Origin of the sequence: Pantoea piersonii, assembly GCF_003612015.1 — a bacterium.
GTDB classification, from domain to species: Bacteria; Pseudomonadota; Gammaproteobacteria; order Enterobacterales; family Enterobacteriaceae; genus Pantoea; species Pantoea piersonii.
Genome location: NZ_RARB01000003.1, coordinates 358,703 through 412,383 on the forward strand (window position 1 = coordinate 358,703; position 53,681 = coordinate 412,383).

64 protein-coding genes, 1 tRNA gene and 2 pseudogenes (1 of these 67 cut by a window edge) are annotated in these 53,681 nt (G+C 57.4%); 28 read left to right on the top strand and 39 right to left on the bottom strand.

What is annotated here, in order from left to right; all coding sequences use genetic code 11:
* Nucleotides 1–2 precede the first annotated feature (2 nt).
* Together mug and D7S44_RS11115 are read right to left on the bottom strand one after the other, a co-directional pair.
* Entirely contained in the window at nucleotides 3–518 is a 516-nt protein-coding gene (gene mug / locus D7S44_RS11110; protein WP_120454822.1) for a G/U mismatch-specific DNA glycosylase, read from the bottom strand.
* Nucleotides 515–1,105, bottom strand: a complete 591-nt coding sequence (locus D7S44_RS11115; protein WP_120454824.1) for a TetR/AcrR family transcriptional regulator — start codon at nucleotides 1,103–1,105, stop codon at nucleotides 515–517. The genes mug and D7S44_RS11115 overlap by 4 nt, the downstream gene beginning before the upstream one ends.
* A 132-nt stretch (nucleotides 1,106–1,237) precedes the next feature.
* On the opposite strand from D7S44_RS11115, the gene D7S44_RS11120 reads away from it, so the two are divergent.
* From D7S44_RS11120 to D7S44_RS23320, 3 genes are all read left to right on the top strand, one after another.
* Nucleotides 1,238–2,029 carry an SDR family NAD(P)-dependent oxidoreductase gene (locus D7S44_RS11120; protein WP_120454826.1) on the top strand — a complete coding sequence of 264 codons (792 nt, stop codon included), beginning with the start codon at nucleotides 1,238–1,240 and terminating at the stop codon, nucleotides 2,027–2,029.
* 198 nt (nucleotides 2,030–2,227) lie between these two features.
* Nucleotides 2,228–2,303: transfer RNA gene (locus tag D7S44_RS11125), tRNA-Ile, on the top strand.
* Nucleotides 2,304–2,609: 306 nt separating this feature from the next.
* The gene (locus D7S44_RS23320; protein WP_147402100.1) at nucleotides 2,610–2,969 is read left to right on the top strand and encodes a hypothetical protein; all 360 of its coding nucleotides are present in this window, start codon (nucleotides 2,610–2,612) and stop codon (nucleotides 2,967–2,969) included.
* A gap of 217 nt (nucleotides 2,970–3,186) precedes the next feature.
* On the opposite strand, the pseudogene D7S44_RS11130 reads toward D7S44_RS23320, so the two are convergent.
* A pseudogene (locus D7S44_RS11130) lies at nucleotides 3,187–3,310 on the bottom strand (phage tail protein); the annotation flags it as partial.
* Nucleotides 3,311–3,616: 306 nt separating this feature from the next.
* Between D7S44_RS11130 and D7S44_RS11135 the strand changes: the two are divergent.
* On the top strand, nucleotides 3,617–4,522 hold the full coding sequence (locus tag D7S44_RS11135) for a hypothetical protein (RefSeq protein WP_120454828.1): 906 nt from the start codon (nucleotides 3,617–3,619) through the stop codon (nucleotides 4,520–4,522).
* Nucleotides 4,523–4,594: 72 nt separating this feature from the next.
* Here D7S44_RS11135 and D7S44_RS11140 read toward each other — a convergent pair whose 3' ends face one another.
* The gene (locus tag D7S44_RS11140) at nucleotides 4,595–4,738 is read right to left on the bottom strand and encodes a tail fiber assembly protein (protein WP_218834525.1); all 144 of its coding nucleotides are present in this window, start codon (nucleotides 4,736–4,738) and stop codon (nucleotides 4,595–4,597) included.
* Nucleotides 4,739–5,166: 428 nt separating this feature from the next.
* Here D7S44_RS11140 and D7S44_RS11145 point away from each other — a divergent pair, with 428 nt between their 5' ends.
* The 4 genes from D7S44_RS11145 (at nucleotide 5,167) to D7S44_RS11160 (ending at nucleotide 7,030) form a co-directional block, all read left to right on the top strand.
* Nucleotides 5,167–5,658 (top strand): Hcp family type VI secretion system effector, encoded by a 492-nt coding sequence (locus D7S44_RS11145; RefSeq protein ID WP_120454831.1) that lies wholly within the window; start codon nucleotides 5,167–5,169, stop codon nucleotides 5,656–5,658.
* Complete coding sequence (locus D7S44_RS11150) at nucleotides 5,655–6,074, top strand: polymorphic toxin type 44 domain-containing protein (RefSeq protein WP_240629453.1); 420 nt, start codon at nucleotides 5,655–5,657, stop codon at nucleotides 6,072–6,074. The genes D7S44_RS11145 and D7S44_RS11150 overlap by 4 nt, the downstream gene beginning before the upstream one ends.
* Entirely contained in the window at nucleotides 6,052–6,477 is a 426-nt protein-coding gene (locus D7S44_RS11155) for a hypothetical protein (protein ID WP_120454835.1), read from the top strand. The genes D7S44_RS11150 and D7S44_RS11155 overlap by 23 nt, the downstream gene beginning before the upstream one ends.
* Nucleotides 6,478–6,664: 187 nt before the next feature.
* Nucleotides 6,665–7,030 (top strand): hypothetical protein, encoded by a 366-nt coding sequence (locus D7S44_RS11160; protein ID WP_120454837.1) that lies wholly within the window; start codon nucleotides 6,665–6,667, stop codon nucleotides 7,028–7,030.
* 174 nt (nucleotides 7,031–7,204) lie between these two features.
* Here D7S44_RS11160 and D7S44_RS11165 read toward each other — a convergent pair whose 3' ends face one another.
* The 9 genes from D7S44_RS11165 to D7S44_RS11205 form a co-directional block, all read right to left on the bottom strand.
* Nucleotides 7,205–7,414: an ogr/Delta-like zinc finger family protein gene (locus D7S44_RS11165; RefSeq protein ID WP_120454839.1), complete on the bottom strand. Its 210-nt coding sequence runs from the start codon at nucleotides 7,412–7,414 to the stop codon at nucleotides 7,205–7,207.
* Nucleotides 7,415–7,489: 75 nt separating this feature from the next.
* Nucleotides 7,490–8,614 (bottom strand): contractile injection system protein, VgrG/Pvc8 family, encoded by a 1,125-nt coding sequence (locus tag D7S44_RS11170; RefSeq protein ID WP_120454841.1) that lies wholly within the window; start codon nucleotides 8,612–8,614, stop codon nucleotides 7,490–7,492.
* A 14-nt stretch (nucleotides 8,615–8,628) separates the two neighbouring features.
* Nucleotides 8,629–9,135, bottom strand: coding sequence for a phage tail protein (locus D7S44_RS11175; protein ID WP_120454843.1), 507 nt, complete (start codon nucleotides 9,133–9,135; stop codon nucleotides 8,629–8,631).
* Nucleotides 9,132–11,594 carry a phage tail tape measure protein gene (locus tag D7S44_RS11180; protein WP_120454845.1) on the bottom strand — a complete coding sequence of 821 codons (2,463 nt, stop codon included), beginning with the start codon at nucleotides 11,592–11,594 and terminating at the stop codon, nucleotides 9,132–9,134. Before D7S44_RS11180 ends, D7S44_RS11175 begins: the two co-directional genes overlap by 4 nt.
* Nucleotides 11,587–11,709 (bottom strand): GpE family phage tail protein, encoded by a 123-nt coding sequence (locus D7S44_RS23775; protein WP_120454847.1) that lies wholly within the window; start codon nucleotides 11,707–11,709, stop codon nucleotides 11,587–11,589. The genes D7S44_RS11180 and D7S44_RS23775 overlap by 8 nt, the downstream gene beginning before the upstream one ends.
* A 14-nt stretch (nucleotides 11,710–11,723) precedes the next feature.
* The gene (locus D7S44_RS11190) at nucleotides 11,724–12,020 is read right to left on the bottom strand and encodes a phage tail assembly protein (RefSeq protein WP_120454849.1); all 297 of its coding nucleotides are present in this window, start codon (nucleotides 12,018–12,020) and stop codon (nucleotides 11,724–11,726) included.
* Between the two features lie 56 nt (nucleotides 12,021–12,076).
* Complete coding sequence (locus tag D7S44_RS11195; protein WP_120454851.1) at nucleotides 12,077–12,586, bottom strand: phage major tail tube protein; 510 nt, start codon at nucleotides 12,584–12,586, stop codon at nucleotides 12,077–12,079.
* Nucleotides 12,587–12,598: 12 nt separating this feature from the next.
* The gene (locus D7S44_RS11200; protein WP_120454853.1) at nucleotides 12,599–13,768 is read right to left on the bottom strand and encodes a phage tail sheath protein; all 1,170 of its coding nucleotides are present in this window, start codon (nucleotides 13,766–13,768) and stop codon (nucleotides 12,599–12,601) included.
* Nucleotides 13,769–13,866: 98 nt separating this feature from the next.
* On the bottom strand, nucleotides 13,867–14,481 hold the full coding sequence (locus D7S44_RS11205; protein WP_120454855.1) for a recombinase family protein: 615 nt from the start codon (nucleotides 14,479–14,481) through the stop codon (nucleotides 13,867–13,869).
* 33 nt (nucleotides 14,482–14,514) lie between these two features.
* Between D7S44_RS11205 and D7S44_RS11210 the strand changes: the two genes are divergently transcribed.
* Nucleotides 14,515–14,907 carry a gp53-like domain-containing protein gene (locus D7S44_RS11210; RefSeq protein WP_147402101.1) on the top strand — a complete coding sequence of 131 codons (393 nt, stop codon included), beginning with the start codon at nucleotides 14,515–14,517 and terminating at the stop codon, nucleotides 14,905–14,907.
* The gene (locus D7S44_RS11215) at nucleotides 14,908–15,309 is read left to right on the top strand and encodes a tail fiber assembly protein (RefSeq protein WP_120454859.1); all 402 of its coding nucleotides are present in this window, start codon (nucleotides 14,908–14,910) and stop codon (nucleotides 15,307–15,309) included.
* Nucleotides 15,310–15,336: 27 nt separating this feature from the next.
* Here the strand turns inward: D7S44_RS11215 and D7S44_RS11220 are convergent, their stop codons facing one another.
* From D7S44_RS11220 to D7S44_RS11295, 17 genes and pseudogenes are all read right to left on the bottom strand, one after another.
* A complete protein-coding gene (locus D7S44_RS11220; RefSeq protein ID WP_120454861.1) occupies nucleotides 15,337–15,927 on the bottom strand; it encodes a tail fiber assembly protein in 591 nt (196 codons plus the stop codon).
* On the bottom strand, nucleotides 15,927–17,054 hold the full coding sequence (locus D7S44_RS11225) for a phage tail protein (RefSeq protein WP_120454863.1): 1,128 nt from the start codon (nucleotides 17,052–17,054) through the stop codon (nucleotides 15,927–15,929). The genes D7S44_RS11220 and D7S44_RS11225 overlap by 1 nt, the downstream gene beginning before the upstream one ends.
* Entirely contained in the window at nucleotides 17,051–17,659 is a 609-nt protein-coding gene (locus D7S44_RS11230) for a phage tail protein I (protein WP_120454865.1), read from the bottom strand. The genes D7S44_RS11225 and D7S44_RS11230 overlap by 4 nt, the downstream gene beginning before the upstream one ends.
* Complete coding sequence (locus tag D7S44_RS11235; protein WP_120454867.1) at nucleotides 17,652–18,560, bottom strand: baseplate assembly protein; 909 nt, start codon at nucleotides 18,558–18,560, stop codon at nucleotides 17,652–17,654. Before D7S44_RS11235 ends, D7S44_RS11230 begins: the two co-directional genes overlap by 8 nt.
* A gap of 4 nt (nucleotides 18,561–18,564) precedes the next feature.
* Nucleotides 18,565–18,912: a GPW/gp25 family protein gene (locus D7S44_RS11240; RefSeq protein WP_120454869.1), complete on the bottom strand. Its 348-nt coding sequence runs from the start codon at nucleotides 18,910–18,912 to the stop codon at nucleotides 18,565–18,567.
* Nucleotides 18,912–19,502 carry a phage baseplate assembly protein V gene (locus D7S44_RS11245; protein ID WP_120454871.1) on the bottom strand — a complete coding sequence of 197 codons (591 nt, stop codon included), beginning with the start codon at nucleotides 19,500–19,502 and terminating at the stop codon, nucleotides 18,912–18,914. Before D7S44_RS11245 ends, D7S44_RS11240 begins: the two co-directional genes overlap by 1 nt.
* Before the next feature lie 71 nt (nucleotides 19,503–19,573).
* Nucleotides 19,574–20,029, bottom strand: a complete 456-nt coding sequence (locus D7S44_RS11250) for a phage tail protein (RefSeq protein WP_120454873.1) — start codon at nucleotides 20,027–20,029, stop codon at nucleotides 19,574–19,576.
* Complete coding sequence (gene lysC / locus D7S44_RS23890) at nucleotides 19,962–20,282, bottom strand: Rz1-like lysis system protein LysC (protein WP_218834524.1); 321 nt, start codon at nucleotides 20,280–20,282, stop codon at nucleotides 19,962–19,964. Before lysC ends, D7S44_RS11250 begins: the two co-directional genes overlap by 68 nt.
* A pseudogene (locus D7S44_RS11255) lies at nucleotides 20,203–20,553 on the bottom strand (Rz-like lysis system protein LysB); the annotation flags it as partial. The pseudogene D7S44_RS11255 and the gene lysC, both read right to left, overlap by 80 nt.
* Nucleotides 20,550–21,059 carry a lysozyme gene (locus D7S44_RS11260; protein WP_120454876.1) on the bottom strand — a complete coding sequence of 170 codons (510 nt, stop codon included), beginning with the start codon at nucleotides 21,057–21,059 and terminating at the stop codon, nucleotides 20,550–20,552. The pseudogene D7S44_RS11255 and the gene D7S44_RS11260, both read right to left, overlap by 4 nt.
* Nucleotides 21,056–21,265, bottom strand: a complete 210-nt coding sequence (locus tag D7S44_RS11265) for an HP1 family phage holin (RefSeq protein WP_120454878.1) — start codon at nucleotides 21,263–21,265, stop codon at nucleotides 21,056–21,058. Before D7S44_RS11265 ends, D7S44_RS11260 begins: the two co-directional genes overlap by 4 nt.
* Before the next feature lie 2 nt (nucleotides 21,266–21,267).
* The gene (locus tag D7S44_RS11270; RefSeq protein WP_120454880.1) at nucleotides 21,268–21,471 is read right to left on the bottom strand and encodes a tail protein X; all 204 of its coding nucleotides are present in this window, start codon (nucleotides 21,469–21,471) and stop codon (nucleotides 21,268–21,270) included.
* Nucleotides 21,472–21,822: 351 nt separating this feature from the next.
* Entirely contained in the window at nucleotides 21,823–22,014 is a 192-nt protein-coding gene (locus D7S44_RS11275) for a hypothetical protein (protein WP_240629454.1), read from the bottom strand.
* 166 nt (nucleotides 22,015–22,180) lie between these two features.
* Nucleotides 22,181–24,151 (bottom strand): replication endonuclease, encoded by a 1,971-nt coding sequence (locus tag D7S44_RS11280; protein ID WP_120454885.1) that lies wholly within the window; start codon nucleotides 24,149–24,151, stop codon nucleotides 22,181–22,183.
* Nucleotides 24,151–24,375, bottom strand: a complete 225-nt coding sequence (locus tag D7S44_RS11285; RefSeq protein ID WP_120454887.1) for a TraR/DksA C4-type zinc finger protein — start codon at nucleotides 24,373–24,375, stop codon at nucleotides 24,151–24,153. Before D7S44_RS11285 ends, D7S44_RS11280 begins: the two co-directional genes overlap by 1 nt.
* On the bottom strand, nucleotides 24,375–24,593 hold the full coding sequence (locus D7S44_RS11290; protein ID WP_120454889.1) for a DUF2732 family protein: 219 nt from the start codon (nucleotides 24,591–24,593) through the stop codon (nucleotides 24,375–24,377). The genes D7S44_RS11285 and D7S44_RS11290 overlap by 1 nt, the downstream gene beginning before the upstream one ends.
* Nucleotides 24,594–24,663: 70 nt before the next feature.
* Nucleotides 24,664–24,984, bottom strand: coding sequence for a hypothetical protein (locus tag D7S44_RS11295; RefSeq protein ID WP_240629455.1), 321 nt, complete (start codon nucleotides 24,982–24,984; stop codon nucleotides 24,664–24,666).
* Between the two features lie 329 nt (nucleotides 24,985–25,313).
* Between D7S44_RS11295 and D7S44_RS11300 the strand changes: the two genes are divergently transcribed.
* From D7S44_RS11300 to ddlA, 3 genes are all read left to right on the top strand, one after another.
* Nucleotides 25,314–25,928 (top strand): phage repressor protein CI, encoded by a 615-nt coding sequence (locus tag D7S44_RS11300; RefSeq protein ID WP_120454892.1) that lies wholly within the window; start codon nucleotides 25,314–25,316, stop codon nucleotides 25,926–25,928.
* Nucleotides 25,929–26,039: 111 nt separating this feature from the next.
* Nucleotides 26,040–26,375: a hypothetical protein gene (locus D7S44_RS11305; protein ID WP_120454894.1), complete on the top strand. Its 336-nt coding sequence runs from the start codon at nucleotides 26,040–26,042 to the stop codon at nucleotides 26,373–26,375.
* A 79-nt stretch (nucleotides 26,376–26,454) separates the two neighbouring features.
* Nucleotides 26,455–27,549, top strand: a complete 1,095-nt coding sequence (gene ddlA, locus D7S44_RS11310; protein WP_120454896.1) for a D-alanine--D-alanine ligase — start codon at nucleotides 26,455–26,457, stop codon at nucleotides 27,547–27,549.
* Between the two features lie 21 nt (nucleotides 27,550–27,570).
* On the opposite strand, the gene D7S44_RS11315 is transcribed toward ddlA, so the two are convergent.
* The 4 genes from D7S44_RS11315 to D7S44_RS11330 all read right to left on the bottom strand — a co-directional run bounded on the left by D7S44_RS11315 (nucleotide 27,571) and on the right by D7S44_RS11330 (nucleotide 32,849).
* Complete coding sequence (locus D7S44_RS11315; RefSeq protein ID WP_120454898.1) at nucleotides 27,571–28,995, bottom strand: GGDEF domain-containing protein; 1,425 nt, start codon at nucleotides 28,993–28,995, stop codon at nucleotides 27,571–27,573.
* 368 nt (nucleotides 28,996–29,363) lie between these two features.
* Entirely contained in the window at nucleotides 29,364–30,833 is a 1,470-nt protein-coding gene (locus D7S44_RS11320; RefSeq protein WP_120455122.1) for a SulP family inorganic anion transporter, read from the bottom strand.
* Nucleotides 30,834–30,835: 2 nt separating this feature from the next.
* Entirely contained in the window at nucleotides 30,836–31,456 is a 621-nt protein-coding gene (locus tag D7S44_RS11325) for a carbonic anhydrase (RefSeq protein ID WP_120454900.1), read from the bottom strand.
* A 583-nt stretch (nucleotides 31,457–32,039) separates the two neighbouring features.
* A complete protein-coding gene (locus D7S44_RS11330) occupies nucleotides 32,040–32,849 on the bottom strand; it encodes a 5'-nucleotidase, lipoprotein e(P4) family (RefSeq protein ID WP_120454902.1) in 810 nt (269 codons plus the stop codon).
* A 100-nt stretch (nucleotides 32,850–32,949) separates the two neighbouring features.
* Here D7S44_RS11330 and D7S44_RS11335 point away from each other — a divergent pair, with 100 nt between their 5' ends.
* Together D7S44_RS11335 and D7S44_RS11340 are read left to right on the top strand one after the other, a co-directional pair.
* A complete protein-coding gene (locus D7S44_RS11335) occupies nucleotides 32,950–33,663 on the top strand; it encodes a purine nucleoside phosphorylase YfiH/LACC1 family protein (protein ID WP_120454904.1) in 714 nt (237 codons plus the stop codon).
* A 107-nt stretch (nucleotides 33,664–33,770) separates the two neighbouring features.
* Nucleotides 33,771–35,786: an oxidoreductase gene (locus D7S44_RS11340; RefSeq protein ID WP_240629456.1), complete on the top strand. Its 2,016-nt coding sequence runs from the start codon at nucleotides 33,771–33,773 to the stop codon at nucleotides 35,784–35,786.
* On the opposite strand, the gene rlmG is transcribed toward D7S44_RS11340, so the two are convergent.
* Nucleotides 35,787–36,905, bottom strand: coding sequence for a 23S rRNA (guanine(1835)-N(2))-methyltransferase RlmG (rlmG, locus tag D7S44_RS11345; protein WP_120454908.1), 1,119 nt, complete (start codon nucleotides 36,903–36,905; stop codon nucleotides 35,787–35,789).
* Nucleotides 36,906–36,986: 81 nt separating this feature from the next.
* Here rlmG and D7S44_RS11350 point away from each other — a divergent pair, with 81 nt between their 5' ends.
* Complete coding sequence (locus D7S44_RS11350; RefSeq protein WP_120454911.1) at nucleotides 36,987–37,490, top strand: M48 family metallopeptidase; 504 nt, start codon at nucleotides 36,987–36,989, stop codon at nucleotides 37,488–37,490.
* Here the strand turns inward: D7S44_RS11350 and D7S44_RS11355 are convergent.
* Nucleotides 37,487–39,175, bottom strand: coding sequence for a chloride channel protein (locus tag D7S44_RS11355; RefSeq protein WP_120454913.1), 1,689 nt, complete (start codon nucleotides 39,173–39,175; stop codon nucleotides 37,487–37,489). The two genes, D7S44_RS11350 and D7S44_RS11355, sit on opposite strands and share 4 nt — an antisense overlap.
* A 147-nt stretch (nucleotides 39,176–39,322) precedes the next feature.
* On the opposite strand from D7S44_RS11355, the gene D7S44_RS11360 reads away from it, so the two are divergent.
* The 3 genes from D7S44_RS11360 (at nucleotide 39,323) to sstT (ending at nucleotide 43,009) form a co-directional block, all read left to right on the top strand.
* Complete coding sequence (locus D7S44_RS11360) at nucleotides 39,323–40,315, top strand: Gfo/Idh/MocA family protein (protein ID WP_120454915.1); 993 nt, start codon at nucleotides 39,323–39,325, stop codon at nucleotides 40,313–40,315.
* 254 nt (nucleotides 40,316–40,569) lie between these two features.
* The gene (locus D7S44_RS11365; RefSeq protein ID WP_120454917.1) at nucleotides 40,570–41,541 is read left to right on the top strand and encodes a TerC family protein; all 972 of its coding nucleotides are present in this window, start codon (nucleotides 40,570–40,572) and stop codon (nucleotides 41,539–41,541) included.
* A gap of 235 nt (nucleotides 41,542–41,776) precedes the next feature.
* Nucleotides 41,777–43,009 (top strand): serine/threonine transporter SstT, encoded by a 1,233-nt coding sequence (gene sstT / locus D7S44_RS11370; protein WP_120454919.1) that lies wholly within the window; start codon nucleotides 41,777–41,779, stop codon nucleotides 43,007–43,009.
* Between the two features lie 195 nt (nucleotides 43,010–43,204).
* Here sstT and D7S44_RS11375 read toward each other — a convergent pair whose 3' ends face one another.
* The 3 genes from D7S44_RS11375 to uxaC are packed head-to-tail and all read right to left on the bottom strand — an operon-like array spanning nucleotide 43,205 to nucleotide 47,566.
* Nucleotides 43,205–44,695: a UxaA family hydrolase gene (locus D7S44_RS11375; RefSeq protein WP_120454921.1), complete on the bottom strand. Its 1,491-nt coding sequence runs from the start codon at nucleotides 44,693–44,695 to the stop codon at nucleotides 43,205–43,207.
* 4 nt (nucleotides 44,696–44,699) lie between these two features.
* Entirely contained in the window at nucleotides 44,700–46,148 is a 1,449-nt protein-coding gene (locus D7S44_RS11380) for a tagaturonate reductase (RefSeq protein WP_120454923.1), read from the bottom strand.
* 2 nt (nucleotides 46,149–46,150) lie between these two features.
* Entirely contained in the window at nucleotides 46,151–47,566 is a 1,416-nt protein-coding gene (gene uxaC, locus D7S44_RS11385) for a glucuronate isomerase (protein ID WP_120454925.1), read from the bottom strand.
* A 376-nt stretch (nucleotides 47,567–47,942) separates the two neighbouring features.
* Between uxaC and D7S44_RS11390 the strand changes: the two genes are divergently transcribed.
* From D7S44_RS11390 to D7S44_RS11430, 9 genes are all read left to right on the top strand, one after another.
* Nucleotides 47,943–49,247, top strand: coding sequence for an MFS transporter (locus tag D7S44_RS11390; protein WP_120455124.1), 1,305 nt, complete (start codon nucleotides 47,943–47,945; stop codon nucleotides 49,245–49,247).
* Between the two features lie 126 nt (nucleotides 49,248–49,373).
* Nucleotides 49,374–50,147 (top strand): transcriptional regulator ExuR, encoded by a 774-nt coding sequence (gene exuR, locus D7S44_RS11395; protein WP_120454927.1) that lies wholly within the window; start codon nucleotides 49,374–49,376, stop codon nucleotides 50,145–50,147.
* A gap of 322 nt (nucleotides 50,148–50,469) precedes the next feature.
* Nucleotides 50,470–51,147 carry a DedA family protein gene (locus D7S44_RS11400; RefSeq protein WP_120454929.1) on the top strand — a complete coding sequence of 226 codons (678 nt, stop codon included), beginning with the start codon at nucleotides 50,470–50,472 and terminating at the stop codon, nucleotides 51,145–51,147.
* A complete protein-coding gene (gene mzrA / locus D7S44_RS11405) occupies nucleotides 51,144–51,506 on the top strand; it encodes an EnvZ/OmpR regulon moderator MzrA (RefSeq protein ID WP_120454931.1) in 363 nt (120 codons plus the stop codon). The genes D7S44_RS11400 and mzrA overlap by 4 nt, the downstream gene beginning before the upstream one ends.
* A gap of 178 nt (nucleotides 51,507–51,684) precedes the next feature.
* Nucleotides 51,685–52,059 (top strand): DUF1090 domain-containing protein, encoded by a 375-nt coding sequence (locus tag D7S44_RS11410; RefSeq protein ID WP_120454933.1) that lies wholly within the window; start codon nucleotides 51,685–51,687, stop codon nucleotides 52,057–52,059.
* Between the two features lie 36 nt (nucleotides 52,060–52,095).
* Nucleotides 52,096–52,401 (top strand): ElaB/YgaM/YqjD family protein, encoded by a 306-nt coding sequence (locus D7S44_RS11415; protein WP_048784365.1) that lies wholly within the window; start codon nucleotides 52,096–52,098, stop codon nucleotides 52,399–52,401.
* Nucleotides 52,402–52,403: 2 nt separating this feature from the next.
* Nucleotides 52,404–52,802, top strand: a complete 399-nt coding sequence (locus tag D7S44_RS11420) for a phage holin family protein (protein ID WP_179256414.1) — start codon at nucleotides 52,404–52,406, stop codon at nucleotides 52,800–52,802.
* A complete protein-coding gene (locus D7S44_RS11425) occupies nucleotides 52,799–53,086 on the top strand; it encodes a YqjK-like family protein (RefSeq protein WP_120454937.1) in 288 nt (95 codons plus the stop codon). The genes D7S44_RS11420 and D7S44_RS11425 overlap by 4 nt, the downstream gene beginning before the upstream one ends.
* 209 nt (nucleotides 53,087–53,295) lie before the next feature.
* Nucleotides 53,296–53,681: the 5' portion of a DoxX family protein gene (locus D7S44_RS11430; RefSeq protein ID WP_120454939.1), read on the top strand. 28 nt of this gene lie beyond the right edge of the window; 386 of the gene's 414 nt are visible here — the first part of the coding sequence; the start codon lies at nucleotides 53,296–53,298; its stop codon lies beyond the right edge, outside the window.

Genomic DNA, 53,681 nt, shown 5'->3' on the forward strand with positions numbered 1-53,681 from the left:
TATTAGAGACTTTTATGTAACGCATCATGAAGTTGCCGGTATGCCTCGACGATCTCATCCAGTGAGGCGCGGTTAAGCCCGCTGGGATTTGGCAGCACCCAGACCTGAGTCTTGCCCATAAAGATCCCTTGTAAACCCCACTCCACCTTGCGCTGGTTAAAGGCGCGCCTGAAAGCATCTTTGCCCAGGATAGCCAGCACGCGCGGCTGGTAGTTAAGCACCTTATCGGTCAGACGCGCGCCGCCGTCGCGCAGCTCTTCAGCAGCCAGCTGATTCGCCTGCACGGTGGGACGCTCGACCAGCATAGTGATGCCGCAGCCGGTCTCCAGCAGTCGCTGCTCTTCTTCGGGCTTAAGCTGCTGGCGAGTAAAGCCAGCAAGAAAGATCACCTTCCAGAACCGGTTGCCAGGATGGGCGAAGTGATAGCCGGTATGCGCCGTGGAGTGGCCTGGGTTGATGCCGCAGAACAGCACGTCGAGACCGGGCGCGATAATATCAGTTATGTTGTGCTCGCTCATGCTGCACGCTCCAGTCCGGTGCGACGTTTCAGCGCCTGTCGGCTGCGCGCCAGCATTATTGCGGAGAGCGCTTTATCAGGGCAGGCGCGCGCCAGCGCCAGCGCGCCGACCATTTCTGCCAGCAGGCTGCTGGCCAGTGCCTCAGCGTCGCGCAGCCCAAGCTCGGCGAGCAGTTCACTCAGCCGCTGCAGCATAGACGCTACGCCCTGGGTAAAGATGGCTTTCGCCTCGTCCGGCAGATGGCCCACTTCGCTGACCAGCGCGGGCATGGGACAGCCTTCCGCGGGCGAGTCGCGATGCGTTTCTGACAGGTAGTAGTCGATAAGCGTGTTCAGCCGTTCAGCCGGATCGGACTGTTGCCACAACGGCTGCATGCGCTGCGTTGAGTCAGTGAACATCTCGGCGATTACCGCCTGCACCAGCGCCTCACGCGAGTCGAAGTGCGCATAGAAGCCGCCGTGCGTCAGCCCGACGCGCTTCATCAGTGACGCTACGCCGATGCTCTCAGTACCGCACTCTCGCATTACCCGCGCCGCTTCATCCAGAATACGCTGCCGCGTCCGCGCTTTATGGCTTAGTTTATCCATCGCTCTTTTCCTGCTGATACGTTCTGCCATTCATAGTAATTATTATGACCATCATATTCTACCTTGACGATGAATATGATGATCGTCATATTAACAACACATATGACAACCATCATACAAGAGAGGCTTACTATGTCAGCATCAAAAGGTTTTGCTTTAATCACCGGCGCATCAAGCGGTATCGGCGCTACCTACGCAAGACGTCTGGCGGCGCGCGATTATGACCTGATACTGGTGGCGCGCGACCAGGCGAGGCTGGAGACGCTGGCGCAGACGCTGCGACAGCAGCATAAGACTGAGGTGCGTATTTTGCGCGCCGATCTGACCAAGGCGGAGGATCTGCAACGCGTCGAGCAGGAGCTGCAAAGCAACACGGCGATTACGCTGCTGGCCAATAACGCTGGCATGAGCGTAGACGGCGAGTTTATTGATGCCGACATCGAGCGCATTCAGACCATGCTCATGCTGAACATTATCGCTCCAACCCGTCTGGCGCATGCGGCGGCCAATGCGTTTCGCGCGCGCGGACGCGGCGTGATTATTAACGTCGCCTCGGTGCTCTCGCTGATGCATGAGATGTTCAACGGCGCCTATAACGGCAGCAAATCTTTTGTTCTGACGCTGACCCGCTCTATGCAGCGCGAACTGGAAAACAGCGGCGTGCAGGTGCAGGCGGTATTGCCTGGTGCAACGCGTACCGAGATCTTTGACCGCTCCGGCAAGTCAATTGATGAGCTTCCACCGCAGATGATTATGGAAGTTGAGGATATGGTAGATGCCGCGCTGGCGGGCCTGGAGGCGGGCGAAGCGGTGTCCATTCCGGCTCTGGAAGAGGTCGCGCTGTGGCAGGATTACGATCGCGCGCGCGGCGCGATGGTACCCTTTTTATCGTTGAGCCAGCCAGCGTCGCGCTACCGCAGTTGAGGATGGCAGTTTGCCGATGCGGTTGTGGGTAACAACGGGTTTGATTGCCTGGCTAGCGTGCGGGGCTGAATAAAAACGGGCCGCATGTTCTGGAAATGTTTAGTTTTATCAAGCACTCATGCGCTGGAGAATTTTTCAGCATCTGGCGGATGAGTGCTGGATCGCTCTAAACAGATACATTATAATCCCCGCTCCGCTGGCCCCTTAGCTCAGTGGTTAGAGCAGGCGACTCATAATCGCTTGGTCGCTGGTTCAAACCCAGCAGGGGCCACCAAATTTTTTACTAAAATCATGCAATTAAACCACCTTTCAGAGGTGGCTTTTTTGTTTCTGATAGTCAGCTGCCCCCTTTTTGTCTCCCCGGGCTTAGCTGCATACCAGCTGAACAGATGAAACGTGAAATGCCGACCCCTCTCATCTGAAGGGCGTATACCTTTGTTGAAGAGTGTCAAAGTTCTATTTACCTGGTTAAACCTGCCTTTCCTACTAGATGCTCCAATATATTTTTATGCAAAAGTACTTTTCCGCTTACAATAATCCTTTTAAACTTGTTCAAATATCGAAAAATTTTGGGGTAATTATGAGTGAAGCTTTATACATGTGGATGACTGGTGGATTTGTTGTACTCATGAGCATATTCACAAAAGTTGCATATTCTGACCCCACATTTTATATGGAGTTTCTTGAAAAAATAATTTCCAAATTATCTTTTTATTTATTGCTTACGACAGGTTCACTTTGGGTTGGCTTATATTTAAGCCACAATTATGCGGAGACTAGATTGAATCTTTCTCCTGAACAATCAAAGCTCTACTCTACAGCTTATAATAATTTTACAAATCCATTATCAATGCTTTATTTTGCCTTCTGCATTGCTTACGCTTATAGCTTCTTTCTAATTTTTGTCGCTGAAAAGAAAAAACATTCCACACCTCGATAATAAGTTTCGTTCTATCAAAAATCACATCGAGATAAATATCACTTATACGATTCCAGCCGCTTTAGCTTGTGCTCCCAGTCAGCGTAAGCGGCCTACCATGCCTCATTTTCATTCGCAAAAGACTTGTCTGCCACAGGAAGCTGCTCCAGTTTATTGTTTTTTATATGCTTGAATCGCACATCCCAATACTCTCCACGTGGTCATAGAACGTATCTGCTGCCGCGTCGGCGTCGCCGCCGGTGCAGATCCAGACCGATGATTGCCGTGCTGAGGGTGGTGATAGTTTGGGTGCTCTCGTTGACTTCCTCAATGCGCACGCCGTGGTGATAATCCTGAGTCATGTGGCGGTTCTCCTGTAAAGGGGTTCCGCTATGGTGAAAGGTGGCGGGTGCGAGAGCATCCTGCGGGCATTGTGCAGATAATCACACAAGACCCTAGCTTAAGAGCAAATCATATCCAATGGATAAACTTATTCAGTTGATATAAATGTTTGCTAATTATCAAGCTGCGGGACTAATTGTGATTGTCGAAGCTTTGTTATTGACAAACCATCCATTATGATTAAACGTATCAATACAACCGATGAAACAAATATTAATATAATCAGTATCCATCCGGAACTTTCAAATTAACTTATTGGGAACAATATGGGTAAAGAATTAAGGAATAATATCATTACAGCCATAGTAACTGCTTCGCTAACTGCTGTAGGTTTTTTTGGCAAGGAGCTTTATGACGAAAAAAATAGAAAAGAACAATTTGTAATGGAGCTTCACAAAGAACTTTATAATAAAGGCGCATCTGAGCTTGATAACTTCAATAAGGCATATTCAGAATTACATTCCCTTTTTAGCAAAGGTTATGGTTTGACTACCTATGAATTAGACCCGAAGTATGAAGATTTCAAAAAGGCTATTGAATCCTATCAAAGATACTTAGATGAGCTTGAGCGTTACGGCAACTCTAGTCAGGTTCAAGTCGCGAAAAATCTAAATGAATGGATATGGGCTATCTATGCACAATTTAAAATGCAATATGACTTAGCTGAGCAAGTTCAAAATAGATCGCGTGAATTATTGCATGCAGACGATCCTGACAGTGATTGGTTTAAGACAATAAATAAATCACTTGATGCGGATCTTGAGAGGATGATTCAAGATGAAAATCGTACTTATTATGTAACAAGTTTAAATCAGATGCCAGTGATTAGAGGTCTTGAACAATACTTCAACTACCAGTTTCGTTTATCTTTGGGCCTTGATGCTACAACAGACATGGAAAAAACAATTAAGGAGTTGCCAGAGCTAGTTAAAAGGAAATCAGATACTGAATATAAAGATAAAGCTTTACCTTTTGTTTTTGCCGAAGGAAGAGTTTTTGAAGCTCCAACACTTGAATTTGAAGGGGAGACCAGCATCCTAAAATATAAAGATGATGCGCTAAAATATCAAATAAAAATGAAGTTTCTCTCTTTGGTTATCAAAAATGATAAGCAGCTACAAAGTTTTCTCGAGGAAAGGAAAAAATCAAAGTCAGCTGGTAAAAAACCTTAGTAGAAAAAGGATATTACCAGCGCAAGCCATGTTGAACGGTATGTTAAGTTATAAAAAGATCGGCAGACCTTTTTACTCCTCGAGCGTTTCCGGCCACTTAATATTTTGGACTTCTTCCATATTGACCCGCATCAACATAACGCGATATTTCTTCCATGAAATAAGGCGGTTTGCTTCTTCATTTGTAGCCCTCCCCAAATCACAAGCATCCTGCAAGTAACAACATATGAATATCGTAAAACTCGGCCACCTATCCTTCCATCTCGTTGGCTATATATTCTTCACCTATACCTGAATTATAAGCTTATAATCAAATCATGATGAGGTAAACAGCATATGACACATCTTTTAATCTCATCAAAAGAGAGATTTTTACTTTTGAATTAATCGTTATTGTAACTGCTCTCCCCTAGAGTACCCACCTTATTTAAGCGAAGCTGTAATTAGAATCATTCCTAATATGAATACTCCTACTAAAAAAATAAGCCATCAATATATGTTAAATTTACATTGAACCTTTTATTAGAGCGTGTATTAACATCCAAAAAAAACAATTTGCCAATTGCATTTAAACTTGACTTTAAATAATTTACTTTTTAGAAATAGGAGTTCTGTTTATCGACTAGGGCGAAAAAGGAGTTCAAATGGCTATTCCGGCTTACTTATGGATAAAGGATGATGGCGGTTCTATTATTCGAGGTTCAGTTGATGTTAATGACCGTGAAGACAGTATTGAAGTCACCGCACTTTCTCATAATTTGAGTCTTCCTGTTGATGCAATGACAGGTAAAATTACCGGAACACGTAAACATTCGCCGGTCTTAATACAAAAAGAATTTGATAGTTCCTCTCCGTATCTTTATAAAGCGGTAGCCACTGGACAAAGGCTAAAATCTGCTGAGTTCAAGTGGTACCACATCGACTATGCGGGACAAGAAGCAGAGTATTTCAATATATTGCTTGAAGGTGCCAGGATCGTGGGGGAATCACCTGTTATGCATGATACTAAGGATGCAAGTAAAGAAAAGCATAACCACCTTGAATGTATTGAGCTTCGCTATGAAAAGATTACCTGGAAGCATTGCGATGGGAATTTACTTTTTGCGGATAGCTGGAATGAGCGAGCGCAAGCGTGAGATATCCAACATTAGCAGCCTCGCCACATCCTCCCTATGATGATGTCTCCTCTTTTGCTCCACCGGGAGTTAACATTTTACAAAATATGATGTTGGCAAGACTGCATCGTGGCCCTTCGGCATTAACTTATATCTGGTTTTATCAGCAGGTAAAAAACCATGGCCCCTGGGACTATAAGAACCAATGCGGCAAGCAATATGCTACCTTTGGTAACTTTCATTATGGGGCGGTTGGACATGCTGCTGGCATTACCACAGAGGTTCTGCTCAGGGCTGCGGGATGGGCGCAAAGCCGAGCGGGCACAAGTTCGCCTGCCTTTGGCGACTGGTATAGATCAGCCCCTTATGGCGACGATCCAGACGATCAGGCCTGGATAAGAATGGGTATCGAATATGCGAAACGTGCAGGTTTTTAAGAAACGCTATCTGCTTTTATTACTTTTGCCTGTTTTTATCTGGATAGCTTTTAAAATTACTCAGTTCTCTCCGCTAGAACAAACCTTACTGCAAAAGATCCCCGTTACCCGGCAGGTAAGCCTCTACATTACAGAAGCCAGCGCAGGCGCTACAACAGCCTTCTCTTACCGCTTCTATTTATACGATGCCAGTAAAGACGAGCGCGCCGTTATGGCGGCTCTACAGCATGACAACGAACCCTTTATGATTACTAGCGATCGTAACGCCTTCCAGAAAGTTGAAAATGGCGCGATTTATCTTTCGACAAAAGGAACCCTGTACCGCTTTACCAATGCGCCCGCCTGCCGCGTTGGCGATATTATTTATACCGTCCCCGTTTATCTCACCGCATCGCCGCACTGAATATAAAACTTCAATCTTCCTTCAGACGCTTCCCTTCATTCAGCGTGCCTGCACAAGCTTTCTCCTGCATCAGGCAGGGCCTGGCTCAATAATTTCTCAATACCCATAGCTTGTGTCGCTTCAACAGTTCACTTCTAAATCGATTCGGATTAATCTTAGCGCTTACTTTTTTGATAAGGATTTCTTCATGAAGTTACTTTTTGGGGCTGCCGTTTTACTCGTTTCCGCCACTGCAAACGCAGGCTTTATTCATCCACTGGACTTTGATGGCTCAGAAAGCCAGAAGCAGGAAGTGATCAGCTACATTCAAGCGCGAGTAAAAGCGGATTACTGTGACGGTCAGCTTGATATGTGCCAGCCGACCACCTTGCGTATAATGGAAAAGCAAAACCTGACAGCATTTAAGAAATTAACAAAAGTGAGCGACAGGAAGATACTGGATCGCGTCATTAAAGATTATTGTCAGGGCGCGCTGGATATGTGCACCTATACCACGCTCGAAATAATGTATAAACAGAACGTTAAAGCCACTAAGCAAGAACTAAGCTGGTAGCTAAAGCAAACCACCTTTTACAGGTGGTTTTTTTATGCGCAAAGCCAGCGGGTACAGTTATTGCCAACGCGGCAAGCTACCCCCTCCCCGCCAGTACACTTATTGACAGAACTCCAAGAGGCGGCGCTGCCGCCATAAAAAAACCCGCTTACGCGGGCTTTGCTCATCAAATGCTCAGGCGCGGGCTTCGGCCTGCTTCTTGCCAGTCGCGACCTTCTCGATTTTACCGGGCGTCACGATCATCCCGGTCACGCTCTCGTGTGTTTTAAAAGTGCAGCTGCAGTTAATGTTCTGGCACTGGTTATAGCGCTCTTTGGTCTCGTTAGAGATGTAACGGCTACTGCGGGTATGGGCAGCGCTCTGACACAGCGGGCAATGCATCATTTGTGAGTTCCTCGATGGTTAACGAGGCAATTATCGCCTCAACTACTCACAAAAAGCAAATTAATTAACTATTAGTTAGTTAATTTCTTCATACTCAACATCTGAGATGTCTATTTCCAGCTCAAGCGTGGTGGTAAAGCCGTCTTTAACGCTCAGGTTATGCGTCACCTTGCTAATGATCCAGGCGCTGGCGTCAATCACGGTTTTAAAGCCACTGACCTGCACCGGCGTTTCAGGATAAAGATCCGCGCGTCCTGTCGCCAGCTGAAAGGTAAAGTGAACCACGCCGCGCTGTATCTCGCTCCACTTAGCCTCCGCCGCCTGCTTCGCCGCCTCTTTGCTGTCAAAGACCTCCGGCAGCACCAGCAGGCTCTCTTTTTGACCTGCGGTATATTCGCCTTCGTTATCATCCGCTTGTTTTGGCGGGCTTTTCGCATCTGGATGGGCGACAGCGGTGGCGTTCGAGGCCTTTGCCTTATGCTGCATCTGGAAGATATGCGTTTTCGCCTCCTGAGTAGAGAGCCATTTCGCCTGAACGCCTTTGTAGCTGGTGCGGTCGGCAACCATAAAGTTGTGCTTGTCGCCCTGCTGGCGCGTCAGTAATACCGTTGGGATCGCTTTGCCGCTGGCTAATTCCCCGCTGCCGGGCCGCAAAAAAAGCAGGCGCCCCGCTTTGATAATCGCTGCCGCGCCATAGCGTTTCGCCAGCCGGGTAACAAAGCTGGGATCGGTTTCGTGGGTCTGATCGATATGATCGATTTTGATCCCGGCGAACCCTTCCGCCATCTGCAAAATCAGGCCGCAGCGCTGCGCTATTTGCGTCAGGATGCTGCCCAGCGTGGCGTCATGGTAGGAGACGTCACGCGCCTTGTTCAGCTCGCCGCGAAAATCGACGCTGCGCGCGGTGATAGTCAGCACGTCGGGCGCGCCGCTATGGCTCACCTGATCGACCGTATAGTCGCCCTTGTTATGCAGCTGGCCAACCCAGCCCAGGAACAGCGACACCACTGTGCCGCGCTGCGGCAGCTGAAGCAGGCCGTCGCTGTCGTCCAGCGTAATACTCAGCGTATCCGCTTCAAAGCCGCGGTTGTCGGTTAGCGACAGCGAGACCATACGCTCGCGCAGGTTAGGGGTTACGTCTTTGCTGCCGATCCACAACATAAAATCGGGTGCCAGCTGGCCGCCTGCCTTAATCGCCATCGTGCTGAGTTCACTCACAGAGATAAGCCCCCCACCGTTGCAACAACGCTGCTGATGCCAGAAGAGAGCTTGCCCGCCGCCGCTTCCGCCTTCGTCCAGAGCTCGCTGCCCTGTTTTTGCAGGTCGCCGAACATCGAGACCAGCGAATCATCGACGCGCAGCAGCCCCAGAGTAAAAGTGATAACCCGCGCGCTGCCGTCGGCGTAGAAGTCGCTGTGCGTCGTCTTAAAACTTTCGATGACATACATGCCATAGATAGTGCCGTCGCCGCCGATCAGCGGCCAGGCGCGCCCTTCGTCAGCCAGCAGCTGAAACGCCAGCGCCTTAACCGGGCCGCCGGTAATCTCCGGGCGCAGTTCGCCGCTCAGGGAAATCTTTTCGTTGCTTTTGCCGGTGAACTGCACTGCGGCACGTTTGCCGACGCGGTTGTTGCTGGCCCAGTTCCAGCCGCTGTCATGTGACATCTGATTGTAGGGCAGCGTCTGCCGCATAAAGGGCAGCATGCCGTAGATCATCATCATGAGTAAAATTCTCCTGTCATGGCGCTGCGCTGCCGGTTTTGTTGTTCAATCCGATACTGATCCATCTGCTGCTGCACTATTCGTCCAATCTCATTGCCATCCATGCTGGACTGCGTATTGACCGTGATATTGCTGGTGTAGCTGTTCTGCTGCACCGCGCCGCCGCCAGCAGCAGGCGTTACCACCGGTCGGTAAGGCATGCCGCTGACGGGCAGGCTCTTTTGCAGCCCGTCGGCTGCGGTCGCAGTGCCGTCCGGCGCGGCTGTCTCGCCTGGCGGCAGCTCCGCTTTCAGCTCTTTGCCTTTGCTGCTGGCGATACCGAGCTTATTCAGCACCCAGTCGATGCCGCTCATCAGCTGATCCAGCGCATGGCCGGGGACCTTTAGCGCCTCGGCGAGCATATTGCCGAAGCTTTTCCCCATATTGCCTGCCGCAGTCAGCTGTTCCTGGGTCGATTTAACCGGCTCCAGCAGCTGCGTAAACGCGCTCCACACTGATTTGACCTTATCCGTGACCCAGTTAAAGACCGGCTGCAGCGGCGTGAAGGCAGCACTAATCGGTCCCATCGCATCAGAAAACCCCTGCGCGACGCCGCTGATAAAGGTGCTGATCGGCTCCCAGTAGCGCCGGATCAGCAGCGCGCCGCCAACGATAGCCGCGACGACGCCCACCACTGGCAAGCTAATGGCGCCGATGGCGGTCACGATGGCGCTACCCACCCCGGTGAAAAGCCCGCCGAGTATTTCAACGCCCGCCATAATGGCGCCGACGCCGCTCACCACCGGCCAGACCGCCATACCGATGGCGCCCAGCGCGCCGACAAAGGTGAGCGCCACAGCCGCCGCCGTGGCGATGCCGCTGGCCAGCGTCGGGTTATCCTGCAGCCACTGGTCGACCGTCTGCAGGAACTGCGTCGCATCCTGAGTCAGCGTCCGCAGCGTGCCGTCGAGCGGCGCGTAGAGATCGATGCCGATAGCCGCTTTTGAGGCGTCCAGCTTTTGCATATCTCCGCCGAGATTATCCTGCTGCGCCTGCGCCATGCGCGCCGTACCGCCATCTGACTGTTGCACCGAGGTGGTGAGCGTCTCCAGCTCACCGCTGGACGCGCCCTGCGCCAGCAGCGACGCTGACGAGGCCGCCTTCTCGCCAAAAATGTTTTTCAGCACGTCAGCCTGCTGTGCCGCGCCCATGCCCTTCCTGGCGAAGGCGGCCTGAATATCTTTCAGCAGCGGTAATACCTGCCGCGTGTCGCCGTTTTCATCACGGGTCTGGACGCCGAGTGCGGCGATACTATGCTGGGCGCCGGGCATCTGCAGCCGCGTCATGACCGCGCCAGCTTCTTCGCCCGCCGCCGCGCCGGTAATGTGGTTCTTCGCCAGCAGTCCCAGTATGGCGGAGGTCTGCTCAACGCCGACGCCTGCGCTTTTCGCCACTGGCGCGACGCTGCTCAGCGCGCTGCTCAGCTCTTCGAACTTCATGCCGGTCTGGTCGAGGGTGGCATTCAGCACATCGCCAAGATGGGCGATATCGCCACTGTCGAGGCCAAAAGCGGTTTTCGTTTCCATCAGCAGACCGGCGTTATCCTCCGCTGAGTGGCTGTTTACCTGTGCCATATTCAGCGCGACCGGCGTCGCGGCGGTAATGTCGTCAACCGACCCGTCCGCCCGAGCGATATTGAGCTGGGTCTGCGCAACGTCCTGCGCCGGGATGCCCGTCTGCACGCTGACGCGGCGTGCCTGTTTATCCAGCGCCGCCGCCTGCGGCGACCCCTTCTGCAGGCCGGTTTTAGCCTGCAGCGCGGCTTCGGTGCGCGCCAGCTCGTAGCCGGGACGCAGCAGCGCGGCGCCGGCGGTAAAGCCTGTTTTCGCCATGCCGAGGCCAGCTGCGCCAGCGCTGCGGATCTTGCCCGCCAGCGCCTGGCCTGCGCGATAGCGCTCCGTTACCTGATTATGGCGTGCCTGCTGCTGGCTCAGCTGCTGCAACCGCTGCTGCTGGCCATTCAGATTCAGGCTGGTCTGCGCCGTCGCCGCTTTCAGCCGCAGCTGTTCGCTACTCAGGCTGCGCGTGGCGATGCCCGCGCTGTTGAGGCTCTCACGCTGCTGCTGCACGGAAAGACGCAGGCTCTGCGCCTGGCTTTGCAGCGCGACGCTCCGCTGACGCGCCTTCTCCAGCGCGCGGCTCTGTTCGTCGGCGGGCTGGCTGCTGCTGCGCATCGCCAGCGCCAGCGAAGCCGTTTCAGCCTTCGCCTCTTTCAGCTTCTGCTGCGTGTCGCTCAGCTGGCGGCTGGTGGCGCGAAAGCTATCGATTTTCGCTGACTGCGCCTGTAACGCCGCCAGGCTCTGGCGCGTGTCGGTAATGGTGTCGGTGACTTTTTGCGTTTCGTTCTGGAGGCTCTGTAGCGGGCGCAGCGCCTGATTAACCGCTTTCAGCAGCGCCTGCAGTTTGAGGTCTTCACTCATCCGTATTTGCTCCGCTGCGGATCAGGGCTTTATGCCGCCAGTCGAGAAGCTCGGCCAGCGGCAGGTCGTTCAGTTCGGAAAGGGGCCAGTGAAAAATGGCGGCGATATCAGCCATCAGGTCATTGACCGTCAGTCCGTCAGGCCATTCGACGGCGCCGACTTCGACTGCAAAAAACCGATCACCTTGCCGCCTAACGCAATCAGATCCACCGGGTCGAGGCTGTGGCATTCCGCCCTGGTCAGCGCAGGCAGCGTAATACGCGGCAGCACCGTTAACAGCGCATCGACGTCGGAAGAGGCCAGATCGGCGAGACGCACGCCGCGCAGCGAACCCGCGTTCGGCTTAATCAGCTCAACCTGTGCGATCTCCGCATCGCCGCGTTTTAGCGGGGTTTCAAATTCAACGATATTCTCTTTCTGTTCCATGTTTCTCTCCGCGTTCTGACAGGATAAAAGGCCAGCGCCAGGCGCTGGCGTCAGGGTTAAGCCAGGCCGAGGTTTTTACGGCGCTGCGCAAGGCGATCGGTGCCGTTTACCTTCTCGACCATGTTGACGGTATCGATCTCAATCAGCTCTTTACCGTTCCAGGTGAGTTTGAAATAGGTGTTTTTGGTGGTGATTTTGGTTTCGGTGTCTTCGCCCTGTTTGGCATCGCCAAAGTCGAACGCCTGATGACGGCCGCGCACCTCAATCTCTACCGCGATCTCTTCGCCAGTGTCGTCACGCTGGTAGGAGCCGGTAAAGCGCAGCGGTACGGCGGAACCGCCCCACTGCGACAGCGCCAGATCGTCCATGCCGGCGATAGTCCACTCCATATCGAGCGCGTCGTCGTCCAGACCGTTGTCGATAAAGGCAGCGCCGTTCATGCCGCCGCCACGGTAGGCGTCCAGCTTGCGGGAGAGTTTCGGCAGGGTGACGGAAGAGACAACGCCCTGATAGCTGTTTGAATCATTGAAAAGGTTCAGCCCTTTCAGTTTGCGGGGTAGTGCCATTTATCCGGCTCCTCAGCTGTTAACGGATGCGGCGAAGTTCGCCAGATAGGTGTCGGTGATGCGCTGGCGCAGCGTCAGGTCTTCCAGCGGCGGCACCGGCGTGTAGTCGTAGTCGATAGCAAGCTTGCCCGCTTTCAGACTGGCGACGTCGTTAGCGCTTTCGTCATACCAGCAGGAGGCACCCAGCAGGTAACCGGCGTTGACCAGCTCGCGGAATTTAGCGTTGATGCCCGCCACAATTTCACGTACCAGCACCGGCGTCAGCGGTTTGTCGTTGGCCCACATATGCGCTTCGGCCATGGTGTCGGCCAGTACCTGCGCGGTACGGGTGTAGTTTTCAAAAGCAAAGAGTGGATCGTCGCTGCAGGTGCGGTTGCCCCAGAAGCGGAAGCCATCTTTGCGGATCAGCGTGGTCACGCAGGCTTCGTTCAGCAGGTCGGCGTCGGTGCCGCTCTGCTGCAAATCCCAGAATACTGATGAGGAGATGCCGGTGACGCCGTTGACGCCAACGTTCGACAGGGTTTTATGCCAGCCGGTGTCGTTGTCGATTTTGGCGCGCAGGCCGAGCGCGCGCGCCGTCGCCCAGGCGGTATCGGCAACGCTGGTCGCGCTATTCCAGGCAATAAAGTCGGGCCAGATCACCATCAGCTCGCGCTGGCTAAAGTTTTTGCGGTAGCTCATCGCATCGCTGATGGTTTTGCAGTTCCAGGCTGACACATAGGCGAAGGCGCGCAGCTGCTGAGCGATGCTCGCCAGCGCGGTCGCCACTTCCTGCGAGTCGAGCCCCGGCACGCCGAGAATACGCGGCTTCACGCCGAGCTGCGTCTGCGCGGTCAGCAGCGCCTTCATGCCGGTGTACTGGCCTTTTTCATCAGTGGTGCCGATGATATTGGAGATAGTCTCCGCGTCGGTTGCGCCTTTCGCGACGCGTACCACGACGGTGACCGGTTTCGCCTGATCGGCGATCGCCTGCAGCGACGCGGCCAGCGTGCCTTTGCTGCCAGCCTTAGCGATAGCGGCCTGCACGTTAGTCAGCAGCACCGGGGTGTTGAGCGGGAAAGCCGTTGCGTCTGCGTCGTCTGCGGTGCAGACCAGGCCGACTACGGCGGTGGATACGGTAGAAATGGTGCGCGTGCCGTCATTAATTTCGACAACGCGTACACCGTGATGATAATCAGACATCTGATGCACTCCGTGTTGAGGGTGCGCTCAGATTGTCAGGTCAGATGAGGGAAATCATGCGGTTGCGGTTTGCTGAGGGATGAGTGGACATTGGCTTTTCACAGATGGTTATGCGCGCTTTTTTCCGCCTCGGTCATCAGGTCAGGCTTGCGGCTTTTTGACGCTTTCGCAGGGAAGTATTTATAGAGAGTCGATAGCGCGACGTTATAGATGATGGCCAGCTGCTGACGGGTATGTCCCTTTGCCAGCAGCCGGCTAATCTGCTCAACTTCATCCGGCGTTAAAACTCTGGGTCTTCCGCCCATTCGCCCTTTCGCTCTGGCTGCAGCCAGTCCGGCCAGAGTACGTTCGACAATTAACTCACGCTCCATTTCAGCGAGCGCGGACATAACGTGAAAGAAGAAGCGTCCCATTGCGCTGCTGGTATCAATGCTGTCTGTTAGCGAACGGAAATGCGCGCCGCGCTCGTGCAGTTCTGAAATCAGCGCTATCAGGTTTTTTACGCTGCGCCCAAGCCTGTCGAGTTTCCATACAACCAGCGTGTCGCCCTTTCTGATGCGTTTGAGGGCCTGTTTAAGTCCAGGACGGCTGGCCACTTTGCCGCTGATACGATCTTCAAAAATATGGTCACAGTTTGCGCTTAGCAGCGCGTTTCGCTGTAAGTCGCAGTTCTGGTCAATTGTTGATACGCGTATATAACCAATTACGGCCATAAATTTTTCTCTTTAGCTTCCCGAAGACGGATTTTGGCGGATTTTGCCATGCGAGACGGCTTTATCAAAAACCTTGGTTTAGGAGAAGCGGCCAAAAAGACAGTAGGCAATGACGCTGGGCAACTGCCTGATATGACCTTTTTCACTGCTGTTAAAAATGGGAATGGATACTTCAAGCTACCTAACGGCATAATTTTTCAGTGGGGCTATGGCAGCTTTGCCCAGCAAACTACCACTGCCGTGACACTGCCTATCGCCTTTCCTAATGCCGGGTTTACGGTTATTGCGAATAAAGGTTCTTCGGTCCCACTTAACGGCGAATATACCGTTGGCGTGCAGTTTCGCGATAAATCATCTTTTTATCTTTCATGTACCGGTCCCGGAAGCACACAACAGGGTGTTTGGTGGCTGGCGGTGGGCCATTAAATGAAAAAATATTCCCCTTCAAAAAATGCTTTTTACGATACCTCTATCAATGAGGTTATCCCTGATGATGCGCTCAATATCACAGAAAATGAGTGGTCTGATTTGCTGGACGGACAGGCAAGCGGTAAGGCAATAACTTGCGGGCCTGATCATCACCCGTGTCTTATAGAGCAGCCTGCACCGACAGCTGAGCAATTGGTAAATCTGGCAGAAGGCAAACGGAGTAAGTTTAGGGCGGAAGCCGATGCAGCTATTCAGCCCCTGCAGGATGCGGCCGATTTAGGAATAGCAACAGAAGGTGAGGCAAGCCAGCTTATCGTCTGGAAAAAATACCGCGTAATGCTGATGCGAGTGAATACGCAAGAGCCTGAAAATATCACATGGCCCGAACAGCCCGCATAATAAAAAGCCCGCATTTGCGGGCTTATTTTATTCCGGCTTCTCCGGCCAGTTGATGGCGGGTGCAGACGTTAGGTCTGTTGCCTGTACCGCCTGAATATATTTCATCCACGCCGTGAGAGTGGCTTTGTCTGCATCCGTGATGATGCCGAGCAGCAGCTGCGTCTGCCATGCCTGGGTCCTCGTATTCGCCGCGCTGATGCGCGCCGTTTTTTCAGCTGCGGCTTTCCGCACTGCTGCTGCCTGCTGTTGCGCCTCATCGGTTATCCATTTGCTGCCGTTCCACTTATCGAAGGCAGTGGCTGGTTTTAGCAACGTAGTATTGGCCGGGTAGTCGCCGAGTTCAATCACCTCTCTGGCAGCACCATCTGCCGTTGCGTAAACTATTTCGCCACGATGATCAGCAACTTTTTGCCAGCCACCGTTGCGGAAAACCGCAACACTGCCCGCCGTCAAATTTGGCAACGCAGCGGTAGTCGCATTTGCCGGCAGCCCTACGCCCTGTGGTAAATATTCTTCAGTGATGCTGATTAATTCGCCGCTTTTTGCGTCATAGTTATAAACGTTCAGCATACCGGCTTCGTTTGCCAGGCCGTTTTCATCTAAAATTAATTTGGCCATTATGCAGCCCTCACAATGTAGTTAAAGGTGATGTTGCGCGGACGGACGGAAAACCACCATGACCAGCCCGTAGTTGTACTCACTGCGGCTGTTGATACCGTACCCGGTATACCCGAATCTGGGTTGCCCGCAGGAATGACCTGATTGCTAGGGGTTTTCCCCGTAGCTGGCTGGGTGGTTGTCGTCATATCTGCGTTATCAAAAGCGACACCAATCGCTAGTGACGCCGCTTCATTGGTATCGTTGCCTACATAATCGAGAATCGCTGATCGGATAGCAGTGGAGGACTGGTTACTTAACAGAGCTCGTCCTGCATCAACTCCACGCCCATCATCCCAGCCACGTATAAACTCGCCGCGCAGATCGGGAAGCTTCAGTGAAGGATACGCTTTTGCCAAAGCGGGGTAAGTCGCAGCATTAAACGCAGCGCCATTGCATTTTAGCCACCCGTTTGGAGGCGTCGCTGACGGCCAGGGAACCGGTACGCCGACCGGCAGCGCAGAGCCTTCTCCTAAACCAAGGTTTTGTAGAACATCCGCCACCTTCCCCGCGCTCTTAATTTCCGCCAGCGCATTCGCAATCTGCAAATACTGCTTATGCGGATTTGCCGCCGCAACGTGGTCAGCCAGCCCTTTATCGGCGTACTGTTTCGCCTCAATCACCCCGTCATCCACATACTGACGCGTCGCCAGCACCACGGACGGGTCGATCTTCAGCGTCACGGCCGAGGCGCTGTTGACGATGATAATCATGCGAACGGTCTGCGTGCGGCCGCTGCCCTCCTGCAGCTGCGGCTTATAGGTTTCCGCGCAGTTGGCGACGGCAATCATTACGCCATCGGCGTCGAACAGGCCGATCTCGCGGATCCAGAAGCCGCCTTCGTTCTCGGGAATAATCTGCTCGGCGATAATCTGGCTACTATTGGCCGCATCAATGCTTAACGAGTTAAGCGCCGCGCGGCGTTTTTCGCCGATAAGCTTTGTCTGCGAGGCATCCGGCGTCGGCAGCGCGCCGCCGCCGTCGCCTACCGCCATTTCCGTGATCTGCAGCTTAGTGCCGAGCGCCGTGGCGTTCGCCAGCTTTGCCGCGCCCTGATTAGTCAGCAGGGCATAATATTTCGTTGTCATGTGCGCACTTCCGTCAGGTCAATTAAATGTACCGCTGTGCCGGTATAGCCCGGCCCGCTCACGGTGATGATTTCAGGGGTGTAGGGATAAACCGTCAGCTCGTCGCCGCTGTAGCTGGCAGCAGCCACCGGCAGCGTTCCGCTGGAATCGAGATTGACAGAGAGGCCAGTCAGATGCCGACTGCACGGCTTCGCATCGGCGATCAGCCGCTCCAGCTCGTTGTACATCGCCTCGGTAATGCCGGTATCGAGCACGCCGACATCGAGGCGAAAGGTGCCGGGCGCTTCGCCGGTTTTCCACCACTCGGTAATACGGATCAAATAGCCGAGCGGCTCGACGATGCGCCGAAGTGAACCGATGGTGCCTTTATGCCGGTGCACATACTCCGAGGCGGCAACAACGCTGCGTTTCGTCGCCTCATTCCAGCCGGAATCCCAGCGGTCGACCGACCAGGCCCAGGCGAGGTAAGGCAGCAGCGCGACCGGACAGGTCTGCGCGTTCCACAACTGGCGCAGCGGCACCGGCATCTTTTCGATATCCGCACACGCCTCGGCGGCGGCGACCTCGAGCGGCGAGGAGCCGGTCGGCAGCAGCCGATCACTCATCGGAGCCTCCCACCGCGATGCTGTAGCCGCTGCAGTACGCGGCCTGGGTTTTATCCAGCACCACATCTTCAGTCGGCTGCGCCAGTTCAACGCGCTGCACACCTTCTACATGCAGCGCGGCATAGAGCGCAGACTGGCGAATATCGCGTCCCAGGCGTGACTGTGCGTTGATAAAGGCGATTAGCTTCGCCTCCGCGGCGGCGCGGACAGGCTCCGCTTCCGGGCCGGGATAGAGATAGAGCGTCGCGTCGACGCGGTAATCGACAATGGCGGCCGCCTGCACCCTGACGCGATCGGCGACCGGGCGCACATCCTCATCGTTCAGCGCGTTCGCTACGATCGTCAGCAGATCGGCAGGCGCCGTGCCGTCACCCTCGCGGCTCAGGACGGTAATCACGACCTCCGCCGGCGCCGGGCTGGTGGCGGAAACGTCCGCCACGCGCCCGTCGGCGCTTTTGGCATGATACTCATAGGCGCCGCTCGGCCCCGCCACACTCAGCCCTTCGAAGGCGGCGGCGATGCGCATGCGGAAGTTATCGTCGCTCTCCATCACCGCCGCGGTCGGCGGAATGGTGCTGTTATCCGCAGCCCTCAGCGTCAGTCGGGTCACGCCGTTGTTGGCGCCCAGCTGGTCGAGATCGCTGCCGGTCGCCCACGCCACCATATTGGCTTTCGCCGCCTCGTTGATGCGCTGACGCAGAATCAGCTCGCGATAGGCGTTCTCCTGCAACAGCTTAACCAGCGGCTCCGACTCCAGCGCCAGCGTGCGGGTTATCGCCTGCTGCTGCTCGGCCGGGTAAAGAGAAATCAGCGTCGCCTTGCGCTCGGCCAGCAAGGTTTCATAATCCAGCGTCTCCACCACGTCGGGCGCAGGCAGCTGGCTCAGGTCAATGGTTGCCATAGGTTCAGCTCACGGGAATAGTCAGGGAAAATTCTTGCGTCGTATCGCTGCGGCTGCCGGTAAGCTCTACCGTCATGCCGCCGTCACAGGACGCTTCATAGCTGATAGCGCTCAGCTGGATGCGCGGTTCCCACTGCAAAATCGCCATATAACAGGCGGACATAATTTGCAGACGCAGCGCCGGGTTTTGCGGCTGGTCAATCAGCGCCGAAAGCAGCGAACCATAGCGACGACGCATCACGCGGGAGCCGAGCGGCGTGGTCAAAATATCGCGCACCGACTGCCGGATATGCTCAAGGTCCGCCAGCGCCGCCCCGCTGTCGCGGCTCATACCGCTATATTTTTCACTCATTACTGAGGCCCTCCCGACAGATCGCCGCCCGACTTCACGCCGCCATGCTGATGGGCATCGACCACGATGCCGTTAGAGCTAAGGCTGCCGCCGCTGTGCGTAACAGTGCCCTGCAACGTCCCGCCACCGGTGACCTCCAGCGTGGCGGTTTTCAGCTTTGTCGTGCACTCCACCAGCGGCGCATCAAATACGATGCTGGTCGCCGCCTGAATTCTGGCGCTCTGAATGCCGCTCGCCTTCAGCGCGCCGTTCTGCGGCTCGTACTCGATAGCCGCGCCGTCGGGAAACGACCAGTGCAGCGCGTCAGCCGAGGCGGAAGGCGCGGGATGGCTGTCAGAAAAGATGCCCGGCAGAATAAAGCCGGTGTTCAGCTCGCCGCCCAGGCTCAGTACCAGCACCTGTTCGCCGACCGACGGCGCGCTCCAGGCGCGCGATCGTCCGGCGCGGGCGCTGAGCCATGGCAGCCAACCGGTTTCGTTGTCGCCGCTGCGTACGCGACAGCGCCCGCTCTGCGGGTCAACCGCCGAGACGGTGCCGATACGGATAAGGTTGCGCAGCAGGCGCAGGATTTCGCTGATATGTTCGTTCATGTCGCTAGTGTTACCTCTGGTGCATGCGGCCAGCAACGCGACGCCGACCGCTGAGAGATGACAGGACAGCTTTAGCGCTGCCACTCGCTGACCAGCTCGCCGTGCACCCAGAGCTGCAGCGGCGCATAGTCGTTAGCCGGCGGCGTCGGTTCGCCGGGAAAGGTGACCTGCAGCGCGTCATCCGTCTGCACTACCCGCGCCCGCTCGCTCAGCGTCAGCCCGATGCTGAGGGCGCCGGACGCGTCGATCGTGAAGGTAAAATCGCTGCGCCGCTTATCGGCGTTGCCCATCATTTCCGGCTGGTTATCCCGCAGCCAGACAAGCAGCGGCACAATGACGGCCTCGACATCCTGCTGGTAGTCGGCAATCGTTAACGCAAGCTGATAGCGATACTCGAAAGAGAGCGACGGTGCGCTGGTCGATACCACTGTTCCGGCGGCGATCGCCATGCTCAGCCGCTCAGGGTTTTGCTGTAGCAGCGGCACGCTGCGGTTGAGCGCCGCGCGTAGCTGTTGAGGTTTCTGCATTCTGTTGCTCCTGACACTCTTTAATGATTTCAATCTGCAGCCCGCAAGAAACGAGCGCAGCCTCTAACTGACGGTTATCTGCCGCCAGATCGCCCTGCGTTTGCAGGTTGTTGCCCGGCAGCGGGCAGCTGTTCACGCGCGGACAGCCAGCCCAGATAATCGCGGGCGTTGTCGAAGGCGGGACGGCTGTGCAGCCGGATAAGGTCATCAGGCAGAGCGGCAGCAGACCACTCGCGTAACGCTTGACTGGCATCGGTTTCTCTCGCTATGTGCACTTCACGGCTGAGGGCGATGCGGCTGGCGCGATCCTGCTGCAGGCGCAGCGCCGCTTCGCGTTTACTGTTCGCCTGCGCCTGGGTCGTCAGGCGGGCAATAATCTGGTCGCGGCTGGTGAGATCGGCGGAGAGCGCGGCGTTGGCGCGCCTTGCCTCGCGCAGCTGGTCGCCGACCTTTGCGCCGCGCCAGCTGGCGAAGGCAAGTAACAGCAGCAGTAGCGCCAGCAGCGCAGCGCAAAGGCGCATCATGCGACGCCTCGCAGACACCAGGCGCGCTCCCGCATGCGCCGCTCCGCCAGTCCGGCGCTCTTCACGCCGTTAACGTAGATCCAGCGCGGCAGCTGATCGCACGCCGCGCGCCAGCGCTGCTGGTTGAGGTAGCTCACCAGCGTCGAACGGCAGGCGGCGCCAGCGCCGACGTTAAAGGCGAAGCTCGCCAGCGCATCCCAGACCGGCTGCGGCATCTTCACCGGCACGCAGAGAGAGAGCTGGCGTTCGACCCGTATCAGGTCGTCCACCAGGTTAACCGCCGCCTGGCGCTCGCTGACCACGCTCTGCGGCGTGACGCCGGCGGTATGGCCGATACCGTTGGTCCAGACGCCAGCGCTGCACTGGTAGGGCGAGGTGCGACAGCCTTCCGCATCCGCCAGCAGCTGTAGCCCGCCAGAGGAGATTTTCAGGGTAGAAAACTGCGGCAGCAGCGCGGCGATCGCCACCACGGCGACCACGGCGCAGCGTTTCGCGGTCTGGCTCAAGAGTGCCTCCCTGCGCGCTGGCGCTGTAGCTCATAGGTTTTGCGGCGGTAGTGCCAGTTAATGAAAAAGGTCGCCACGTTAACGATCAGGGTGATCACCGCCACGCCGGAACCGACCAGAAAAGCGATATCCTGGATGGTGTGACGGCCCAGCCACATCAAAAACAGGCTGACCAGGTAGTTAATCAGCGAGCTGGTTTTCTCCATCGTTAGTCCCACAGATTCACGGTTTCGCCTGTAGCGGCCTCCGGCAGCTCCGGCAGCGTCACCGCATAGCCGTGCGGCAGTATGACGCCGCGATCGGCAAGGCCGGGATTGGCCGCGTAGACCTGCTCAACCGCCTGCTGCGTACGGCCGTAGTAGCGATAGCAGATCTCATCGACCGTATCGCCCTGGAGCGCATAGATATTCATAGCGATAACTCCCCGTCAGGCCCGCTGACGGGTACGCAAAAATGGTGCGTCACTGTGCTTTTCCCCGTTGAAGGTGGTGTTGGCAAACGCAGGCTCGAGCCTGCTCCGCCGTTGAATTCGTCATCCGGCAGAGCCAGTCTCTCCGCTACGGGGCGATGGCTCAACGCCAGCCCGCCTGCTGGAATATGGGTAAACAGGGAGGTCGCAGCGCAAAAAAAAACGGCACCCACAGGGTGCCGTTATTGCTTCTGGTCAGCCGTCGCCGGACGGCGCAAGCATCAAGGGGAAAGGTTCGGGATCTGCTGCTTTTTATGAGTCAAACGATCGCATCTCATTGCCATACCTGCATTGTTATTTATTGGTGGATATAGCGGCAAACGAAACGGCAAATTCCTTGTTTTTTATCATCATGTCGCCAGCTATCTCGGCGATTAAAGCGAGGGCCACTTCCCGGTCGCGCTCCCTGCAAACTCCTTCAGTGGTCAGACGTGCAATGAGCTCAACACGCTCAAGCATTACCTGTTCTTGTAAATCAGTATCCACTTTCCCTCCCCCAATTTATAACTGTATATCTATACAGTAGCACAGCATGCAATCTGATATAAAGAAAATTAAGTTCTGAATGACGTCTGCTTAGGCTATTGATATAGCGACTTTTTTAGCGATCGTGCCACTAAGTCAAATGGGTAAAAAAAGCAGAAAAAGCGCCTTATGGCGGCGCATTTTGTTCGCATAACGCGCCCTTGCGAAGCGGTTTTGTCCGCTTTTGAGGCGCCGGTGCGGCATAATGATTTAACCGCGCTAATACGCCTTGCCGACTTAACGTCCGCGTACAGTTAATGACAGAACTCCAAGCTGACGCCTCCGGCTCAACATTCCCGATCTCTGGCTGACGCTTCGGCACCAGCTTCCAGCTCACCAGTCGGGTCAGCAGCGGTTTTTCTTCGCCCGCTTCGGTGCTGTAAACGCCTTTAATGCGCGCGATCTCTTCGCCCCAGCTATTAGGTTGTTCGGCGTTTTGATACCAGACGCGCACCGCCAGCTCGTCGCGGCGCACGAACGGCCCTCCCTGCACGTTAACGTAGGCGGCCCAGTCGCCGTTGTCCGCCGCCTCGCGCGCCTCGGCCAGCTCCTCGCTCAGACTGCGCAGGCTCTCTCCCTCCGTCAGGCGACGTAGCTCACGCCAGACGGTCACCGGCGCGCCGCCGACAAACTGAAACTGGCGAATATGCCAGCGTCCCGCCCAGGCGGAAACCGCTGCCGCGCAGTCGCGCAGGCTCTCGCCGCTTTCGTTATCTCGCTCGCCGTCCAGCGCGTAGCCATCGATGTTTTTTGCGATATATTTGGCGATATAGCCGGTAGCGCTGCCCTTTTGCGGGTCGATCGCCGTCGTGTGGAAGCGAGCCTTGCGCGCTTTTTCGCTGGTCAGCTCTTCGTGGTCTTGCTGGCAGGCGTATTCTGTCAGGATCTGGCGTACCTGCGCGGCCTGCTGTGGGCGCATAAACAGCAGCAGATGCCAGTGCGGCGTGCCGTCATGGTGTGGTTCAGCGACGCGGATGCCGAACAGGCGGATCTGCTCGCGATGCAGTCTGGCGCGCACCTTCTGCCAGAGCTGACAGAGGTAGCGCTGCGTCTCAGCCGGGCTGGCGCCGCGCCATTTCGGGTTATGCTGGCCGCTGCTGAGCGTAGCGTGATAGCGCGCCGGAGCGGTCAGGGTGCAGAACTCACCGACGTAGCCCATCTCATTGCAGATATTTTCAAAGCCGCGGATACGGGTCATCAGCTCGCAGCGACGGATCGCAGGGTTGGCGACGCTGCCGTCATGCTTGTCGATCAGGCTGATGCGGTTGCCCTCTTCGTCCTCCAGCTCCATGCCCTGTAAAAAATCGCGGGTGCGGCGCTTCTGCTCGCGCCATTCAGCGATGGTCGTGCGGCTGGCGTAAGGCGAACTTTTTTTACTGACGTGCGCCAGTGCAATCTGCAGATGCTCGCGCCAGGCGGCGGCGATACGGCGCAGCCGCCCTTTCCACCAGGTTTCTCCCTGCATCCGCATAATGGCTGGCGTAACCTCTTCCGGCGCGAAGAGGCGCGTCGTGACTTTCTGCCACAGCGGCGGCGTCTGGCGGAACTCACGGGTAATGGTTGCGGCGGTGAGGTAGAGACGGTGGCTATAGCGCCAGTCCGATTCCGCGCCGTTCTGCGCATGCAGCTGTACCAGCTCGGCAAAGATAAAGCTGGCGATATCGCCCGCCAGCAGATCGACATCGGCGCGCGACATATCGGGTAGCCGGTTAAAACGTCGCATCAGTTCCCACAGCGCACCTGCCGCAGCGGCGGCGCCTTTTTCCTGTACGGCGTGGCCGCTCAGCAACGTGACGGTGCCGCGACGCATCTCGCCCAGCCGATACTGTGCACTGACCTGTTCAATACGCGGCAGCAGGCGATCGGCGAAGGTCGTCGTCAGATAGCCCGCGGCAGAGACTATGCCTCGTCCGCTCTCCAACTGAGCGTGACGCAGCCTGATGGCGCGCTGCACCAGCGCTGGCTGCTGCTCCAGCGCGATCCATGCCTGTGATAGCGCAGCCATCTGGCGGCTGCGCTGTTGCATCTCGGCGTGAGTGGGATAAGGCGAGGCGATAGCCTTACGCGGCGCGTTCCAGGGCCAGCTGTAGCGCTGCATTATATGCCGCCCTGATAGTGCCGACCGCGCAGCTCAGCGATCTCCTGACAGGCGACGCAGCGGGAAACGCCGGTGACGGCGCGTCGACGTGCTTCGGGAATGGCGCTGTCGCACTCCTCGCAGAAAAAGGCGCTTATGCCTTTGGGCCGTTGGGTAACGGCAGCGATATCCAGCACCAGCTGCTCCGCCTGACGCTGCTGCTCTATATCCATGGTATCGACCATCAGTGCAGCTCCTGTGATTCATCGCGGTAGCGCTGCGCTTCATGGCGAATCAGTTCGGCGGCCTCAATACCGTTTAGTCCCTGGCGGCTGATATGCATCGCCATCGCGGCCAGACGATCGGCGACGGCCTGCGCGCGGCCTCTGCGTTCGTCGTAACGCGCAGCGGTTAACAAGGCGCTCAGCGCATCGGTTTCAAGGTCAGGGTTAGGGTGTCTCATTTCATCTCTCCTGAATTTGGGTAAAGCGAGGCCCGACGGGTTGACGTCATCAATGTGCGGTTAAGGTCAGTTATTCAGACAGATACTGGTCTGCGTCAGAAAAAGAGCGAGGCAACAGCCTGCCCCAGCGCACCATTTTGTTCATTGCGGCAATGATCAGCTCACGCCGGGCCTCATCGAAGGATTCAAAGGGGTTGCCGACCTCGTGAAGCCGGAAGCTGCCGGGTCTTTCCCGGTTCGCCAGCGTCAGCACGCAGAACTTAAAATCATCGTTTTGCCGGTTGAAGGCGACCAGCGCCGGGTTACGGCTGTTGTTGCGCATCTGACGCCAGCTTTTACGAAACTCGTCAAAGCTCATTGCTGCAACAGGTTCAGGCTGGCTATTCATCATAAGTGAGTCAGACCGGCTGAAAATTAACAGAAAAAGAATATCTCCCTTTCGTCGCCCGGTACGATCCTTTCAGCACGCTTTTTTTCGCCGCAGCACGGCTGCATGCGGCGGCGAAAACTTCTGTTAACGCGCGGTATGCCTTAACAAAAAGCGCTGAAACAGGACGTTTTACGCCGGTCCGTAATAAAAGGAGGACAGCTATGGCATTTGTAATGTCAGGCCTCATAGGGCATCATCTCCAGTTAACGTAATGTCACTCATATGCGATAACATTCACAACGCAGTGATGCTAATTCAAATATGTTAGTAACACAAGAGGAAGCTCAAAAATGTTAGTCACTAATTTTAACGGGAGCGGCGGGGCTATCCTCGACAGACTGATTCAGGCCTATGGGTTTAAACAAAAATCACAGTACGCTGAGCATGTCGGCCTCTCCTCAAGCAACCTGGCAATGCGTTATAAAAGAGACGCTTTCCCCGCCGATCTGGTGGTGCAATGCCTGATTGACACAGATGCCGAGCTGAACTGGATCCTCTATGGTCAGGGCAACCCGCCAAGTGCAGTACAATCGCTGGCAGCGGAAAAGGGCAATGAAAATCGCCCGCTAAAAAGTCTGACGGACATTGAGCGGGTAAAATTAACAAATGGTGAACTCAGGCCTGTTGATTTTGTGACTCTGGAAAACAAACTTTTTCTGGGTAAGGTGGCCGCTAACAGCGACCTGCTGGCGGTAATCGAAGGCGAGCAGCAGTACATCATTAACCGCAGCTATAAGACGGTCGTGGACGGGAAATGGCTGCTGGATATTGAAGGCATGGCCAGCCTGCGCAATCTCTCTCGTCTGCCCGGCGGTCGCGTCAGGATTAGCGGCGGCGATGCAGAGTTTGAATGCGCGCTGAATGAGATCTCCGCGACGGGAATTGTCGTGATGACGTTGATTTAAAAGCGGTGCGCTTTCCCAGTCGATAAGCGCAGCCCTTTACCGTACCGATCTCAGGCCCCGCGATCCGCGTTATACTCCCCCGCTTTGCACCAGCGAGCATAATTCATAGCCATGACTTCCAGACTTAAAATCATTCTTCCGCTTCTTATTCTCTTCGTAGCCGCCGCCTGGTACTGGCTTACGCCGCACTACAGCAAAGAGGACGAGGCCTACTACGTCTCGGTGTTCTGCGCCATTCACCATGAAGAGAGCAGCCGCTTTGTGGCGGATATGCGCACCGTTATTGAAGGCGGTAACTCCGACTACGCCCTGCAGAAAATCCATTTCCAGCCGCGCCTCGGCGAACAGGTGGTCAAAGCCTGGCAGAGCCTGAGCGCAGAACAAAAGACGCAGGCCAGCGCCGACGCCACTCAGTGCCGCAACCTGCTCGCTGATGCGTTAAAGTAAGCGCCCCGCGCGATGCCGTTACAGGGCGAAATCCGCGTGTTATCTTGTGGGTTTCGCAACATCTTTCAGGCAAGCTCTAATGACAAAACTGCGGGTAGGCATTGTGTTCGGCGGCAAATCGGCCGAGCACGAAGTATCGTTACAGTCAGCTAAAAATATCCTTGATGCGATTGATAAAACGCGTTTCGAGCCGGTGCTGTTAGGCATTGATAAACAGGGTCAGTGGCATCTGAATGACGCCTCGAACTTTCTGATCAACGCACAGGATCCGGCGCTTATCGCGCTCAACCGCGGCGGCGAAAGCGTGGCGCTGGTGCCGGGCGAGTCGCAGCAGCAGGTGATCGCCCGCCAGAGCGGCCACGCGCTGTCGCAGATCGATGTTATTTTTCCTATCGTGCACGGCACGCTCGGTGAAGATGGTTCGCTGCAGGGATTGCTGCGTATGGCGTCGCTGCCCTTTGTCGGCTCTGGCGTGTTGGGTTCGGCGGTCAGCATGGACAAAGATGTCACCAAACGTCTGCTGCGCGACGCCGGGCTGCAGGTTGCGCCCTGGATTAGCGTGACGCAGGCGCAGCGGTCGCGCATCCAGGCGTCTGAGGTAGTCGCGCAGCTGGGCCTGCCGCTGTTTATCAAACCGGCCAATCAGGGCTCATCGGTCGGCGTCAGCAAAGTCGACACTGTCGAAGCGTTCGATAGCGCACTGGATCTCGCCTTCACCTTTGACCGCAAGGTGCTGATTGAAAAAGGAATCAAAGGCCGTGAAATCGAGTGCGCCGTGCTGGGTAATGATGAACCGCAGGCGAGCCCGTGCGGCGAAATAGTGGTGCACGACGCTTTCTACTCCTACGAGACCAAATATATCAGCGAAACCGGCGCGCGGACGCAGGTGCCTGCAGCCATTGACGCTGAGCGCAGCGAGGCGATCCGCGCCGTGGCGATCAAGGCGTTTCAGGCGCTGGAGTGCAGCGGCATGGCGCGCGTCGACGTCTTCCTGACGGACGCAGGCGAGATTATCGTCAACGAGGTGAATACCCTGCCCGGCTTTACCAACATCAGCATGTATCCCAAGCTGTGGCAGGCGGCGGGACTAGAGTATCGCGAGCTTATCACTCGCCTGATTGAGCTGGCGCTGGAGCGTCATCAGCAGACCAGCCAGTTAAAAAGCAGCGTGTAAGCGTGAGCGCGACGGGGTGATTTACGCCACGTCGCTGGCCAGCGTCAGGGTGCGCCAGGCGGGCGAAGTCTGGTTGCGCCCGTTGCGTTTGGAAAGATAGAGATTTTTATCCGCGGCGGAGATCAGCTTATTCACCACGCTGTGCCAGCCGCGCTCTTCACCCGCCCTTCCCTGCGCCAGCCCCAGGCTGGCGGTTACGGTAACGGTATTGCCCTGCAGCCAGAACTTCTCTTTGCCTATCGCCTGCCGCACCGCCTCCGCCAGCCGGTAAAGCTGTTCAGGCCGGGCGTCGAACAGCACGATAGCGAATTCTTCGCCGCCGAAACGGCAGATGAGGCCCTGTTTACCCACCACTTTTTGCATCCGCAGCGCGATCTCCTCCAGTACGCCGTCGCCAGCGTCATGGCCGAAGTTGTCATTGATGGTTTTGAAATAGTCGATATCAAGCAGGATCACGCCGACGCTACGCCCGGCAGAGAACGGCTCCTCTTTCAGGCTCTCGTAAAGCCCGGAGCGCGACAGCAGCTGGGTCAGAAAATCGTAGTTGGCGCGCAAAGCGAGCCGCTGGTTAAGCTGGCGCACCGCATCCATACTGACGGCGACGATCAGCGGACTGATGGCGACGGTCGCCACGCCGAGGCGCGCCGAAGTAAGGTGGCTTAAAGGCAGCAGGTTGTCGTTGCCCTGAATATTCATCACGCCGTGCGAGACCAGCACGATTTCGCTGATGCCGGCCAGGAGTATCACCAGGCTGGTTACCGGGATCGGCAACACGATGGCGCACCAGATCAGCGCCGGAACCGGAAACGTCAGGCTGCCCGCGCCGCCGATCATGGCGCCGACCACCAGTGACAGCACGACGCTCAGCAGCGGAAGCCATTTGCCCGGTGAGAGCGGCGCGGCGACCGACAGGCTGCGCCAGCTGCGCGTCAGTAAAAACGGCAGCAGCATCAGGCCGGTGGATAACTGTTCGCTGAACCAGTCGCTCCAGGCGGTGGCGAAGCGGGCATCGAAGCTCATATTCTGTGCCAGCCCACCCCAGGTGGCGCATGCGAAGGCGGCGAGCAGACAGGCGGGAAAGATGCGCAGCGCGTTGCTGATCTGCCTGCGGTCGGCGTCGCGCAGGTAGTGCTTTACCAGCATAGAGACAGAAATAAAGATAAACAGCAGGTTAGCGACGTTCAGCGTGACGGCGGGCCACGCCCAGCCGGAAAAAACCGTGTCGTTCACCACCATGGCGGCGAAGCTGGTGAGGTAGTAGCGAAAGCGATGCAGAAAAGGATGACGGACGATAACGGCGGCGACGATGGCGTTCACCGGCCAGAATAGCGATAGCTCGGCGGGAATACGCAGATGACTGCCTAAAAAGCAAAACAGCAGGGTGATCAGAAACAGCGATAAGACATTCTTTGTAGCCTTGTGCTCTGCAAACAGCTTAACGCGCATAGGTCTGAACCCTGTAGCCTGTAAATTCTCCGCTCCCTGCCCGTCCCGGACGATCGCCGCACGCCATTAAACCGCATTCGCCGTCCGGGCAATTCAGCGAATAAACGGCAGGGATCGACGCTACTCATCATCTGGGTTACGCCGTCTGGCTTTCGGCGCGCCAATTATGCCCTAAATAAAAAAAACGGCCATCCGAGATATCTGATTTTCAGACGGTTAAGGAGTCAACTGGCGGGTGACATGGACTGAGGAGCAAAGCGTCCCGCGACAAGGATGTCGCGGGACGAGCTGGCAGGGATGCCGTCTTTTGTGTCTTTGCGATCGGGCCATGTCACCCGCGTAAGCACCTGACTGGCAGGCTCCCCCCCTTACTTGACCGCTACCGGCCACTGGCTGAGGCGAATGCCGCGCTTATCCGCGCTGTCGCCGAAATCTTTCAGCACCGCTTTTACGTCTGGATCCAGATACTCGGCGTTATCGTGATCCACAATCACCACGCTGTTTTCCGGGATCTCCGCCAGCAGCCCCTGTAGCTTCGGGTTATGCAGAAAGGTCAGATTCTGCTGGAAGCGCAGCACATAGTGATCGTCATAGCGGGTCAGCTGTAGCGCATTGCGGTGGCTCTTATACAGGCTAATAAGCATCTGCGTCGCCAGACCGATACCAATGCCCATCAGCATGCCAGACAGAATAATGCCGCCGATGGTGGCGAGGAACGGCACGTACTGCTGCGCCCCCATGCGGAACTGCTCAACGAACAGGCGCGGTGTCGCCAGCTTATAGCCGGTATAGAGCAATACCGCCGCCAGGCTGGCCAGCGGAATGGCGTTCAGCAGATTGCTGAACCACAATCCGCAGATCAACAGCAGCACGCCGTGAATAAGAACAGAGAGTTTGCTCTGCGCGCCAGTGCTGACGTTCACCGAGCTGCGCACGATCACCGCCGTAATCGGCATGGCGCCCAGCAGACCGGCGCTGAGATTGCCGATGCCCTGCGCGAACATCTCCCGGTTGGGCGATGGCGGCGGGTTCTGCGGGCGCAGCTTCTTCAGCGCCTCCTGGCTCAGCAGCGTCTCCAGGCTGGCGACCAGCGCCAGCGTTACCGCCACTACCCAGACCGACGGGTTTTGCCACGCCGTCCAGGCTGGACTCTCCAGCTGAGCCGTCAGCGCTGAGAGGCTGTCGAACGACGGCAGCGCGATGCGCGACAGCTCGTTCGCCCTCTCCGGCATCAGCCGCCCGCCGAATAGCGTCGCGGCGCAGCCAAACAGCACCGCGACCAGCGGACCGGGTATCCAGCCCAGCGCGCCAGCCTTCTTTATCAGCGGCGTGGTCCATAACCACAGGATCGCCAGGCTGCCGCCAGCAACCAGCATCGCAGGCGCGGAGAAGGCAGCGGCCCCGCTGGCGAACCCCGCCAGCCCCGCATCGCCCTCAATGCCGAACGCCACCGGGATCTGCTGGATAATCAGCAGAATACCGATGGCCGCCAGCATTCCCTTGATCACGCTGCCTGGCACCAGCGAGATAAACCGGCCGGCGCGCAGCAGGCCCAGGCCACACTGCATCAGGCCCGCCAGCACCAGCGCGGTAAGAAAAGCGCTGAAGCTGCCGAGCGTTTCAATCGAGGCGACGACGATAGTGACCAGCCCCGCCGCCGGGCCACTCACGGCAAAGCGTGAAGGGCTTAACGCGGTGACCAGCAGCCCGCCGATCACGCCGGTCAGCAAGCCGGCAAACGGCGGCAGCCCGCTCGCCTGCGCGATGCCGAGACAGAGCGGCAGCGCCACCAGAAAGACCACCAGACCGGCAGGAATATCCTGACGAAGCGTATTCACATTCATGGCGAAGATTCCTCTGCAGATTGCTGGATTAACTCTTTGAGATGGCCCGACTGCAGATCGTAAACGCAGCCGAAGAGATCTAATGTCTGGCCCGCTCGCCACGCGTCGCGCACCGGCGCGGTAGCGGCCAGACGGGAGAACTGCGCTAACACGTTTACCTCAACCAGCTGGTTTAACGTCTCAGCTGCTGCTTCCTGTTCATCGGGCAAACTGGCGCCCAGCGCCTGTCGCAGCGTGGCGATACGCCGCGCCAGCGCTGAGGTTTCCTGCGCCAGCGGGCTTTGCGGCAGGGTAAGCGCCGCCTGAACGCCGCCGCAGCCGTAATGGCCACACAGCACGATGCGTTCTACGCCGAGATAAATGATGGCGTACTGCAGCACGCTCATCAGGTTGTCGTCGCCGTCGACCACCATATTGGCGATATTGCGATGGACAAAGAGTTCGCCAGGATGGGAACCGGTCAGAACCTCGGCCGGTACGCGACTGTCTGAGCAGCCAATCCAGAGTGAGTGTGGTTTTTGTTGATGGAGGTATTGTGCAAAATAGTCAGGATTACGTTCGCGGCGCTGAAGCGCCCAGCTGCGATTTTTCGCTAATAAAGGTTTCAGTGTCGTCACATTCGTCTCTCTCAACAACCGGGAAGGAAATACACAGGCGAACAAAGGAGTGAACCGGCTCACAGTTAACGACTGGCTGTCAGGAAAAGAGCGCAGTTCATCACAGAAATTGTTTATAGCTCTTTATGCTTAATTAAGCATGCGTAATTTTTTATAAGCCAGAACGGCACGAGGTTTGTAAGCATTAATTCAGTTACGGTAAATTAAAGGTAAAACTGATTAAGCTGATAAAATTAACGACGCTAAATATCAATTGATAAATTTTATAAATATCAATCCATTAAAATAACAACATAATTAAAAAGCCTTTCTCAATGACAAATAATTACACTTAGCTTTGCTGGACTGTTGCCCGCACTCAATTAGCAACGGCACTTTATTACGGAAAATTCCGAATTAATTTCTTAACCAGTAGCGATTAAAACTGGCGATCAGCAAAAAAAGCAGTGTAATGCGCTTAATAAGCGCCGCTTTAAAAGTAAGAGATAATTAAATTAGTTTGCAGTGAAATAATCCCTCCTGAACGTAAATATCAGCGGCAAAAATAAAGAGCCTGTTATTGCAGGCTCTTTCGCTTGACGAATTATTTACCGTTCCATGCCCTCAGCCGCGCATCGCGCGTTGAAAGCTGCTGTTGCGGCGTCAGCTTATTGTAATTCTCCGCCATGCCGCTCTCCCAGTCGCCATAGAGCGGATTCGGCAAGACGATAAACCGGGTGCCGAAAAGCGTGTGATTCTGGCTGACAAAGGCGCGACGCTGCGCATTGTCCTGATGCCAGGTCGCCTCGCCGAAATCATTCAGGTTATCGCCGACGTAGAGCACGACGTTATAGCCCGCCGCTTTGATAGCGTCGAAACGCGCCTGCTTGTTTGAACTGCCGCTGCTGAGACGTACGGTCTGCGGGTTAACCTGCGGGAATCCGAGCTGCGTCAGGTTGGCAACCGTGGCGTCATAATCCTTCTGGTCGCGGTTAGACACATAGAATAGCGTGCCGCCATGTGACGTAACGTAACGGGCGAAATCGACCGCGCCGGGCACCGCCAGCGCCTGCTTCGCCCGGGTCCATGCCGACCAGCTTTGCGCGCTGTACGGCTGCCCGTTTTTCGCCTGCCAGGCGCTGTAGGCGCTGTTGTCGATCATGGTCTCATCCAGATCGACGATCACCGCCTTAGGCTTGCCGGTCAGCGACGGGGCGGCGTCAAAGGCGAGACGCGCGCCGTTGAAGGCCTGCCACGTCAGGGCCTGATACTCGCCGGACTGCTGAAACCAGTTAAGTGCCATCACTGACTGCTGGCCGAGCTGTTGCTGCGCATTTTGCGCCGACTGCGAGGCGCAGCCCGACAGCATCAGCGCCATCAGGCCGCTGGTCAGCAGCGTTGCGGTCATTTTCATCTTGTTATCCTTAAGCCGGAAAAGTAGAAGAGGGTAACGCTTTCAAAATGTAGCAGTTAACCTAAGCTGAATGCAGCCAAACGCCTCAGAGGAGATTCATATGGGAATCCGCGTACGCTCTACCCTGCTTGATGCGCTGGAGTGGGTTGAATATGCCTTCCAGCCCGCAGGCGAAGCGCCGCCCGACGATGTCGCTTACGGCCATCAGCGCCACAGCGCGACGGTGGTAGATGACGCGGCCAACGTGCCGCCGAAAAGCTGCGAATCGGATGGCATTATCGGCTTTGGCGAGCGGCCGGTAGCGGTCTACACCGCCGACTGCCTGCCGGTGCTCATCGCTGATACGCAGCAACGGCGCGTGGCGGCGGTACACGCGGGCCTGAAAGGCACGCTGGCGGGCATACTGGATCGCACCGTGGAGCGGCTATGCGAAGATGGCGCCTCGCCGGATGGCCTGTATGTCGCCATCGGCCCGGCCATCGCGCCCTGCTGCTACGAACTGGGCGAGGAGATGCTGTCGTCGATCGCGCAAAGCTTCTCTGGCTCGCTGTCACACTGCTGGCACCGCGAGCAGCCGCATAATCCTTTCGCCGTCAGGCCGCAGGCGAAGGCTACGCAGCATGGCATCTGGTTCAATCTGCCACAGCTGGCGACGGAAATACTCCTGAAAGCAGGCGTGCCGGCGGCACATATCGAAAACGTCGGTTTTTGCACCTACTGCATGGCGGAAAACGGCGCCAGCTATCGCCGCAACACCCACTTTAACAGCGGCTATCAGTCGCGCTTTTCATGGATACGCCGTCGGGGTGGCTAAGGCCCGCTTTTTTGATGCGCCTCACAGCGCGGTAAACTTTCACTTTTTTTTAACATCACGGCAGCTACATTACACTCATCCGACCACTTAACCTGAGTGATGCCGCCGTGAAGAGTCACGCCTACCCTGCCCTGTTCGCCCCGCTCGATTTGGGATTTACCCGGCTGCGCAACCGCTTCCTGATGGGATCGATGCATACCGGGCTGGAAGAGCATCCCGACGGCGCGCAGCGTCTCGCCGCTTTTTATGGCGAACGCGCGCGCGAAGGGGTCGCACTGATTGTTACCGGCGGCGTAGCGCCCGATGCGCAGGGCGTCACCATGAAGCATGGCGCGATGCTCATCTCGCCTGACCAGTGCGGCTGGCACCGCCAGATTACCGACGCCGTACATGCGCAAGGCGGCAAAATCGCCCTGCAGATCCTGCATACCGGCCGCTACAGCTATCAAAAAGATCTGGTCGCGCCCTCGGCGATCCAGGCACCCATTAACCCTTTTCTGCCGCAGGAGATGGATGAGCAGGCGATCCTGCAAACCATCAGCGACTTCGCCCGCTGCGCACGGCTCGCCCAGCTTTCAGGCTATGACGGCGTGGAGATCATGGGCTCTGAAGGCTATCTGATTAACCAGTTTTTAGCGCCGCGCACCAACCAGCGTAGCGACCGCTGGGGCGGCGACGCACAGCGCCGTCAGGCCTTTGCCCTCTCCGTTACCCGGGCGATACGCGACGCCGTGGGCCGCGACTTTATTGTGATTTTTCGCCTGTCGATGCTGGATCTGGTAGAAGATGGCAGCTCGCTGGCAGAGACGCTGGCGCTGGCCGAGGAGCTGGAGAAGTGCGGCGTTACCCTGTTCAATACCGGCATCGGCTGGCACGAAGCGCGCGTTCCCACTATCGCCACCTCAGTGCCGCGCGCGGCCTTCGCCTCGGCGGCGCAGCGGCTGCGCCAGCATGTCTCGACGCCGGTGATCGCCACCAACCGCATCAACCACCCGCAGGTCGCCGAGCAGCTGTTGCAGAGCGGCTGTGCCGATATGGTGTCGCTGGCGCGTCCGTTTCTCGCCGATGCCGCCTTCGTCAGTAAGTCCGCGCGTGGCGCGGCGGAGAGCATCAATACCTGTATCGCCTGCAACCAGGCCTGTCTCGACCAGATTTTTGTCGGCAAGATCACCTCCTGTCTGGTGAACCCGCGCGCCTGTCATGAAACGCTGATGCCGGTTACGCCCTGTGCAACGCCGAAGCAGATCGCCGTAGTGGGCGCGGGTCCGGCGGGGATGGCCTTCGCGCTGCAGGCGGCGCAGCGCGGTCATCGCGTGCGGCTCTATGAGTCCGCTGCAGAGATCGGCGGCCAGTTTAATATCGCGCGCCAGATCCCTGGCAAAGCTGAGTTCAGCGAAACCTTACGCTATTTCGCCCACCAGCTCGCCGCCGCCGGCGTCGAGGTGCGTACCGGCTATCGCGCGACGGCGGAGAGCCTGCAGGATGCCGACGAAATAGTGCTGGCGACCGGCATCCAGCCGCGCACGCCGGATATTCCGGGTATCGATCACCCCAGCGTACTCAGCTACCTCGAGGTGCTGCGCGATAAAAAACCGGTAGGCCAACGCGTCGCCATTATTGGCGCGGGCGGCATCGGCTTCGATACCGCCATGTATCTCTCTCAGCCTGCGGAGCAGCAGACGACAGAAAGCTTTTGCCGCGAATGGGGCATCGACCTGACGCTGACGCAGCGCGGCGGCCTGCAGCCCGCGCAGCCCCTGCCCGCTACGCGCGCTATCTGGCTGTTGCAGCGTAAACCGGGCAAACCGGGCGCGGGGCTGGGTAAAACCACTGGCTGGATCCATCGCGCCACGCTGCAGGCGCGCGGCGTGCGCATGTGGGGCGGCGTAGAGTATCTGGCGATTGATGATGAGGGATTGCACCTGCGCCGCGACGGCGCGGTGACGTGCGTGCCGGTGGATAACGTCGTTATCTGCGCTGGGCAGGAGCCACAGCGCGAGCTAGAAGCCGCGCTGCGCGCACGCGGCCAAGCCGTTCACCTTATCGGCGGCGCCGACGTGGCGCTGGAGCTAGACGCGCGCCGGGCAATCGCCCAGGCCGTACAGCTGGCGCTGACTATCTGATCAGCGCATCTTTACCGCGCGCAGCACCACGAACTTCTGGTTCGACGCCACCAGCGTGCAGTTGCCGAACAGCTTTTTCAGCTTGTGATGATAGTCGAGGTGGCGGTTGCCGACGATGCGCAGCTCGCCGCCATACTGCAGGCAGCGTTTGGCGTCGCGGAACATTTGCCATGCCAGATGATCGGTTACGGCGTGCTGCTGGTGGAAAGGCGGATTGCAGAGCACTGCGTGCAGGCGATCTGAAGGGTAGCCGCTCAGCACGTTGTTGACGCGGAATACGCAGCGCGTCAGGTCCTGCGGACGGTTCACCTCAACATTAAGCTGGCTCGACGCCACCGCCATATAGGACTCGTCGAGAAAATGCACTTCAGCCTGCGGATTGCTTTCCAGCGCCATCAGGCCGATCACGCCGTTGCCGCAGCCGAGATCGACAATCTCGCCCTCGATATTTTCCGGCAGGTGCTGCATAAAGAAGCGCGCGCCGATATCCAGCGACGTGCGGGAGAAGACGTTGGCGTGGTTGTGGATCTGATAGGGCGTCTCATCCAGCGGCCAGACGGTGGTCGCCGCCTGCGGTGCCAGCGCGGGCGCGCTGAAGTGGCTATAGATCAGACGCGCCTTTTTCCACGCCAGCGAGGTGCGGGTTTCGCCGAGGATCTTCTCGAACAGCTGCAGCGTGGAGTTATGGATCTCTTTGGCGCGCGCCGCCGCCAGGATCACCGTATCGGCGGTCACGACCTCTCGCAGAGCGCGCAGCTGTTGCTCCAGCAGCGCCAGGGTTTTCGGCACCTTAATCAGCACGGCGGCTGGCGCGGCGGGCAGCGCATCGAGGCTGCTGAGAAAATGCACCTCGCCGTCGTCAAGCGCGTTAAGACGCAGGTTTTGCCGCGTCGCCTGCTGGCTGAGCCAGGAGTCGCTGACGTGCCAGACCGGACGCGGATTAAGCGCACAGGTGAGCGCGCCGAAGCTGTCGTTGAACACCAGGATCGGCCCTTCCGGCAGCGACTGCTGCAGCAGATATTCATCCGCCGCGTCCCACGCCTGAAGCGGACTCTCTTCACGCATTTGCGGGAAACGATGCAGGATCAGGGTGCGATCGACTAGTTCAAGTTGGCTCATGAATTCTCCGGCTGGTACAATCTGGCTGTTTTACGCCCCAAAAGGGGGGCGCAGTATACTGTCTTTCGCCGGGAATCCCTAATGTCCTCACTTATCTATCTGCAGGGTTATCCTGAGAACATCCTTCAGCAGGTTCAGACGCTGATCGACCATGAAAAGCTTGGCGCTTTTTTGCAGCAGCGCTACCCCGACACGCACGATATCGTCAGCGATAAAGCGTTATATGACTATACCCAGGCGCTGAAGAATCGCTTTATGCGCAACGCTCCGCCGATCAGTAAAGTGATCTGGGATAATAAAATCAAGGTCATGAAACATGCGCTGGGCCTGCATACGGCGGTGTCGCGCGTCCAGGGCGGCAACCTCAAGGCCAAAGCGGAGATCCGCGTCTCCACCTTTTTCCGCCTCGCGCCGGAGCCTTTTTTGCGCATGATCGTGGTGCACGAGCTGGCGCACCTGAAAGAGAAGGATCACGACAAGGCTTTCTATCAGCTCTGTTGCCATATGGAGCCGAACTACCATCAGCTGGAGTTTGACGCCCGGCTCTGGATGACGGATCAGGCGATGCGCGGCAACGCGGCCTAGAGAAACTCCTGCGCTTTCTGGATCAGGCTGGTTTTGGTCAGCGCGCCGAGAAAGCGTTTCTCCTGCGGATTGTTGAGCACCGGCAGCCGCTCCAGCGTTACGCGGGCGAACGCCTCCCATCCTTCACGCATGCTTTGATTCTGGTAGACGACGGGAAAGTTGTCGTCCATCACCGTGGCGACCGGCGAATTCAGCGTGATCTCCTGCGCCAGCACCTTACGTGCGATGTCGTGAATCGAGACCACGCCGAGAAAGGCACCCGCCGCGTTGATGACGTAGACGTAGCGCTCGCGCTTCAGCGAGCTGACCGCCAGCGCCTGGCCGACCGACTCCTGCGGCTGCAGCGCCGCGCCGGGAATAATCAGCTCCGCCACGCGCATATTGTCGAAGTCATATTTGGCTTCTGAGCGGTTAAAGTGATTGCCGACCACCGGGTAGGTGCTGGCGGACTGCAGGCGATAGACCACCATCGAGGCGAGTACGGCGGCGATCATCACCGGAAAGAGCAGCGTGCTGTTAAGCGTCATCTCCAGCACCATCAGGATCGCCATCAGTGGCGCCTGGCTGACGGCGGCCAGCACCGCGGCCATGCCGATGGCGGCATAGAGCAGCACGTTGCCGATCGGCAGATGGAGCGCCGCCCCCAGCGTCGCCAGCGCCACGCCGAGCAGCGCGCCGATCAACAGCGATGGCGTAAAGAGCCCGCCCACCGCGTTGGAGCCGACCGACAGCGTCGTCGCCAGCGTCTTCAGCACCAGCAGCAGCAGCAAACCCGGCAGCAGATAATCGCCCGCCATGATTTTAACGATCACTTCGTAGCCGTTGCCGAGAATATCGGTAGAAATGAGCGCCAGCACGCCCACCGCCAGCCCGCCCGCGCCCAGCCGTAGCGGCAGCGAACGGATATGGCTGAACAGCGCCTTGCTGCGCGCGATAAGCTTAATCAGCAGCCAGCCCGCCAGCCCGGCGATCAGACCTATCGCCACCGTCACCACCAGGCTGCTGATGTCCATCTGAAAACTGGCGTCCGCCAGCGGATAGAGCGCGTTGCGAAAGCCCAGCGACCACATGGTCATCACGGCGACAGACGAGGCGATGACCAGCGGGATCAGACGCTGCAGCGCCGAGATGCCGAAGGCGATCTCGGCGACGAAGATCGCCGACGCCAGCGGCGCATGGTAGACCGACGAGAGTCCGGCGGCGGCGGCCATCGCCACCACGTCGCTGTTTTTCATATTCAGCGAGGCGGGCATCCAGCGCCCCAGCACGCTGCCGCACAGCGCGGAGAGCTGCACCATCGGTCCCTCTTTACCGATCGAGGCGCCCGAGCCGATACTGGCGATCGAAGAGAGCGCGCGGAACAGCGAGGTGCGGGTCGGTACCGCGTCGAGCCGCGCGTTAATCACCTCAAGGTAATCAGTCTTTACCGTCTGCTGCTGTTCGATGCTCACCGCATAACGCAGGAAAAAACCCGCCAGCACACCGCCCGCCCCCACCAGCAGCGGCCAGAAGATCCACGGCCAGGCGTGCATCGCCACGGTGATCTCATTGCTGCTGCCGAACAGCAGACGGTTAATCAGTTCGATAATGCCGCGAAACGCCAGCGTCACCAGCGACGCCGCCAGGCCTACCGGGATCGCGACCAGCAGCGTGGTCCAGTTCAGTGCGTGTTTACTTCCTTTCAAGCGCTTTCTCCACTTTTTTCAGCCTGTCGCCGTTGCGTCATCACTATATTGGAAGGCGGATCGCAGGATCAAATTCCCTTTCTTTCCGGCGCTTGCTCCCGCTCTGCGGCGTGCTACTCTGCCGCTATTTGCCGCAGGAGAGTCGACGTGATCCGTTTTGCTATTGTGGGAACCAACTGGATAACGCGCCAGTTTATCGAGGCCGCGCACGAAACCGGCCATATGCGCCTGAACGCCATCTTTTCGCGTACGCAGCAGCAGGCGGAACGCTTCGCCGAAGCCTATCCCTGCTCGCATCTCTTTACCTCGCTGGAGGCGCTGGCCGCCAGCGATCTTATCGACGCGGTTTACCTGGCGAGCCCGAACGCCCTGCACTGCGAGCAGGCGCTGCTGTTTATGGCTCATGGTAAACATGTTATCTGCGAAAAGCCGCTCGCCTCTAACCTGCGTGAAGCGGAGCAGATGATCGCCTGCGCCCGGCAGCATCAGGTGATTCTGTTTGAGGCGTTTAAAACCGCCAGCCTGCCCAACTTCGCGCAGCTGCAGCAGGCGCTGCCCGCTATCGGTCCACTGCGCAAGGCGCTGTTCAGCTACTGCCAGTACTCGTCGCGCTATCAGCGCTACCTCGACGGTGAAAATCCCAATACCTTTAATCCGCGCTGGTCGAACGGCTCGATCATGGATATCGGCTACTACTGTCTGGCGACGGCGGTGGCGTTGTGGGGCGCGCCGCGGGCGGTAAAAGCCAGCGCCGCACTGCTGGCCAGCGGCGTTGACGGCCACGGCAGCGTGCTGCTCGACTATGGCGACTTTGACGTCACGCTGCTGCACTCCAAAGTCAGCGACTCGCGTATTCCCAGTGAAATTCAGGGCGAAGCGGGCTCGCTGCTGATCGAAAAGCTGTCAGAGATGCAGTCGGTTAGCCTGGTGCCGCGCCAGACCGCCACGCAGCCGCAGGATCTCAGCCAGCCGCAGCATATCAATACCATGCTCTATGAAGCCCAGACCTTTGTGCAGCTGGTGCGGCAGCGCCGCGTCGATCATCCGGGGCTGGAAACATCGCGTATCACCGCCGCGCTGCTGACCGAGATACGTCGCCAGACCGGCGTGGTTTTTCCCGCCGACGGACAGTCTGTGTAAATATGTCTAAATATGAATGGCCCGCTATTGCCTCTTGCAGGGTCAGCGCCTATCTTAACTGCCAGCAAAGGGGAGTAACTTGTAAGCTGAACGATCGTCATTACGATGCGCAAGCATCCGGTCGTCAGGCAACCCGGAATCTGATTCTGCGTTGTAAGTGAGACCTTGCCGGAAGGCAAGGTTTGCTTACATCCCTGTAAAGCGGCTGATGTCTTCTGACCTCAGCCGTTTTTTATTTCAGGGCAGGAAAAGTTATGCAGACGGTAGGAACGCCTCTTCTCTGGGGCAGCTTTGCGGTAGTGGTGCTCGTCATGCTGGCGATCGATCTCTTTTTACAGGGACGGCGCGGCGCGCAGACCATGAGTTTTAAACAGGCGGCAGTCTGGTCGCTGATTTGGGTATCGGTGTCGCTGCTGTTCAGCGCCGCCTTCTGGTGGTATCTCGAGGGCAGCGCCGGTCGGGAAGTCGCCACGACGCAGACGCTGGCGTTTCTAACCGGCTATGTGCTGGAGAAAGCGCTGGCGGTCGATAATGTCTTTGTCTGGCTGATGCTTTTCAGCTACTTCTCGATTCCCGCCGCGCTGCAGCGCCGCGTGCTGATTTACGGCGTGCTGGGCGCGATTGTGCTGCGCACGATTATGATCTTTGCGGGCAGCTGGCTGGTAACGCAGTTTAGCTGGATCCTCTATCTGTTCGGCGCCTTCCTGCTGCTGACCGGACTCAAGATGGCCTTCTCCAGAGAGGATGATGAAAACGCGGTGGGCGACAAGCCGGTGGTACGCTGGCTGCGTAAACACCTGCGTATGACCGACGCGCTGGAGGGTGAGAAGTTTTTTACCCGCAAGAATGGCGTGCTGTTTGCGACGCCGCTGCTGCTGGTGCTGATTATGGTGGAGCTGAGCGACGTGATCTTCGCGGTTGACAGCATTCCGGCGATTTTCGCCGTGACCACCGATCCCTTTATCGTGCTGACCTCTAACCTGTTCGCCATCCTCGGCCTGCGCGCCATGTACTTTCTGCTGGCTAACGTCGCCGAGCGCTTCTCCATGCTGAAGTATGGTCTGGCAATCGTGCTGGTCTTTATCGGTATCAAGATGCTGATCGTCGAGTTCTACCATATCCCGGTGGCGATCTCGCTGGGCGTGGTCGGCGCCATCCTCGGTTCAACCCTGTTGATTAACGCCTGGGTGAATCGCAAAAGCGACCAAAAACAGCGCTCGCAATAATCCGCTACAGGGGCAGGTAATGCCCCTGTTTTATTTTGCCAGTCACTGGTGCGACATTTCATCGCTCTGTCACACTTCCTTCATCCAGCATAATAGAAATCCGATCCCCCTCGCACAGACAGAATTATCTCTTTCCTCGCCCGCTCTTTTCCTTATACTCCGCCGGGCAAACCGCTTCAGGCGCGTTAATCGACGTCCTCTGAAGCCACATCCCGCTACAACCTAAAGAACAATTATGCAGAACTCTCTTTCCGGTCGTCTGGGCGCGTTACTCGCAGGAAGCCTGGTAAAACAAATCATGGTAGGGCTGGTGGCCGGTGTGGCGCTGGCCTGGGTCTCGAAGGATGCCGCGCTGGCCGTCGGCCTGCTGGGCGAACTCTTCGTCAGCGGACTGAAGTCCGTTGCGCCGCTGCTGGTACTGGTGCTGGTGATCGCTTCTATCGCCAGCCATCAACAGGGTCAGAAGACCAATATCAAACCTATTATCGCGCTCTATCTGTTAAGCACCTTTTTCGCCGCGGCGATCGCGGTGGTGTTGAGCCATCTGATGCCGCAGACGCTGACGCTGGCGGTCGGCAAAACCGAAATTACGCCGCCGTCGGGCATAACTGAGGTGCTGCGCGGCCTGCTGATGAATATGGTAGCGAACCCGATTACCGCGCTGATGGAAGCAAACTACATCGGCATTCTGGTGTGGGCGATCGGCCTCGGCCTGGCGTTCCGCCACAGCTCGCCCGGCACCCGCGCCCTGCTTAACGATGTCTCACATGCGGTGACCTGGCTGGTGCGCTGCGTAATTCGCTGCGCGCCGGTCGGCATTTTCGGTCTGGTGGCGTCGATTCTGGCCTCTACCGGCTTTGGCGCCCTGTGGCAGTATGCGCATCTGCTGGGGCTGCTGCTGGGCTGTATGGCGTTAATGGCGCTGGTGGTGAACCCGCTGCTGGTCTACAGCAAGATCCGTCGCAACCCCTATCCGCTGGTCTTTACCTGCCTGCGCGAAAGCGGCGTAACCGCCTTCTTTACCCGCAGCTCGGCAGCCAATATTCCGGTGAATATGGCGCTGGCGAAACGCCTGAATCTGGATGAGGATACCTATTCGGTCTCTATTCCGCTGGGGGCGACCATCAGTATGGCGGGCGCATCCATCACCATTACCGTGCTGACACTGGCGGCGGTGCATACGCTGGGTATTCAGGTTGACGTGTCGACCGCGATTCTGCTGAGCCTGGTGGCGTCGCTGTGCGCCTGCGGCGCGTCGGGCGTGGCGGGCGGTTCGCTGCTGCTGATCCCGGTCGCCTGTAATATGTTCGGCATACCGAACGAGCTGGCAATGCAGGTGGTGGCAGCCGGTTTTATTATCAGCGTGCTGCAGGACTCCGCCGAAACGGCGCTGAACTCCTCTACCGATATTCTGTTTACCGCCGCGGTTTGCCAGGCTGAAGCCGAGCGCGAAGCCAGCCGGGCTTGATCTTGCAGACAGCTCAGTAGCTTGAAGAGCGGGTGGCAGGGTACGAAGAGCAAAGCGTCCCGCGCCAGGGAAGGCGCGGGCCGAGCGAGCATGGATGCGTTAAGCGACTTTGCGATCGGACCCTGCCACCCGTGAAGGGCACAGCACTAATCGACCACAATGGCGACCTCAAGGTCGCCATTTTTGTCTGACAAATTATAACGTCACGCCGCTTTTAAAAATCGCCAGCTCGCGAAAATCGTTCTTCTCGTTGTTGGTCAGCTTGCCGCTGGCGATCGCCACGATGGTGTCGACGAAATCCTCCAGCAGCGCATCCATGCTCATCCCTTCCAGCAGACGGCCAGCGTTAAAGTCGATCCAGTGTGGCTTCTTCTCTGCCAGCGGCGAGTTGGTCGCCAGCTTCACCGTCGGCACAAAGCCACCGTAAGGGGTGCCGCGCCCGGTGCTGAACAGCACCATATGGCAACCCGCCCCCGCCAGCGCGCTGGTGGCGACCGCATCGTTGCCAGGGGCGCTCAGCAGATTCAGCCCCGGCGTTTTCAGCCGCTCGCCATACTTCAGCACATCCACCACCTGGCTGGAGCCCGCTTTCTGGGTGCAGCCCAGCGATTTCTCCTCCAGCGTGGTAATACCGCCCGCCTTGTTGCCCGGCGAGGGATTCTCGTAAATTGGCTGCTGGTGGTCGATAAAATAACGCTTGAAATCGTTAATCATCGCCACGGTTTTCCCGAAGGTCGCTTCGTCGCGACAGCGGCTCATCAGGATACGCTCCGCGCCGAACATCTCCGGCACCTCGGTCAGCACCGTGGTGCCGCCGTTAGCGATCATCTGATCGGAAAAGCGCCCCAGCAGCGGATTGGCGGTAATGCCGGAAAAACCGTCGGAACCGCCGCACTCCAGACCAAACTTCAGCTCGCTTAGCTTGCCCGGCTGGCGTTTGTCGTGACGCATCACCTCATACAGGGCATGCAGACGCTCCAGACCCGCCTCTACTTCATCGTCGTGCTGCTGGCACACCATAAACTGGATGCGATCGCTCTCCGGCAGACCCAGCGTCTCGCGGAAGACGTCGACCTGGTTGTTTTCACAGCCGAGGCCGATAACCAGCACCGCGCCAGCGTTGGGATGACGCACCATATTTTGCAGCATGGTGCGGGTGTTCTCATGATCCTGCCCCAGCTGCGAGCAGCCGAAGGTGTGGCTAAACAGAAACGCGCCGTCGGTGCCCGCCGCGTTGTCGGTCTCTTTAAGAAAGCGCTGCAGGATCTGACGCGCAATGCCGTTGACGCAGCCGACGGTCGGCAGGATCCAGAGCTCATTACGGATCCCGACATCGCCGTTGGCGCGGCGATAGATCTGCACCTCGCGATCCCCAGGCTGCGGCGGCACCTCGACAAACGCCGGCTGATAGTCGTACTCATCCAGATCGCTCAGGTTAGTGCGCGCGTTGCTGGAGTGGATTACCTCGCCTGCGGCGATCGGCTGCGTGGCGTGGGCGATCGGCAAGCCGTACTTGATCACCAGTTCGCCCTCACCGATGGGCCGCAGCGCGAACTTATGGCCGCGCGTAACGGCCTGCAGCAGCTGCACCGCCGTCTGCTGCAGGTCGATAGTCTGCCCCGCTTCTAAGTCGCGCAGCGCTACCGCGACGTTATCCTGAGAGTGAATCTTAATCGCGTCTTGCATAGCATTATCCCAGTGTGCTCAACGCCTCACGCATGCCGTGGACGATGATATTTTGCAGGTGTCGGCTGACCTCGGCCGCCAGTTGCGGCTGCCGGGTCAAATCTTCGCCCCAGTGCTGCGCGTCGCTTAACACCTCGCGCACCAGCTGTTCCGGGGAAATCTGGTCGTTATTGAGTGCCTGCCAGTTTTTTTCAAAGCGCGCCAGCCAGTGCGCGTCATCCTGTAGCGGCCAGCTTTTCTCCCCCGACGCGCCACGATAGAAGGCGATCAGCGCCGCCAGCGCGAAGGTCAGACGCGGCGGCCAGACGCCGTTTTGCGCGTGCGACGCCAGCAGCGGCGTCAGCAGGCGGGTGCGGAACTTGGTCATGCCGTTCAGCGCGATGGAGAGCAGCGCATGGCGGATAAAGGGATTACGGAAGCGTCGCTCTACCGCATCGGCGAAGGCGAGCAGCTCGCTGCGCGGCAGGTCCAGCGTAGGAATGATCTCCTCGCGCAGCAGACGATCGACAAAACCTGAGATAGCCGGATCTGCCATCGCTTCGCCGACACTCTCCAGCCCAGCCTGGAACGCCACCGGCACCATGGCGGTATGTGCGCCATTGAGGATCGCCACTTTCTGCGCCTTCCACGGCGCGATATCCTCGACCAGCCGCACCTGCGGCGCCAGCGCATCCAGCTTCAGCTCGTCGAACAGCACGCGCGGTCCCTGCAGAATGAACTGGTAATACACCTCGCCCGCCACCAGAAAACGATCCTCGTAGCCCAGCTGAGCGGCGAGAGCCTCGCTCTCCTGCGGGAAACCGGTCACGATGCGGTCCACCAGCGTGTTGTAGAACATGCAGTGCTGCGTTACCCAGGCGGTAAAACTTTCTGGCAGCTGCCAGTGTCGCGCATAGCGCAGCACCAGCTCGCGCAGGGCGTCGCCGTTATGGTCGATTAGCTCGCAGGGCACAATCAGCCAGCCTTTGTCGCTGGCGCCGCTGAAGTGCTCGAAGCGCGCCCATAGCAGCTGCGTCAGCTTGCCGGGAAAGCTGGAAGCGGGCGCATCCGTCAGGCGATCGCGCTCGGCAAAGGCGATGCCCGCCTCGGTGGTGTTAGAGAAGACGAACCGCATCTGCGGCGCGCGCGCCAGCGCCAGAAAGTCGTCATGCTGGAGATAAGGCTGGATCTCGCGATTCAGACTGCGGATCAGGCGCGTTTCGCTGACGCGCTCGCCCTGTTCGTTCAGACCGCGGATCAGCGTGGTATAAAGTCCATCCTGCTGGTTCAGGCTGTCGCTGACGGCACGGTTGCGCGGCCGTACCACCACGACGCCCGCGTCGGTGCCCTGATGCTGGTTCAGCCAGTCGAGCTGCCAGTCGATAAAGGCGCGCAGAAAGTTGCCCTCGCCGAACTGGATGACGCGCTCGCTGTAGATCGCGCCGGGAAAATCGTGGCGATTTAGCCGCTGCATTATCAGGCTCCCAGCTCTATGCCGAAGTAGTCGCGCGCGTTGTTAAAGCAGATGTTTTGCACCATCTGGCCCAGCAGCGCCTCGTCGCCCGGCGCTTCGCCGTTTTCTACCCAGCGACCAATCATCTGGCACAGCAGGCGGCGGAAATATTCGTGACGCGTATAAGAGAGGAAGCTGCGGCTGTCGGTCAGCATGCCGACAAAGCGGCTAAGCAGGCCAATTTGCGCCAGCTGCGTCATCTGACGCTGCATGCCGTCGAGCTGATCGTTGAACCACCAGGCGGAGCCGAACTGCATTTTGCCCGCTTCGCCCTCTCCCTGGAAATTGCCCGCCATGGTCGCCAGCACCTCGTTGTCACGCGGGTTCAGGCAGTAGAGAATGGTTTTCGGCAGCGCGTTATGCAGGTTCTGCGCGCCCAGCAGCTTCGCCAGCGGTTCTGCCAGCGGCTGGTCGTTAATCGAGTCGAAGCCGACGTCCGGGCCCAGCAGTTCAAACTGGCGGCGGTTGGTGTTGCGCAGCGCGCCGATATGGTACTGCTGCACCCAGCCGCGACGCGCATATTCGCCGCCCAGCCACACCAGCACGGCGGTTTTAAACTGCGCAATCGCCTGCGCGTCCGGCGCGTTGCCTGCGCGGCGAGCGGCCAGAATGGCGTCCAGCGTCGCGTCGTCCGCTTCGGCGTAGAGCACGACGTCAAGCGCGTGGTCTGAAACCTTACAGCCGTGATCGGCGAAATAGTCGAGGCGTTTGCTCAGTGCGCTGCGCAGATCGTCAAAGCGGCGCACGCTGATGTCGGTCAGCGACTCCAGCTTCTCGATCCATGCCAGGAAGCCTTCCGCCTCAATATTAAAGGCTTTGTCCGGACGCCAGCTCGGCAGCACCTTGACGCTGAAGCTGCCATCCTGCGCCAGCGCGCGATGGTGCTGCAGGTCATCCAGCGGATCGTCGGTGGTGCCGACCATCTTCACATTCATCTGCTGCATAATGCCGCGCGCGGTAAAGTCATCCTGCGCCAGCAGCGCGTTGCAGCGCTCCCAGATGTCGTCGGCGGTTTTTTCAGAGAGCAAGGTATCGGTTATGCCGAAAGGACGACGCAGTTCAAGGTGCGTCCAGTGATAGAGCGGATTGCCGATAGTGTGCGGTACGGTGCGCGCCCAGGCGTCGAATTTTTCGCGGTCGCTGGCGTCGCCGGTGCAGAAGGCTTCCGGCACGCCGTTAGCGCGCATAGCGCGCCACTTGTAGTGATCGCCCTTCAGCCAGATGTCATAGAGGTTGGCAAAGCGGTAATTTTCGGCAATCTGCTGCGGCGGAAGATGGCAGTGATAGTCGAAAATCGGCTGATCCTTTGCATAGTCGTGATAAAGGCGACGAGCAAATTCGGTATCCAGCAAAAAATCCTCGGTCATAAAACGCGACATACTTGCTTCCTCTTGATAGAGCCTGAATGCGCTCAAAGTTATCATACCAATTTTAGTCAGCTACAGAATTCTTTGAGATCTCGCTCACATAAATAGCAGCAACGCCCTGTCCTCATGGACGTTTTTGCTCTCTGTAGCGTGCTAAATGGCTGTCCTGACGCAGATTTAAAGTATCCCATATTGCAAAAGGGGCTTTTGTGATGGCTCTCAACTTTTAAAGTTGTATAACAAGTTACGCTCTCGACCCGTAATGGCAAGGTAAACACAGGGCCGCATTCGCGTGGCCTGCGGGCGTGAGGTAAGCCGAATCACGGTTGTCCCGCTCCAGATAACAACAGCGGCAAGACCGCAGACAGAACACTGGAAGAGGTAAATGATGCGTAAGATTAAAGGGCTACGCTGGTATATGATCGGGCTGGTGACGCTGGGCACCGTGCTGGGTTATCTCACCCGTAATACCATCGCCGTCGCCGCGCCGACGCTACAAACCGATTTACATATCACCACCCAACAGTACTCCTACATCGTGGCGGCCTACTCCGCCTGCTATACCGTTATGCAGCCGGTCGCGGGCTACGTGCTCGATTTGCTCGGCACCAAAGTCGGCTATGCCGTGTTTGCCGTACTCTGGGCGATTTTCTGCGCCGCGACGGCGATGGCAGGCAGCTGGGGCGGCTTTGCGCTGGCGCGCGGCGCAGTCGGCGCGGCGGAAGCGGCGATGATCCCGGCGGGCCTGAAAGCGAGCAGCGAGTGGTTCCCGGCTAAAGAGCGCTCTGTCGCCGTGGGCTACTTCAACGTCGGCTCCTCGATCGGCGCTATGCTGGCACCGCCGCTGGTGGTGTGGGCGATTGTGGCGCACAGCTGGCAGATGGCATTTATCATCACTGGCGTGCTGAGCCTGATTTGGGCGCTCTGCTGGCTGATCTTCTATAAGCATCCCAAACAGCAGACCAAACTCAGCGACGAAGAGCGTCAGTACATTATTTCCGGCCAGGAAGCGCAGCATCAGACCGGCAACACTAAAAAAATGTCGGCGCGTCAGATTCTGCGCAACCGCCAGTTCTGGGGTATCGCCCTGCCGCGCTTCCTGGCGGAACCCGCCTGGGGCACCTTTAACGCCTGGATCCCGCTGTTTATGTTCAAGGTGTATGGCTTCAACCTGAAAGAGATTGCGCTTTTCGCCTGGATGCCGATGCTGTTCGCCGATCTCGGCTGCATCCTCGGCGGTTATCTGCCGCCGCTGTTTCAACGCTGGTTCGGCGTCAACCTGATCGTTTCGCGCAAGCTGGTGGTGACCATGGGCGCGGTGCTGATGATTGGCCCCGGCACTATCGGCCTCTTCACCAGCCCCTATGTCGCTATCGCGCTGCTCTGCGTCGGCGGCTTTGCCCATCAGGCGCTCTCCGGCGCGCTGATTACGCTCTCTTCCGACGTCTTCGGCCGTAACGAAGTAGCCACCGCCAACGGCCTGACCGGCATGGCGGCCTGGACGGCCAGCACCATGTTTGCGCTGGTAGTTGGCGCACTGGCCGATACGCTGGGCTTCAGCCCGCTGTTCGCCGCGCTGGCGGTGTTCGATCTGTTAGGCGCCGTGGTGATCTGGACGGTCCTGCGTAATCAGCCGGTCTCTGAGCTGGAGAAAGAGGTCGTGCCGCCGCAGGGAGCAACCGTACGCGGCTGAGGCAGCCAGCTGCTGACACGCCCGCCAGGTGGGAAAACAAGCGTCCCGCGTCATAATGACGCGGGACCTTTTATTTAGCGGCCGCAAAGTGGTATAACAACTTTATTTGCGACACGGGAATACGCTATGGAACTGACCGAACCTCGTCGACTTTACCAGCAGCTCGCCAGCGATCTGAAAAGCCGTATCGAAACAGGCGCTTATCCTGTAGGCGATAAGCTGCCTGCCGAACGCCTGATCGCGGAAGAGATGAACGTCAGCCGCACGGTGGTGCGCGAAGCGATTATCATGCTGGAGGTAGAAGGCTACGTTGAGGTACGCAAAGGTTCCGGTATTCACGTTATAGCCAGCCAGCAGCAAAACCGCGTGATGACCTCAAGCCAGCTCGAATTCGCCACTTTTGGCCCCTTCGAACTGCTGCAGGCGCGTCAGCTGATTGAGAGCAACGTCGCCGAATTCGCGGCGACGCAGGTGACGCGGCAGGACATTATCGAGCTGATGGCGATTCAGGAAAAAGCGCGTCAGGAAGATCACTTCCGCGACTCGCAGTGGGACATGCAGTTTCATGTGCGCATTGCGCAATCCACCCAAAACAGCGCGCTGGCGGCCATTGTCGAAAAGATGTGGCTGCATCGCCTGCACAATCCCTACTGGCTTAAACTCCACGAACATATCGACCAGCGCAGCATTCTCAGCTGGTGCGACGACCACGATCAGATCCTCAAGGCGCTGATGCGCAAAGATCCCGCCGCCAGCAAACTGGCGATGTGGCAACATCTGGAAAATACTAAACAGATGCTGTTTAACGCGACCGCCGATGATTTTGAATTTAATGTGGATCGTTATATGTTTGCCGAGAATCCCGTTATCCTGCCGGACGGCTCTAGCCATTCACATTGATTCTGCTGCGTTTTCGCGCAGGAAAGTCAGTTAATCTGCAATAGTGTCAGGTCGTGTAAAGCTCCTTTTGACGGACCTTGTCAAAGGGTAAAACTCCTGTGCGACGGACACATCCCCCTGTCTCAGCCCTGTAGTTTTTGTTACAGTTAGCGCCCCTTTTTTACCCTTTGCGACAGGGTTTAAAAATTCGCTGGTTAAACAATCTGTTCTGGAAGGATCCGGAAAACTCTGCCCAGACTGTGCTCCTAAAACAGATAACCAAACGCCGGTCTGCGCTTATGTCCTTTGAGACGCGTTAAACAATGATGTTCAGGAATGATTGATGGATATTTTGCATGCGTTGCTGCAGGCCTTGTGGCAACAGGATTACGAAACCCTTTCCGATCCGACGCTGGTATGGGCCATTTACGGCGTGCTGTTCATGATCCTCTTTCTGGAGAATGGTCTGCTGCCCGCCGCGTTTTTGCCGGGCGATAGCCTGTTGATTCTGGTGGGCGTGCTGATCGCCAAAGGTACCATGAGCTTCCCGCTGACAATTCTGGTACTGACTACCGGCGCCAGCCTCGGCTGCTGGGTCAGCTATATTCAGGGCCGCTGGCTCGGCAATACGCCGACGGTACAGAAGTGGCTCTCTCATCTTCCTGCACAATATCACGCTCGCGCGCACAGCCTGTTTCATCGCCACGGCCTGTCAGCGCTGCTGATTGGCCGCTTTATCGCTTTCGTGCGCACCCTGTTACCGACGATTGCCGGTCTTTCTGGCCTGGATAACGCCCGCTTCCAGTTTTTTAACTGGGTCAGCGCGCTGCTCTGGGTAGTGATCCTCACCGTACTCGGCTTTGCGCTGGGCAAAACGCCGATCTTTCGTCGCTATGAAGATGAAATGATGTTCTGTCTGATGCTGCTGCCGCTGGTGTTGCTGGTTATCGGCCTGGTGGGCTCGCTGGTGGTGCTGTGGCGCAAGCGCCAGGCGAATCAGAATGGTAAGGGCGAATCATGAAAATTTATCGCCCCATTCCCCGCCGTATGCTGCCCTGGCTGGCGATCGCCGCGCTGCTGCTGCTGGCGATCGGCCTGACGCCGATGCTGCTGCAGCATGAAAGCGTGGTGCAGATCCGCGTTTCTCATGCCGGCGGCCCGCTGCCTGACGGGTTTTATCTCTATCAACAGCTGACGGCGCAGGGCATCCGCATCAAAAGCATTACTCCTTCAGGCGATGCGCTGATTATTCATTTCGAAAACGAAGAGCAGAGCCTTGCCGCGCAAAAAGTGCTGCGTCGTTTGCTGCCGGACGGCTTTGTCGTCGCCAGACACCCCGATTCGGCTTCCGCCTCCTCAACCATGCTGAATATTTCCTGACCCGCTGTTGCCGTCTTGCGCTGACAGGACGGCAACAGAATAATCTGTATCCCCCCGTCTTTTTTGAACTTTTTACAGGCGCTGTCTATGCTTAGTGGATGGCTCAGCTATCTGACACGCCAGGAGATGACGCTGTCTGGTCACGGCAGGTCAGTAACAATGGAAGGTAACAAGCCTGATGAAACATCAATTACTTCTTGGCCTCGCGCTGTTTTCTCTCTCGGGTTCGCTGATGGCGGCGGAATCGCTTTGTCAGCAGAAAGAGCAGGACATTCAGCATGAAATTGCGATGGCGAAACAGCATAACAATCAGCGTCGCGTCAATGGACTGGAGCGCGCCTTAACCGAAGTACGCGCCAGCTGTAGCGACAATAAACTGAAAGCCTCTCACCAGGCGCGCATCAAGGCGCAGCGAGAAAAAGTCGCAGAGCGCGAACGCGAGCTAAAAGAAGAGCGTCAGGAGGGCGACGACAGGGAAAAAATTGCCAGACGTGAACATAAATTGGAAGAAGCCCGCCAGGATCTGAAAAAGTTACAGGCGGAGCCTTATTAATCCGGACTCAATCACTGAAGCTAAAAGGAACATTACATGTCAAAAGACACTTCATCAGAACATTTGCGTGCTGAGTTAAAAAATCTGGCGGATACGCTGGAAGAGGTGCTGAGCAGCACCACGGATAAGTCTAAAGGCGAACTGGATAAGCTGCGTCAGAAAGCGCGCGTAGCGCTCGACAGCTCACGCGAGAAGCTGGGCGATTCCGGTGAATATCTGGCGCAAACCACGCGTGAAGCCGCGCAGAAAGCAGACGGCTACGTGCGTGAAAACCCCTGGCATGGCGTTGGCATCGGTGCGGCAATTGGCGTGGCGATCGGCATCCTGATTTCACGGCGTTAATTATGGCGGATTCTCAGCAGAGCCACGGCCCCGGCAAAGGGGTCATCAACATCGGTCAGCGCATCGTCACTACGCTGGTCAGCATGGTCGAGACCCGTGTACGTCTGGCGGTGGTCGAGCTGGAAGCGGAAAAGGCCAACCTGATTCAGCTGTTGCTGATGGTTGGCCTGACCATGTTGTTCACCGCCTTCGGACTGATGAGCCTGATGGTGTTGATTATCTGGGCCGTCGACGCGCAGTATCGTCTGATGGCGATTGGCATTACGACCGGCGTACTCTTTCTTCTGGCGATTATTTTCGGCCTGTGGAGCCTGCGCAAATCGCGTCAGTCCACGCTGTTGCACCATACGCGCAAAGAGCTGGAGAATGACCGTCAGCTGCTGGAGGATAACCGCGCATGAGCAGCAAACAGGAACGTGAAGCGCGCATTCATGCGCTGCTGAGCGATATACAACAGCAGCGGCTCGATCTGAGCGCCAGCCGCCGTGATTTTTTGCTAAGCACCGCGCAGTATGACCGCGGCTGGCTGACGTTCCTCAGCATGCGGCGTTATCTGGCCATTGGCAGCAGCGCGCTGGCTATCTGGTCGGTGCGCAGCCCGAATAAATTTATGCGCCTGCTCAAGCGCGGCTTTGGCGTCTGGAGCACCTGGCGCATGCTGAAAGCGGCCCTGCCGCAGCGCTAATTTTTCTCTTCCTGTAGCCGGTGCGAAAACGCCGGCTTTTCTTTATCAGATTTCCTGAATAACACCTACAGAATATCTCGCTTACAACCTTTCCCCTCCGCGACTATTATCTCCAGCTATCAGCTCAGCAAACGGCTAAACCGCCTTATGCTGGGAACTATATAACGCAGGCGCTGCTGTCCTGCCGTAAAATTAGCCTGGAGTAAATGATGAAAAAATTCGAAGATACTGGCCTGCTGCTGGCGCGCATTTTAATGCCGATCCTGTTTATCACTGCCGGCTGGGGCAAGATCACCGGCTATGCGGGCACGCAGCAGTATATGGAAGCGATGGGCGTACCCGCCTTCTTCCTGCCGCTGGTTATCCTGCTGGAGTTCGGCGGCGGCCTGGCGATTCTGTTCGGCTTCCTGACCCGTTTTACCGCGCTCTTTACCGCGGCTTTCACCATCCTGACGGCGTTCCTGTTCCACAGTAACTTCGCGGAAGGTGTCAACCAGCTGATGTTTATGAAAAACCTCTCTATCGCGGGCGGTTTCCTGGTGCTGGGCCTGGTGGGTCCAGGCGCGTACAGCCTTGATCGTCTGCTGCGTAAAAA

Bases quoted from the DNA above. Each gene is read 5' to 3' on its own strand.
- D7S44_RS11285 (WP_120454887.1), bottom strand. From the start codon at position 24,375: ATGGTCGATACCATGGATATAGAGCAGCAGCGTCAGGCGGAGCAGCTG.
- D7S44_RS11180 (WP_120454845.1), bottom strand. From the start codon at position 11,594: ATGAGTGAAGACCTCAAACTGCAGGCGCTGCTGAAAGCGGTTAATCAG.
- D7S44_RS11390 (WP_120455124.1), top strand. From the start codon at position 47,943: ATGCGTAAGATTAAAGGGCTACGCTGGTATATGATCGGGCTGGTGACG.
- D7S44_RS11115 (WP_120454824.1), bottom strand. From the start codon at position 1,105: ATGGATAAACTAAGCCATAAAGCGCGGACGCGGCAGCGTATTCTGGAT.
- D7S44_RS11190 (WP_120454849.1), bottom strand. From the start codon at position 12,020: ATGGAACAGAAAGAGAATATCGTTGAATTTGAAACCCCGCTAAAACGC.
- D7S44_RS23320 (WP_147402100.1), top strand. From the start codon at position 2,610: ATGAGTGAAGCTTTATACATGTGGATGACTGGTGGATTTGTTGTACTC.
- D7S44_RS11165 (WP_120454839.1), bottom strand. From the start codon at position 7,414: ATGATGCATTGCCCGCTGTGTCAGAGCGCTGCCCATACCCGCAGTAGC.
- D7S44_RS11145 (WP_120454831.1), top strand. From the start codon at position 5,167: ATGGCTATTCCGGCTTACTTATGGATAAAGGATGATGGCGGTTCTATT.
- D7S44_RS11335 (WP_120454904.1), top strand. From the start codon at position 32,950: ATGGGAATCCGCGTACGCTCTACCCTGCTTGATGCGCTGGAGTGGGTT.
- D7S44_RS11205 (WP_120454855.1), bottom strand. From the start codon at position 14,481: ATGGCCGTAATTGGTTATATACGCGTATCAACAATTGACCAGAACTGC.
- D7S44_RS11200 (WP_120454853.1), bottom strand. From the start codon at position 13,768: ATGTCTGATTATCATCACGGTGTACGCGTTGTCGAAATTAATGACGGC.
- D7S44_RS11305 (WP_120454894.1), top strand. From the start codon at position 26,040: ATGACTTCCAGACTTAAAATCATTCTTCCGCTTCTTATTCTCTTCGTA.
- D7S44_RS11315 (WP_120454898.1), bottom strand. From the start codon at position 28,995: ATGCGCGTTAAGCTGTTTGCAGAGCACAAGGCTACAAAGAATGTCTTA.
- mzrA (WP_120454931.1), top strand. From the start codon at position 51,144: ATGAAAATTTATCGCCCCATTCCCCGCCGTATGCTGCCCTGGCTGGCG.
- D7S44_RS11170 (WP_120454841.1), bottom strand. From the start codon at position 8,614: ATGGCGATTAAGGCAGGCGGCCAGCTGGCACCCGATTTTATGTTGTGG.
- rlmG (WP_120454908.1), bottom strand. From the start codon at position 36,905: ATGAGCCAACTTGAACTAGTCGATCGCACCCTGATCCTGCATCGTTTC.
- D7S44_RS11265 (WP_120454878.1), bottom strand. From the start codon at position 21,265: ATGGAGAAAACCAGCTCGCTGATTAACTACCTGGTCAGCCTGTTTTTG.
- D7S44_RS11175 (WP_120454843.1), bottom strand. From the start codon at position 9,135: ATGATGATGATCTACGGCATGCTGCCCTTTATGCGGCAGACGCTGCCC.
- uxaC (WP_120454925.1), bottom strand. From the start codon at position 47,566: ATGTCGCGTTTTATGACCGAGGATTTTTTGCTGGATACCGAATTTGCT.
- ddlA (WP_120454896.1), top strand. From the start codon at position 26,455: ATGACAAAACTGCGGGTAGGCATTGTGTTCGGCGGCAAATCGGCCGAG.
- D7S44_RS11280 (WP_120454885.1), bottom strand. From the start codon at position 24,151: ATGCAGCGCTACAGCTGGCCCTGGAACGCGCCGCGTAAGGCTATCGCC.
- D7S44_RS11160 (WP_120454837.1), top strand. From the start codon at position 6,665: ATGAAGTTACTTTTTGGGGCTGCCGTTTTACTCGTTTCCGCCACTGCA.
- D7S44_RS11375 (WP_120454921.1), bottom strand. From the start codon at position 44,695: ATGCAAGACGCGATTAAGATTCACTCTCAGGATAACGTCGCGGTAGCG.
- D7S44_RS11290 (WP_120454889.1), bottom strand. From the start codon at position 24,593: ATGAGACACCCTAACCCTGACCTTGAAACCGATGCGCTGAGCGCCTTG.
- D7S44_RS11230 (WP_120454865.1), bottom strand. From the start codon at position 17,659: ATGAGTGATCGGCTGCTGCCGACCGGCTCCTCGCCGCTCGAGGTCGCC.
- D7S44_RS11270 (WP_120454880.1), bottom strand. From the start codon at position 21,471: ATGAATATCTATGCGCTCCAGGGCGATACGGTCGATGAGATCTGCTAT.
- D7S44_RS11245 (WP_120454871.1), bottom strand. From the start codon at position 19,502: ATGAACGAACATATCAGCGAAATCCTGCGCCTGCTGCGCAACCTTATC.
- D7S44_RS11155 (WP_120454835.1), top strand. From the start codon at position 6,052: ATGCGAAACGTGCAGGTTTTTAAGAAACGCTATCTGCTTTTATTACTT.
- D7S44_RS11350 (WP_120454911.1), top strand. From the start codon at position 36,987: ATGTCCTCACTTATCTATCTGCAGGGTTATCCTGAGAACATCCTTCAG.
- mug (WP_120454822.1), bottom strand. From the start codon at position 518: ATGAGCGAGCACAACATAACTGATATTATCGCGCCCGGTCTCGACGTG.
- D7S44_RS11380 (WP_120454923.1), bottom strand. From the start codon at position 46,148: ATGCAGCGGCTAAATCGCCACGATTTTCCCGGCGCGATCTACAGCGAG.
- D7S44_RS11425 (WP_120454937.1), top strand. From the start codon at position 52,799: ATGAGCAGCAAACAGGAACGTGAAGCGCGCATTCATGCGCTGCTGAGC.
- lysC (WP_218834524.1), bottom strand. From the start codon at position 20,282: ATGCCAGTCAAGCGTTACGCGAGTGGTCTGCTGCCGCTCTGCCTGATG.
- D7S44_RS11420 (WP_179256414.1), top strand. From the start codon at position 52,404: ATGGCGGATTCTCAGCAGAGCCACGGCCCCGGCAAAGGGGTCATCAAC.
- D7S44_RS11135 (WP_120454828.1), top strand. From the start codon at position 3,617: ATGGGTAAAGAATTAAGGAATAATATCATTACAGCCATAGTAACTGCT.
- D7S44_RS11365 (WP_120454917.1), top strand. From the start codon at position 40,570: ATGCAGACGGTAGGAACGCCTCTTCTCTGGGGCAGCTTTGCGGTAGTG.
- D7S44_RS11250 (WP_120454873.1), bottom strand. From the start codon at position 20,029: ATGCAGAAACCTCAACAGCTACGCGCGGCGCTCAACCGCAGCGTGCCG.
- D7S44_RS11195 (WP_120454851.1), bottom strand. From the start codon at position 12,586: ATGGCACTACCCCGCAAACTGAAAGGGCTGAACCTTTTCAATGATTCA.
- D7S44_RS11220 (WP_120454861.1), bottom strand. From the start codon at position 15,927: ATGGCCAAATTAATTTTAGATGAAAACGGCCTGGCAAACGAAGCCGGT.
- D7S44_RS23775 (WP_120454847.1), bottom strand. From the start codon at position 11,709: ATGGCTGATATCGCCGCCATTTTTCACTGGCCCCTTTCCGAACTGAAC.
- D7S44_RS11410 (WP_120454933.1), top strand. From the start codon at position 51,685: ATGAAACATCAATTACTTCTTGGCCTCGCGCTGTTTTCTCTCTCGGGT.
- D7S44_RS11400 (WP_120454929.1), top strand. From the start codon at position 50,470: ATGGATATTTTGCATGCGTTGCTGCAGGCCTTGTGGCAACAGGATTAC.
- exuR (WP_120454927.1), top strand. From the start codon at position 49,374: ATGGAACTGACCGAACCTCGTCGACTTTACCAGCAGCTCGCCAGCGAT.
- D7S44_RS11235 (WP_120454867.1), bottom strand. From the start codon at position 18,560: ATGGCAACCATTGACCTGAGCCAGCTGCCTGCGCCCGACGTGGTGGAG.
- D7S44_RS11225 (WP_120454863.1), bottom strand. From the start codon at position 17,054: ATGACAACGAAATATTATGCCCTGCTGACTAATCAGGGCGCGGCAAAG.
- D7S44_RS11295 (WP_240629455.1), bottom strand. From the start codon at position 24,984: ATGATGAATAGCCAGCCTGAACCTGTTGCAGCAATGAGCTTTGACGAG.
- sstT (WP_120454919.1), top strand. From the start codon at position 41,777: ATGCAGAACTCTCTTTCCGGTCGTCTGGGCGCGTTACTCGCAGGAAGC.
- D7S44_RS11215 (WP_120454859.1), top strand. From the start codon at position 14,908: ATGAAAAAATATTCCCCTTCAAAAAATGCTTTTTACGATACCTCTATC.
- D7S44_RS11240 (WP_120454869.1), bottom strand. From the start codon at position 18,912: ATGAGTGAAAAATATAGCGGTATGAGCCGCGACAGCGGGGCGGCGCTG.
- D7S44_RS11415 (WP_048784365.1), top strand. From the start codon at position 52,096: ATGTCAAAAGACACTTCATCAGAACATTTGCGTGCTGAGTTAAAAAAT.
- D7S44_RS11300 (WP_120454892.1), top strand. From the start codon at position 25,314: ATGTTAGTCACTAATTTTAACGGGAGCGGCGGGGCTATCCTCGACAGA.
- D7S44_RS11330 (WP_120454902.1), bottom strand. From the start codon at position 32,849: ATGAAAATGACCGCAACGCTGCTGACCAGCGGCCTGATGGCGCTGATG.
- D7S44_RS11120 (WP_120454826.1), top strand. From the start codon at position 1,238: ATGTCAGCATCAAAAGGTTTTGCTTTAATCACCGGCGCATCAAGCGGT.